Source organism: Demequina sp. NBRC 110052 (assembly GCF_002090075.1).
Lineage (GTDB): Bacteria > Actinomycetota > Actinomycetes > Actinomycetales > Demequinaceae > Demequina.
In genome coordinates, this window is sequence record NZ_BBRI01000002.1 from 115,053 (window position 1) to 171,021 (window position 55,969).

53 protein-coding genes, 1 tRNA gene and 1 pseudogene (2 of these 55 only partly in view) are annotated in these 55,969 nt (G+C 69.7%); 28 read left to right on the forward strand and 27 right to left on the reverse strand.

The features are described 5' to 3' along the window. Both B7K21_RS00535 and B7K21_RS12890 read left to right on the forward strand, forming a co-directional pair. A protein-coding gene (locus tag B7K21_RS00535) for an RNA polymerase-binding protein RbpA (protein WP_084072991.1) crosses the window boundary here: on the forward strand, positions 1-161 show its final stretch. It extends 217 nt beyond the left edge of the window; 161 of the gene's 378 nt are visible here — the last part of the coding sequence; its start codon lies off the left edge, out of view; it ends in the stop codon at positions 159-161. A 103-nt stretch (positions 162-264) separates the two neighbouring features. Further along, positions 265-345: pseudogene (locus tag B7K21_RS12890) on the forward strand (hypothetical protein); the annotation flags it as partial. 255 nt (positions 346-600) lie between these two features. Here B7K21_RS12890 and pgl read toward each other — a convergent pair. From pgl to tkt, 5 genes are all read right to left on the reverse strand, one after another. Next, on the reverse strand, positions 601-1,311 hold the full coding sequence (gene pgl, locus B7K21_RS00545; protein ID WP_084072993.1) for a 6-phosphogluconolactonase: 711 nt from the start codon (positions 1,309-1,311) through the stop codon (positions 601-603). Beyond that, positions 1,308-2,216, reverse strand: coding sequence for a glucose-6-phosphate dehydrogenase assembly protein OpcA (locus B7K21_RS00550; RefSeq protein ID WP_084074742.1), 909 nt, complete (start codon positions 2,214-2,216; stop codon positions 1,308-1,310). The genes pgl and B7K21_RS00550 overlap by 4 nt, the downstream gene beginning before the upstream one ends. Next, complete coding sequence (zwf, locus tag B7K21_RS00555; RefSeq protein WP_234989117.1) at positions 2,213-3,661, reverse strand: glucose-6-phosphate dehydrogenase; 1,449 nt, start codon at positions 3,659-3,661, stop codon at positions 2,213-2,215. Before zwf ends, B7K21_RS00550 begins: the two co-directional genes overlap by 4 nt. 70 nt (positions 3,662-3,731) lie before the next feature. Then, positions 3,732-5,357, reverse strand: a complete 1,626-nt coding sequence (locus B7K21_RS00560) for a glucose-6-phosphate isomerase (protein ID WP_234989118.1) — start codon at positions 5,355-5,357, stop codon at positions 3,732-3,734. Beyond that, a complete protein-coding gene (gene tkt / locus B7K21_RS00565) occupies positions 5,354-7,417 on the reverse strand; it encodes a transketolase (protein ID WP_234989119.1) in 2,064 nt (687 codons plus the stop codon). Before tkt ends, B7K21_RS00560 begins: the two co-directional genes overlap by 4 nt. Positions 7,418-7,539: 122 nt before the next feature. Between tkt and B7K21_RS00570 the strand changes: the two genes are divergently transcribed. From B7K21_RS00570 to der, 11 genes are all read left to right on the forward strand, one after another. Beyond that, positions 7,540-8,502: a heme o synthase gene (locus tag B7K21_RS00570; RefSeq protein ID WP_084072996.1), complete on the forward strand. Its 963-nt coding sequence runs from the start codon at positions 7,540-7,542 to the stop codon at positions 8,500-8,502. Between the two features lies 1 nt (position 8,503). Continuing rightward, positions 8,504-9,424, forward strand: a complete 921-nt coding sequence (locus tag B7K21_RS00575; protein WP_084072997.1) for a site-specific tyrosine recombinase XerD — start codon at positions 8,504-8,506, stop codon at positions 9,422-9,424. Further along, complete coding sequence (locus B7K21_RS00580) at positions 9,393-10,271, forward strand: AAA family ATPase (protein WP_084072998.1); 879 nt, start codon at positions 9,393-9,395, stop codon at positions 10,269-10,271. The genes B7K21_RS00575 and B7K21_RS00580 overlap by 32 nt, the downstream gene beginning before the upstream one ends. A gap of 1 nt (position 10,272) precedes the next feature. Continuing rightward, entirely contained in the window at positions 10,273-11,166 is an 894-nt protein-coding gene (locus tag B7K21_RS00585; protein WP_234989120.1) for a ScpA family protein, read from the forward strand. After that, entirely contained in the window at positions 11,163-11,720 is a 558-nt protein-coding gene (scpB, locus tag B7K21_RS00590) for an SMC-Scp complex subunit ScpB (protein ID WP_084073000.1), read from the forward strand. Before B7K21_RS00585 ends, scpB begins: the two co-directional genes overlap by 4 nt. Next, positions 11,720-12,469, forward strand: coding sequence for a pseudouridine synthase (locus tag B7K21_RS00595; protein ID WP_084073001.1), 750 nt, complete (start codon positions 11,720-11,722; stop codon positions 12,467-12,469). The genes scpB and B7K21_RS00595 overlap by 1 nt, the downstream gene beginning before the upstream one ends. Before the next feature lie 61 nt (positions 12,470-12,530). Beyond that, complete coding sequence (gene aroH / locus B7K21_RS00600; protein WP_084073002.1) at positions 12,531-12,893, forward strand: chorismate mutase; 363 nt, start codon at positions 12,531-12,533, stop codon at positions 12,891-12,893. An 11-nt stretch (positions 12,894-12,904) separates the two neighbouring features. Next, complete coding sequence (locus B7K21_RS00605; RefSeq protein WP_084073003.1) at positions 12,905-13,957, forward strand: prephenate dehydrogenase; 1,053 nt, start codon at positions 12,905-12,907, stop codon at positions 13,955-13,957. Continuing rightward, a complete protein-coding gene (gene cmk, locus B7K21_RS00610) occupies positions 13,954-14,661 on the forward strand; it encodes a (d)CMP kinase (RefSeq protein ID WP_084073004.1) in 708 nt (235 codons plus the stop codon). Before B7K21_RS00605 ends, cmk begins: the two co-directional genes overlap by 4 nt. After that, the gene (locus B7K21_RS00615) at positions 14,658-15,368 is read left to right on the forward strand and encodes a 1-acyl-sn-glycerol-3-phosphate acyltransferase (RefSeq protein ID WP_084073005.1); all 711 of its coding nucleotides are present in this window, start codon (positions 14,658-14,660) and stop codon (positions 15,366-15,368) included. The genes cmk and B7K21_RS00615 overlap by 4 nt, the downstream gene beginning before the upstream one ends. Continuing rightward, complete coding sequence (der, locus tag B7K21_RS00620) at positions 15,365-16,861, forward strand: ribosome biogenesis GTPase Der (RefSeq protein ID WP_084073006.1); 1,497 nt, start codon at positions 15,365-15,367, stop codon at positions 16,859-16,861. Before B7K21_RS00615 ends, der begins: the two co-directional genes overlap by 4 nt. Positions 16,862-16,864: 3 nt before the next feature. On the opposite strand, the gene B7K21_RS00625 is transcribed toward der, so the two are convergent. From B7K21_RS00625 to B7K21_RS00635, 3 genes are read right to left on the reverse strand one after another with little or no spacing between them, the layout of a single operon-like run. Beyond that, positions 16,865-17,296 carry a DUF1801 domain-containing protein gene (locus B7K21_RS00625; RefSeq protein ID WP_084073007.1) on the reverse strand — a complete coding sequence of 144 codons (432 nt, stop codon included), beginning with the start codon at positions 17,294-17,296 and terminating at the stop codon, positions 16,865-16,867. A gap of 48 nt (positions 17,297-17,344) precedes the next feature. Then, complete coding sequence (locus B7K21_RS00630) at positions 17,345-18,112, reverse strand: glycerophosphodiester phosphodiesterase (RefSeq protein WP_084073008.1); 768 nt, start codon at positions 18,110-18,112, stop codon at positions 17,345-17,347. Then, positions 18,109-19,050 carry an alpha/beta hydrolase gene (locus B7K21_RS00635; protein WP_084073009.1) on the reverse strand — a complete coding sequence of 314 codons (942 nt, stop codon included), beginning with the start codon at positions 19,048-19,050 and terminating at the stop codon, positions 18,109-18,111. The genes B7K21_RS00630 and B7K21_RS00635 overlap by 4 nt, the downstream gene beginning before the upstream one ends. Before the next feature lie 77 nt (positions 19,051-19,127). Between B7K21_RS00635 and B7K21_RS00640 the strand changes: the two genes are divergently transcribed. Next, a complete protein-coding gene (locus tag B7K21_RS00640) occupies positions 19,128-20,495 on the forward strand; it encodes an MFS transporter (protein ID WP_084073010.1) in 1,368 nt (455 codons plus the stop codon). A gap of 25 nt (positions 20,496-20,520) precedes the next feature. On the opposite strand, the gene B7K21_RS00645 is transcribed toward B7K21_RS00640, so the two are convergent. After that, a complete protein-coding gene (locus tag B7K21_RS00645; RefSeq protein ID WP_084073011.1) occupies positions 20,521-21,123 on the reverse strand; it encodes a nucleoside deaminase in 603 nt (200 codons plus the stop codon). 14 nt (positions 21,124-21,137) lie between these two features. Beyond that, a complete protein-coding gene (locus B7K21_RS00650) occupies positions 21,138-21,764 on the reverse strand; it encodes a pyroglutamyl-peptidase I (RefSeq protein WP_234989121.1) in 627 nt (208 codons plus the stop codon). A gap of 96 nt (positions 21,765-21,860) precedes the next feature. On the opposite strand from B7K21_RS00650, the gene B7K21_RS00655 reads away from it, so the two are divergent. The 4 genes from B7K21_RS00655 (at position 21,861) to dinB (ending at position 26,026) form a co-directional block, all read left to right on the forward strand. After that, the gene (locus B7K21_RS00655; protein WP_084073012.1) at positions 21,861-23,030 is read left to right on the forward strand and encodes a diguanylate cyclase; all 1,170 of its coding nucleotides are present in this window, start codon (positions 21,861-21,863) and stop codon (positions 23,028-23,030) included. Between the two features lie 71 nt (positions 23,031-23,101). Continuing rightward, positions 23,102-24,289, forward strand: a complete 1,188-nt coding sequence (locus B7K21_RS00660) for a diguanylate cyclase (RefSeq protein WP_084073013.1) — start codon at positions 23,102-23,104, stop codon at positions 24,287-24,289. A gap of 80 nt (positions 24,290-24,369) precedes the next feature. After that, a tRNA-Pro gene (locus B7K21_RS00665) sits at positions 24,370-24,443 on the forward strand. Between the two features lie 374 nt (positions 24,444-24,817). Further along, entirely contained in the window at positions 24,818-26,026 is a 1,209-nt protein-coding gene (gene dinB, locus B7K21_RS00670) for a DNA polymerase IV (RefSeq protein WP_084073014.1), read from the forward strand. A gap of 158 nt (positions 26,027-26,184) precedes the next feature. Here the strand turns inward: dinB and B7K21_RS00675 are convergent, their stop codons facing one another. Continuing rightward, positions 26,185-27,297: a class I SAM-dependent methyltransferase gene (locus B7K21_RS00675; RefSeq protein WP_084073015.1), complete on the reverse strand. Its 1,113-nt coding sequence runs from the start codon at positions 27,295-27,297 to the stop codon at positions 26,185-26,187. A 71-nt stretch (positions 27,298-27,368) separates the two neighbouring features. On the opposite strand from B7K21_RS00675, the gene B7K21_RS00680 reads away from it, so the two are divergent. Next, the gene (locus tag B7K21_RS00680) at positions 27,369-27,599 is read left to right on the forward strand and encodes a hypothetical protein (protein ID WP_304441274.1); all 231 of its coding nucleotides are present in this window, start codon (positions 27,369-27,371) and stop codon (positions 27,597-27,599) included. 9 nt (positions 27,600-27,608) lie between these two features. Here the strand turns inward: B7K21_RS00680 and B7K21_RS00685 are convergent, their stop codons facing one another. Beyond that, positions 27,609-28,562 (reverse strand): hypothetical protein, encoded by a 954-nt coding sequence (locus B7K21_RS00685; protein ID WP_144016001.1) that lies wholly within the window; start codon positions 28,560-28,562, stop codon positions 27,609-27,611. A 205-nt stretch (positions 28,563-28,767) separates the two neighbouring features. Here B7K21_RS00685 and B7K21_RS12520 point away from each other — a divergent pair, with 205 nt between their 5' ends. Then, positions 28,768-28,929, forward strand: a complete 162-nt coding sequence (locus B7K21_RS12520; RefSeq protein WP_159448365.1) for a hypothetical protein — start codon at positions 28,768-28,770, stop codon at positions 28,927-28,929. 22 nt (positions 28,930-28,951) lie between these two features. Here the strand turns inward: B7K21_RS12520 and B7K21_RS00690 are convergent, their stop codons facing one another. Next, positions 28,952-30,511, reverse strand: coding sequence for an SDR family oxidoreductase (locus tag B7K21_RS00690; protein ID WP_084073017.1), 1,560 nt, complete (start codon positions 30,509-30,511; stop codon positions 28,952-28,954). 147 nt (positions 30,512-30,658) lie between these two features. On the opposite strand from B7K21_RS00690, the gene B7K21_RS00695 reads away from it, so the two are divergent. Then, positions 30,659-31,129: a GNAT family N-acetyltransferase gene (locus B7K21_RS00695; protein ID WP_084073018.1), complete on the forward strand. Its 471-nt coding sequence runs from the start codon at positions 30,659-30,661 to the stop codon at positions 31,127-31,129. Here B7K21_RS00695 and B7K21_RS00700 read toward each other — a convergent pair. Further along, on the reverse strand, positions 31,126-31,620 hold the full coding sequence (locus B7K21_RS00700; protein ID WP_144016002.1) for a hypothetical protein: 495 nt from the start codon (positions 31,618-31,620) through the stop codon (positions 31,126-31,128). The genes B7K21_RS00695 and B7K21_RS00700 overlap by 4 nt on opposite strands. 95 nt (positions 31,621-31,715) lie before the next feature. On the opposite strand from B7K21_RS00700, the gene B7K21_RS00705 reads away from it, so the two are divergent. Then, on the forward strand, positions 31,716-32,060 hold the full coding sequence (locus B7K21_RS00705) for a DUF2200 domain-containing protein (RefSeq protein ID WP_084073020.1): 345 nt from the start codon (positions 31,716-31,718) through the stop codon (positions 32,058-32,060). Positions 32,061-32,088: 28 nt separating this feature from the next. Continuing rightward, positions 32,089-32,481, forward strand: a complete 393-nt coding sequence (locus B7K21_RS00710) for a ribonuclease E inhibitor RraB (protein WP_084073021.1) — start codon at positions 32,089-32,091, stop codon at positions 32,479-32,481. 7 nt (positions 32,482-32,488) lie between these two features. Here B7K21_RS00710 and B7K21_RS00715 read toward each other — a convergent pair whose 3' ends face one another. The 6 genes from B7K21_RS00715 to B7K21_RS00740 all read right to left on the reverse strand — a co-directional run bounded on the left by B7K21_RS00715 (position 32,489) and on the right by B7K21_RS00740 (position 39,214). Continuing rightward, positions 32,489-34,132, reverse strand: a complete 1,644-nt coding sequence (locus B7K21_RS00715; RefSeq protein WP_084073022.1) for an NAD(P)-binding protein — start codon at positions 34,130-34,132, stop codon at positions 32,489-32,491. After that, on the reverse strand, positions 34,129-35,124 hold the full coding sequence (locus B7K21_RS00720) for a thiamine pyrophosphate-dependent enzyme (protein ID WP_084073023.1): 996 nt from the start codon (positions 35,122-35,124) through the stop codon (positions 34,129-34,131). Before B7K21_RS00720 ends, B7K21_RS00715 begins: the two co-directional genes overlap by 4 nt. Continuing rightward, positions 35,121-36,350: a pyruvate ferredoxin oxidoreductase gene (locus B7K21_RS00725; RefSeq protein WP_084073024.1), complete on the reverse strand. Its 1,230-nt coding sequence runs from the start codon at positions 36,348-36,350 to the stop codon at positions 35,121-35,123. Before B7K21_RS00725 ends, B7K21_RS00720 begins: the two co-directional genes overlap by 4 nt. Further along, positions 36,343-36,975 carry a 2-oxoacid:acceptor oxidoreductase family protein gene (locus B7K21_RS00730; protein ID WP_084073025.1) on the reverse strand — a complete coding sequence of 211 codons (633 nt, stop codon included), beginning with the start codon at positions 36,973-36,975 and terminating at the stop codon, positions 36,343-36,345. Before B7K21_RS00730 ends, B7K21_RS00725 begins: the two co-directional genes overlap by 8 nt. A 144-nt stretch (positions 36,976-37,119) precedes the next feature. Then, a complete protein-coding gene (locus tag B7K21_RS00735) occupies positions 37,120-37,551 on the reverse strand; it encodes an NUDIX domain-containing protein (protein ID WP_084073026.1) in 432 nt (143 codons plus the stop codon). Positions 37,552-37,744: 193 nt separating this feature from the next. Beyond that, on the reverse strand, positions 37,745-39,214 hold the full coding sequence (locus tag B7K21_RS00740; RefSeq protein WP_084073027.1) for a helix-turn-helix transcriptional regulator: 1,470 nt from the start codon (positions 39,212-39,214) through the stop codon (positions 37,745-37,747). A 137-nt stretch (positions 39,215-39,351) separates the two neighbouring features. On the opposite strand from B7K21_RS00740, the gene aceA reads away from it, so the two are divergent. Both aceA and aceB read left to right on the forward strand, forming a co-directional pair. Then, complete coding sequence (gene aceA, locus B7K21_RS00745) at positions 39,352-40,662, forward strand: isocitrate lyase (RefSeq protein ID WP_084073028.1); 1,311 nt, start codon at positions 39,352-39,354, stop codon at positions 40,660-40,662. A gap of 9 nt (positions 40,663-40,671) precedes the next feature. After that, entirely contained in the window at positions 40,672-42,285 is a 1,614-nt protein-coding gene (aceB, locus tag B7K21_RS00750; RefSeq protein WP_084073029.1) for a malate synthase A, read from the forward strand. Positions 42,286-42,318: 33 nt separating this feature from the next. Here aceB and B7K21_RS00755 read toward each other — a convergent pair whose 3' ends face one another. From B7K21_RS00755 to ppdK, 3 genes are all read right to left on the reverse strand, one after another. Beyond that, a complete protein-coding gene (locus B7K21_RS00755; RefSeq protein ID WP_084073030.1) occupies positions 42,319-44,121 on the reverse strand; it encodes a DEAD/DEAH box helicase in 1,803 nt (600 codons plus the stop codon). Between the two features lie 60 nt (positions 44,122-44,181). Further along, positions 44,182-44,805: a Pr6Pr family membrane protein gene (locus B7K21_RS00760; RefSeq protein ID WP_144016003.1), complete on the reverse strand. Its 624-nt coding sequence runs from the start codon at positions 44,803-44,805 to the stop codon at positions 44,182-44,184. A gap of 191 nt (positions 44,806-44,996) precedes the next feature. After that, positions 44,997-47,717, reverse strand: coding sequence for a pyruvate, phosphate dikinase (ppdK, locus tag B7K21_RS00765; RefSeq protein ID WP_084073032.1), 2,721 nt, complete (start codon positions 47,715-47,717; stop codon positions 44,997-44,999). Between the two features lie 140 nt (positions 47,718-47,857). Here ppdK and B7K21_RS00770 point away from each other — a divergent pair, with 140 nt between their 5' ends. The 3 genes from B7K21_RS00770 (at position 47,858) to nrdG (ending at position 52,050) form a co-directional block, all read left to right on the forward strand. Beyond that, positions 47,858-48,922, forward strand: coding sequence for a hypothetical protein (locus B7K21_RS00770; RefSeq protein WP_084073033.1), 1,065 nt, complete (start codon positions 47,858-47,860; stop codon positions 48,920-48,922). A gap of 270 nt (positions 48,923-49,192) precedes the next feature. Further along, positions 49,193-51,451, forward strand: a complete 2,259-nt coding sequence (gene nrdD / locus B7K21_RS00775; protein WP_084073034.1) for an anaerobic ribonucleoside-triphosphate reductase — start codon at positions 49,193-49,195, stop codon at positions 51,449-51,451. Between the two features lie 8 nt (positions 51,452-51,459). After that, positions 51,460-52,050 carry an anaerobic ribonucleoside-triphosphate reductase activating protein gene (gene nrdG, locus B7K21_RS00780; RefSeq protein WP_084073035.1) on the forward strand — a complete coding sequence of 197 codons (591 nt, stop codon included), beginning with the start codon at positions 51,460-51,462 and terminating at the stop codon, positions 52,048-52,050. An 11-nt stretch (positions 52,051-52,061) separates the two neighbouring features. Here the strand turns inward: nrdG and B7K21_RS00785 are convergent, their stop codons facing one another. The 4 genes in view from B7K21_RS00785 to B7K21_RS00800 are tightly spaced (each overlapping or abutting the next) and all read right to left on the reverse strand, a layout consistent with a single transcriptional unit that may run on beyond the window. Next, complete coding sequence (locus B7K21_RS00785) at positions 52,062-53,804, reverse strand: AMP-binding protein (RefSeq protein ID WP_084073036.1); 1,743 nt, start codon at positions 53,802-53,804, stop codon at positions 52,062-52,064. Beyond that, positions 53,801-54,349, reverse strand: coding sequence for a thioesterase family protein (locus B7K21_RS00790; protein ID WP_084073037.1), 549 nt, complete (start codon positions 54,347-54,349; stop codon positions 53,801-53,803). The genes B7K21_RS00785 and B7K21_RS00790 overlap by 4 nt, the downstream gene beginning before the upstream one ends. Beyond that, positions 54,346-55,218, reverse strand: coding sequence for a MaoC/PaaZ C-terminal domain-containing protein (locus B7K21_RS00795; protein WP_084073038.1), 873 nt, complete (start codon positions 55,216-55,218; stop codon positions 54,346-54,348). Before B7K21_RS00795 ends, B7K21_RS00790 begins: the two co-directional genes overlap by 4 nt. Continuing rightward, positions 55,218-55,969, reverse strand: partial view of a 3-oxoacyl-ACP reductase gene (locus B7K21_RS00800; RefSeq protein WP_084073039.1) — the 3' portion only. 595 nt of this gene lie beyond the right edge of the window; only the last 752 of its 1,347 coding nucleotides appear in the window; the start codon falls outside the window, past its right edge — the gene reads right to left on this strand; the stop codon is at positions 55,218-55,220. The genes B7K21_RS00795 and B7K21_RS00800 overlap by 1 nt, the downstream gene beginning before the upstream one ends.

Here is a 55,969-nt window from a genome sequence, read left to right on the forward strand (position 1 = left end):
CGGAGAACCCGCCTGAGCCGCTGCGGAACGAGCCCTACAAGACGCACCTCGCCTATGTGAAGGAGCGCCGTTCGGAAGAGGAGGGCAAGGCCCTTCTCGACGAGGCGCTGAGCGAGCTCCGCGCGCGTCGCGGCGACGCTCCCGTCGCCGTCGCAGACTGAGACCTCGGTCGGGAAGCGCTCGGGGTGCGCGCGTGTTGACGCGTGCGACCCCTGTACCCACCGTTGAGGAGTCACGATCGAGTACTGCGTTCCCTGCGGGTATCTGCCGCGCGCGACGGAGGCTCAGACTCGGCTCCTGGAGGAGTTCGGCAACGCGCTCGACGGCGTCACCCTGAAGACCGGACGCAAGGGCGTCTTCACGTTCACCGCGGACGGTGAGCAGATCTACTCGAAGCCGAACGAGTTCGATATCGATGCGATCGTCGCGAGCGTGCGGGAGCGGCTCGGAGAGCCGGAGACCGTCGGAGTCAGCGCCGAGGGCCGGGACCTGCTCATGGGCAAGAAGCATTAGGCGCAGCGGCGCCACGGACGACGAGGGGGATCCCGCCACGCTGGCGGGATCCCCCTCGTCGTCTTCCGGTCTGCGGCGGCGAAACGCCTAGACGAGCGTCGAGGCCGCCGCGTCGATGAGCCACAGCGTCTCTTCGCCATGGGCGGCCGCGCCAGGGAGCTCGCGGTCGCCGTGGAGGCAGCGAGCGACCGAGTCGGCCTTCTCGGCACCCGCGGCGACCACCCACACACGGGACGCACGCTGGATGGTGCCGAGCCCCAGCGAGACGCGCGTAGGGGGCGGCTTGGGGGAGTCGTGGACGGCGACCACGTCGGCGCCGGGCTGGGTGTAGCCGTCGTGCCCGGGGAAGAGGGACGCGACGTGCCCGTCAGGACCGAGCCCCAGCATGAGCACATCCCACTTCGGGGAACCGGCTGCCTCGATCTCGGCGAGGTAGGCCGACGCGGCCTCGTCTGCCGTGACGTAGACGTCCGATGCGCCCATACGGTGGATGTTCTCCTCGGGGATGGGCAGGTGGGTGAGCATTGCCTGCTGTGCCTGGCCCTCGTTGCGGTCGGAGTGGCCGCTGGGGACGAACCGTTCGTCGCCCCACCACACGTGCACGCTCGTCCAGTCGATCGAGTCGGCCAGTGGCGACGAGGCGACGGCCGCGAGCGTGCGCGTGCCCACAGTGCCGCCCGTCAGCACGACGTGTGCGACGTGCTTGGTCGTGAGCACGTCCTGGACCGTGACCAGCAGGCGAGCGGCGGCGGACTGCGCGACGGCCTCGGCGTCAGGGAGGACCACGACGCGCGTCATGAGGCAGTTCCGAACGTCGCGAGGGCCTCCCCGTAGACCGGATCGTCGTCGAGGCGACGCAGCTCTTCCGCGAGGCACTCGTCGAGCGTCCGCGCGGGCAGCGCGATGATGTGGTCGGGCTGTCCTGGCTGGCTGAGCGTCGCGTGGTGGCCGTCGGGCCTCGAGATGCTGATCTCACCTGACGGCGTCTCGAGGACGATGTGCTGGAGCGCATGCACCGAGGCGTCGTACGTGGCCTCGATCTCGCAGCCGAGCACGTTCTTGAGCCACGCGCCAAGGAGCAGGATCGACGGGCTGTCCATGTCTCCGTGGATGCGCGCCTTGGTGACGACCGGCTCTGCGACCTGCTCCAGTGCGGAGGCGAGCAGCGCGCGCCAGCGCGTGAGCCGGGTCCACGCGAGATCCGTGTCGCCCTGGCGGTGGTCGTGCGCGAGGCAGCGCAGCACGAAGGCCGGGTCAGCGTCGCCCTTGGAGTCCGTGATGCGGCGCTGAGCCATCTTGCCGAGGCCCGTCACGGAGCACTCGTGAGGCACGTCCGCAGGCCACCACGCGACGATAGGGGCGTCGGGGAGCAGCAGCGGAGTGATGAGCGTGTCGTCGTGGCCCACCTGCTCGCCTGACGGGCGGAGCACGATCACCTCGGAGGCGCCGGCGTCGCCTCCGACGCGGATCTCGGCGTCCAGACGTGCCTCAGTTCCTGTCTGGGGCGCGATCACGATGATCCGGCAGGGGTGCTCGCGGGACGCGACGTTGGCCGTGGCGATCGCGGCTTCGAAGTCGGCGCCCTTCGCGTCGATGACGAGCGTCATGACGCGCGCGAGCGTGATCACGCCGCCCTCGCGCTGCGACTGCACGAGTCGCTTCGCGATCGCGGACGTCGTCGTGTTCGGCATCTCGATGATCATGGTCGCCTCCATGCACGCCCGTCGCGTGCCAGCATCTCATCCGCGCTGGGCGGTCCCCACGTGCCCGAACGGTACGGCTCAGGCTGGCCCTGAGTGGACCAGTACTCGGTGATGGGGTCGAGGATCTTCCACGACAGTGCGACCTCCTCCTGGCGGGGGAAGAGCGGCGGATCGCCCAGCAGGACGTCGAGGATCAGCCGCTCGTACGCCTCCGGGGAGCTCTCGGTGAACGCATTGCCGTACGCGAAGTCCATCGTGACGTCGCGTACCTCCATGGTGGAGCCCGGCACCTTGGAGCCGAAGCGCAGCGTGACGCCCTCGTCGGGCTGGACGCGGATCACGAGCGCGTTCGTGCCCACGTCGGAGCCTTGGATGTGCTGGAAATAGGGCGAGGGCGCCTTCTTGAAGACGAGGGCGATCTCGGTCACGCGCCGGCCCAGCCGCTTTCCGGCCCGCAGGTAGAACGGCGTGCCGTTCCAGCGTCGGTTGGGCACGTCGAGGCGGATCGCGGCGTACGTCTCCGTGATCGACTCGGGCGAGATGCCGTCCTCGTCGAGGAAGCCGCCGACCTGCTCGCCACCGCGCCAGCCCGCGGCGTACTGGCCGCGGGCGGTGCCGAGGCCGAGGTCGGACGGCAGCTGCACCGAGCGCAGCACCTTCTCCTTCTCCGTCCTCAGGTCGGCCGCCTCGAAGCTCGCCGGCTCCTCCATGGCCGTCAGTGCGAAGAGCTGGAGGAGGTGGTTCTGGATCACGTCACGGGCGGTGCCGATGCCGTCGAAGTAGCCGGCACGCGACCCGATGCCGATGTCCTCGGCCATGGTGATCTGCACGTGGTCGATGTACTGCGAGTTCCAGATCGGCTCGAAGAGCTGGTTGGCGAAACGGATCGCCAAGAGGTTCTGCACCGTCTCCTTGCCGAGGTAGTGGTCGATGCGGAAGACCGAATCGGGAGGGAAGACCTCCGAGACCACGTCATCGAGACGCTCGGCGGACTCGAGGTCGTGACCGAACGGCTTCTCGATCACCACGCGGCGCCACGTGCCCTCCTTGGGGTCGGAGAGCCCTGAGTCGCGCAGTTGCGTGATGACCTGCGGGAAGGCCGACGGCGGGATGGACAGGTAGAAGGCGTGGTTGCCTCCTGTGCCGCGTCTCTCGTCGAGGTCCTCGACGGTTCGGCGCAGTTCGGCGAACGCCTCGGGGTCGTCGAAGGTGCCCTGGACGAACCGGATGCCTTCGGAGAGCTGGCGCCACGTCTCCTCGCGCCACGGCGTGCGCGCGTGCTCGCGAACGGAGTCGTGCACGACCTGCGCGAAGTCCTCCCGTCCCCACTCACGGCGCGCGAAGCCCGTGAGCGCGAATGCGGGAGGCAGAAGCCCTCGGTTCGCAAGGTCGTAGACCGCTGGCATGAGCTTCTTGCGTGCGAGGTCACCCGTGACACCGAACATCACGAGCCCGCAGGAGCCCGCGATCCGGGGGAGTCGACGATCTCGTGGATCCCTCAGGGGGTTCAAATGATCAGCCTTCCATCAGGGCCGTCAGACGCGCGGTCTGCGACGGATCGGTCAAGGTCAGGGTCAGGACGGGACGGCCCCGCGCGGCGAGTGCGGAGGCGTCCGCGGCAGCCTGGGCGTCGCGCAGCTGCCCGAAGGTCAGCGCACGGCCAGGGATCGCGAGGTCCTCGGCGTAGGGCGCCACGATCTGAAGATACGCGCCGAGGGGGGCGCCGCCTTTGTGGAGCTGTCCGGTGGTGTGCAGTACCTGTGGGCCCCAGCCGAACGTGACGCTGCGGTCGATGCGGCGGGCGACTGCGCGTCGGAGACGTGGCAGCGAGGGGAACGACTCCTCGTCGGCATACGCAACCACGGCGAGGTAGCCGCCGGGGCCGACGGCGTCCTCCAGCATGAGTAGCGCCTCGGCGACGGTCGACGCGTCGCCCAGCAGCCCGGGCGAGGCACGCACCTCGATGCCCTCGTCCAGGAATGCAGGGTCAGCCGGTGCCGTGTCGTCGTCGATCAGGGCGCGCGCGGCATCCTTCGACGCGTCGACCTCTGGCTCGTCGAAGGGGTCGACCCCCAGGAGTCGGCACGCGATCGCGGTCGCGTGCTGCCACAGGAGGAGCTGTGCGCCGAGCGTTCCGGCTGCGGTCACCAGGGCGTGCTCCGCCGAGGGCTCGTCGTCGAGGCCGACCAGCCGGCACTCGAGTGCGTCTGCGCGGTTGAGTTCGGGCGCAGGCGTCTCGGAGACGACGGGCAGCAGGCCGACGCCCGCCTTGCCGGTCGACTCGGCGAGGAGGTGCTCGACCCATGCCGTGAGGCCCACGTGACCTGAGCCGGCGTCGGTGAGCACGATGGTCGATCGTGGTCCCGCGAGCGCGGCTGCCAGGATGAGGGCTGGGTTGGCAGCGTCGTCCTCGGCCAGCGAGTCGGCGACGGCGGCCGCCTCATCCAGGAGTTCGTGGACCGCCACACCTGCGAGCGCAGCCGGGACGAGTCCGAACGCCGTGAGCACCGAGAAGCTCCCACCGACGGTGGGGTCCGCGAGGAAGATGTCCCTGGCGCCGTCCTCGAGCGCCCGGCGGTGCAGGGGGCTGCCCTCGTCGGTGACCACGACGATGCGGGACCATGCGTCGACGCCCGCCGCGTCGCACGCCTCGACGAACGCACGCCGGTGCGCGTCCACCTCGACGGTGTCGCCCGACTTCGAGGCGAGCACCAGGACGGTGGACGCGAGGTCGCCCGCGAAGGCGCGACGGACGGCCTGGGGGTCGCTCGTGTCGAGCACCTCGAGCGGCACCCCTGCAGATCCGCAGATGACCTCGGCGCCGAGCGCGGCGCCGCCCATGCCCGCGAGCACGACGCGGGTCAGCCCGTCGCCGCGTGCGTCGACGAAGAGCCCCTCGAGACGTTCGAGGAGCTCTCGCGAACTGACGTGAAGCGATGTCCACCCCAGGCGCACGCGGGCGCGTTCGTGCGCGTCCGGTCCCCAGAGGGTGGGGTCCTGAGCGGTGAGCCGCGAGGCCACCTCGTCACGCACGAGCCCGGGGATGAGGTGGTCGATCGTGTCGACAGTCTCAGCGCTCGCCGTGAGAGCGAGGTGGGCCTCATGGTCGAGGCCCACCCAGCTGCTCAGGTGTCGGGTCACTCAGCCGCCTTGAGGGCGTCCTTCGCGACCGCTGCGACATTCTCGGCCGTGAAGCCGTACTTCTCGAGCAGCAGCGCGCCGGAGGCCGACTCGCCGAAGTGATCGATGCCGATGGTGCGTCCGGCGTCGCCGACGATCTCGCGCCAGCCGAGCGGCGAGCCCGCCTCGACGGAGACACGCACCTTGAGAGCGGACGGCAGCACGGACTCGCGGTACGCGGCGTCCTGACGCTCGAAGCGCTCACGCGACGGCATGGAGACCACGCGGGCCTTGATGCCGTCGGAGGCGAGGGCCTCGCGCGCGGCGAGCGCCACCGAGACCTCGGAGCCGGTCGCGACCAGGAGCACGTCGGCATCCTCGTCGGCGCCTGCGAGCACGTAGGCGCCCTTGGCGACGCCCTCGGCCGAAGTGCCCTCGAGCGTCGGGACGTTCTGGCGCGTGAGGATGATCGCGGAGGGACGGTCCGTGGTCTCCAGGATCGTCTTCCACGCGTATGCGGTTTCGTTCGCGTCGGCGGGGCGGATGACGTCGAGGCCGGGGATGGCGCGCAGCGTCGCGATGTGTTCGATCGGCTGGTGGGTGGGGCCGTCCTCGCCCAGTCCCACCGAGTCGTGCGTCCACACGAAGGTGGTGGGGATCTGCATCAGCGCAGCCAGGCGGACCGAAGCACGCATGTAGTCGGAGAACACCAGGAACGTGCCGCCGTACACGCGCGTGAGGCCGTGGAGCGTGATGCCGTTGAGGATCGTGCCCATGCCGAACTCGCGGATACCGAAGTGGAGCGTGCGGCCGTACCACTCGCCGTCCGGGTAGGAGTGGGTCGAGCGGCGCGGCGGCAGGAACGACGGCTCGCCGTCCATGGTCGTATTGTTCGATCCGGCGAGGTCGGCCGAGCCGCCCCACAGTTCGGGCAGCACCGGCGCCAGGGCGGACAGCACCTTGCCGGAGGCGGCGCGAGTGGCGACCTTGCCGCCGACCTCGAACTCGGGCAGAGCCTCGGTCCAGCCCTCGGGCAGGGCGCGGTCCATCAGACGCGCGAGCAGTGCGGCGCGCTCGGGGTTCTCGTCCTGCCAGCGGGTGAACGTCGCGTTCCACTCGGAGTGCGCCTGCTGGCCGCGGTCCTTGACCTGCTGCATGTGGGCGAGGATCTCGGGCTCGACGACGAACGACTGCTCAGGGTCGAAGCCGAGCACCTCCTTGAGGCCCGCGACCTCGGCGGCGCCGAGCGCGGAGCCGTGCACGCCGCCGGAGTTCTGCTTGGTGGGCGAGGGCCAGCCAATGATGGTGCTGAGCGCGATGATCGAGGGCTTCCCGGTCTCGGCCTTCGCGGCCTCGATGGCCTCGAGCAGCGCGGCGGGGTCCTCCTGGTAGCCGTCCTTGCCGACCCAGGACACGTGCTGGGTGTGCCACCCGTAGGCGGCGTAGCGTCCCAGGACGTCCTCGGTGAACGAGATGTCCGTCTCGTGCTCGATCGAGATCTTGTTGTCGTCCCAGATCACGATGAGGTTGCCGAGCTCCTGCGTGCCTGCAAGCGCGCTGGCCTCGTGCGAGACGCCCTCCTGCAGGTCGCCGTCGCCGGCGATGACGTACACGAAGTGGTCGAACGGCGACGAGCCGGGCGCCGCGTCGGGGTCGAGCAGGCCGCGCTCACGGCGCGAGGCCATGGCCATGCCGACCGAGGAGGCGATGCCGGTTCCCAGAGGGCCGGTCGTGATCTCGACGCCGTCGGTGTGGCCGTACTCGGGGTGGCCGGGCGTGCGCGAGCCCTCGGTGCGCAGTGCCTTGAGGTCATCGAGGCCCAGGTCGTAGCCGCTCGCGAAGAGCTGGAGGTACAGCGTGAGCGACGAGTGCCCCGCGGACAGTACGAAGCGGTCGCGGCCGATCCACTTCGAGTCGGCGGGGTCGTGGCGCATCACGTTCTGGAACAGGAGGTAGGCGGCGGGCGCCAGCGAGATCGCGGTGCCGGGGTGGCCGTTGCCCACCTTCTCAACTGCGTCGGCGGCGAGCACCCGGAGGGTGTCGACGGCGCGGTGGTCTGCTTCGGTCCAATTCAGGGTCACGGACGTCTCCCAAGTGATTCAGCGTTGACGCACCCAGCCTAGTGGGCGTGGGCGCGCGCCGAGTCCCTCCACGACCGGGACGGAGGTCCCGTTCCGGGTGTGCGCGGGCGTAGACTCGGAACATGCCCCTGAACGCGAGCGCTGTGTCCGACGTGCCCGCGCCGACGGTGCCGCGCTGGCTTCACGCGACGCGCCGCGTCAAGGCGTATGTCGCGCTGATGAAGCCGCGCGTGATCGAGCTGCTGCTGGTGACGACGCTGCCGGCCATGGTGCTGGCCGCGGACGGATGGCCACCCGTCGGGCTCACGATCCTGACGCTGGTGGGCGGCTTCCTCTCGGCAGGTGCCGCGAACGCCTTCAACAGTTACATCGACCGCGACATCGACGCGGTGATGAAGCGCACCCGACGCCGTCCTCTGGTCACGGGCGAGGTAACCCCGCGTGCGGCGCTCGTGTTCGCCTGGTCGGTCACGATCGTCTCGGTGCTGTGGTTCTGGGTGCTCGTGGGGTCGCCGTTGGCGACGTTGCTGACCGTGCTCGCGATCCTGGGCTATGTGGTCGGCTACACGATGATCCTCAAGCGCCGGACGGCGCAGAACATCGTGTGGGGCGGCATCGCGGGCTGCATGCCCGCGCTGATCGGCTGGGCCGCGGTGACAGAGTCGCTCGCGTGGGAGCCGTTCCTGCTGTTCCTCATCGTCTTCTTCTGGACTCCGCCGCACTACTGGCCGCTGTCGATGAAGTTCAAGCGCGACTATGCGCACGCCGAGGTGCCGATGCTGCCGGTGGTGGCGTCCACGCGTCGCGTGGCGATCGAGATGATCGCGTACGCCGTGGCAATGGTCGTGACCTCGCTGATCCTGGTGCCGGTGGGCGGAATGACGTGGGTGTACGCCGCTATCGCGCTCGGCTCGGGCGCGTGGTTCACGTGGGGCTGCATCGCGCTGTACAGGCGCTCGCTCCACGGCGATACCTCGCTCAAGGAGATGCGGCTCTTCCGCGACTCGATCGTGTACCTCACGCTCGTGTTCGCCGCAGTGCTCGTGGACCCGTTCCTGCCTGATGTGCTGACGGCCTGGAGCTGACGTGCTCGCGAGCGAGCGGGAGGCCTACCTCGCGCACCTCGCTGTCGAGCGCGGCCTGAGCGACAACACCCTCGCCGCCTATCGCCGTGACCTGGAGCGCTACGGGCAGTTCCTCGCATCCCGCGCGCGCGACGCGATCGCAGACGTCACGCGCGACGACGTGGCCGCGTTCGCGAGCGCGATCGGCACCGGATCGGACGGCGGCAGCGCGCTCGCGCCCGCGTCGGCCTCTCGCGTGGTGGTCGCGGTCCGCGGATGGCATCGGTTCGCGGTCGCGGAAGGGTGGTCGGACGACGACCCCTCCGTCGAGATCAAGCCGCGTGCGGTGCCGAAGCGCCTGCCCAAGGCCATTCCGACCGACGCTGTGGCGGCCATCCTCGAGGCCGCGTCGCCCGAGGACGGGCCTGCCTCGCTGAGGGACAGGGCGCTGCTCGAGCTCGTGTACGCCACGGGCGCGCGCATCTCCGAGGCCGTGGGGCTCGACGTGGACGACGTCAGCCTCGAACCGGGCGGCGAGAGCGTGCTCCTGCGAGGCAAGGGGCGCAAGGAGAGGGTGGTGCCGGTCGGCGGCTACGCGACCGAGGCCCTGCACGCGTATCTCGTGAGGGGCAGGCCCGCGCTCGCCAGCCACGGCGTCGGGCTGGCGGCGGTGTTCCTCAACGCGCGCGGCGGAAGGCTCTCACGCCAGAGCGCGTGGGCGATTCTGAGGGCCGCGGCAGAGCGCGCGGGCGTGCCCGACGTCAGCCCTCACACGCTCCGGCACTCGTTCGCCACGCACCTGCTCTCGGGTGGTGCCGACGTGCGCGTGGTGCAGGAGCTGCTGGGTCACGCCTCGGTGACGACGACGCAGGTGTACACCCTGGTCACACGCGACACGCTGCGCGAGGTGTATGCCTCTGCTCACCCGCGCGCCCGCGGGTGAGAGGCGCGCGGCCGGGGGTAACCTGGGGCCCGTGACCGACTTCGCCATTCCGCAGCCGCTGACCTCTCACGGACCTGCCCGCGTGGTCGCGCTGTGCAATCAGAAGGGCGGCGTGGGCAAGACGACCACGTCGGTCAACCTCGCCGCCGCGCTGGCGGAGTACGGCCGACGCGTCCTGCTGGTCGACTTCGATCCCCAGGGTGCGGCGTCGGCCGGCCTGGGCATCGCCTCGCACGATCTGGTGACCACGGTCTACGACCTGCTGATGGGCTCCGACGTGCCCACGAAGGACGTGATCCTCCCGACCTCGTACGAGAACCTCGACGTGCTCCCAGCGAACATCGACCTGTCCGCAGCTGAGGTGCAGCTCGTGGGCGAGGTCGCACGTGAGAGCGCGCTCGCCCGTGCGCTGAGGCCGATCGAGGACGACTACGACGTGGTCCTCATCGACTGCCAGCCGTCGCTGGGCCTGCTGACGGTCAACGCGCTCGTCGCCGCCCATGGCGTGGTGATTCCGCTCGCCTCGGAGTACTTCGCGATGCGCGGCGTCGCGCTGCTGGTGGACACGATCAAGAAGGTCCAGGACCGCCTGAACCCGCGCCTCACCATGGACGCGATCGTCCCGACGATGTACGACGCGCGCACGCTGCACTCCCAGGAGGTCGTGGAGCGCGTCCGCGAGGCCTTCGGGGATCGCGTGACGGACACCATGATCCATCGCACCGTGAAGTTCCCCGACGCCACGGTCGCCGCCGAGCCCATCCTGTCCTTCGCCCCGGCACACGCCGGATCGGAGTCGTACCGGAGGCTGGCGCGCGAGCTCGTCGCCCGGGGTGCGGTCGCCTGACGTGACCGCCGAGGCCGTCGAGCCCACCCAGGCATCGCGAGGCGCGTTCGAGGTTCACCTCGACAACTTCGAGGGACCGTTCGACCTGCTGCTGTCCCTCATCTCCAAGCACGAGCTGGAGATCACCGAGGTCGCGCTCGGGCGCGTGACCGACGAGTTCCTGGCGATCGTGCGCGTGCGGGAGGGCGAGTGGGACCTGTCGCAGGCCTCGGAGTTCCTCGTCGTGGCCGCGACCCTGCTCGATCTCAAGGCGGCGCGGCTGCTGCCGCAGGGCGAGGTCGACGACCTCGAGGATCTCGAGCTGCTCGAGGCGCGCGACCTGCTGTTTGCCCGCCTCCTGCAGTACCGCGCGTTCAAGGAGGTGGCGGCATCGTTCGACGGGATGCTCGCTGGGCCGCGCAGGATCGCGCGCGATGTGCCACTGGAGCCGCATTTCGCGATGCTGCTTCCCGAGCTCGTGTGGAGCGTGACGCCCGACGACCTGGCGCGGCTCGCGGCGCATGCGATGCAGCCCAAGGCGGCTCCGACGGTGTCGATCTCGCATCTGCACAATCCCGCGGTGAGCGTGCGCGACCAGGCGCAGCTCATCGCATCGCGGCTGCAGCGTGCGGGCGCCGTCACGTTCCGCTCCCTCGTCTCGGACGCGGACGACGTCAACGTGGTCGTGGCACGGTTCCTGGCGCTGCTCGAGCTGTTCCGTGAGGCGGCCGTCGCCTTTGACCAGGTACGCTCGCTCGGCGAGCTGACCATCCGGTGGACCGGCGGCAGCGGCGAGATCGAGGTCTCAGCCGAGTTCGACGAGGACGACGGCATGGGCGTCGCTCTGGACGCGGCCCGGCGTGCCGAGGTCGCCGAGTCGGCGCAGCGCGAGACGCAGGAGAGGACCCAGGAGTGACCGACACGCAGACCCGAGGCGCGATCGAAGCGGTGCTCATGGTCGTCGACGAGCCGGTGCAGCCGGCCGAGCTCGCGGCCGCCGTGGGCGTTCCCGTGGACGACGTGACCGCGACGCTCCACGCGCTGCGAGACGAGTACGCCGATCCCGAGGCGCCGCGCGGCTTCGAGCTGCGCGAGGTGGGTGGGGGCTGGCGCATGTACTCGTCGCGCCTGTACGCCGACGTCGTGGGCGCGTTCATCGTCGAGGGCCAGTCCGCGCGGCTGTCGCAGGCGGCGCTCGAGACCCTGGCCGTCGTCGCGTACCGCCAGCCCGTGACCCGTGGTCAGGTGTCCCAGGTGCGCGGCGTTAACGTGGACTCCGTGATGAAGACGCTGAGCGCACGCGGCCTGGTGACCGAGGTGGGGGAGCAGGGCGGAGCCGTGCTCTACGGCACCACCACCGAACTCCTGGACCGTCTGGGGATCTCGTCGCTCGACGAGTTGCCTCCGCTGGCGCCCTACCTTCCTGATCTGGCCGACATCGACGGCGCCGACGGCGCGGGGGAGCGCTGATGGCCGAGCTCGAGATCCACCGCCCCGAGGGCATTCGGCTGCAGAAGGTCCTCGCTTCCGCTGGCGTCGGTTCGCGCCGCAAGTGCGAGGAGATGATCGAGGCCGGTCGGGTCAAGGTCAACGGCGAGGTCGTGGACCAGCTGGGCGTGCGCATCGACCCCGATGATGTGGCGATCGAGGTCGACGGCAAGCGGATCTCGGTCGACGACCGCATCGTCACCGTGGTGCTGAACAAGCCCGCGGGCGTCGTCTCCACGATGTCGGACCCGCAGGGCAGGCCCGCCCTCGATACGTACGTCGCCGGCTACGCCGAACGCCTGTTCCACGTGGGTCGCCTTGACGCGGAGACGACGGGCGTGATCCTGCTGACGAACGACGGCGAGCTCGCCAACCGCCTGGCGCACCCCACGCACGGGGTGTCCAAGGTGTACGTGGCGAAGGTCGAGGGCAGGGTCGCGAAGCAGGTCTGCACGCAGCTGCGCGCCGGAGTCGATCTTGACGACGGACCCGTGCGTGTGAGCGACTGCCAGATCCTCGACGTGAGCGGCGAGAGCTCGCTCGTCCAGGTCGAGCTCCATGAGGGACGCAACCGCATCGTGCGACGCATGCTCGCTGCCGTGGGCCACCCTGTGCTCGAGCTCGTGCGCACGCAGTTCGGCCCCATCCGGCTCGGCACGCTCGCCCCTGGCGAGGTGCGCGTGCTGGGACGCGAGGACGTGGGTGCGCTCATGGAGGTCGCGGGTCTCTGACGGCGGTCGTCGCGCGCACCGGGTGGCTCCGTGGGGTGCGCTGACCGATACGATGAACCCCATGACCGTTCGTGCGATCCGTGGCGCCATCACGCTCGAGGTGGACGAGAGGTCTCACCTCCACGAGCGCACCAAGGAGCTGGTGGATGCGGTGATGCGTGAGAATGCGCTCACGACCGACGACGTCATCTCGGCGATCTTCACGGTGACCCCGGATCTGGTCTCTGACTTCCCCGCGGCGGCGGCGCGTGACATGGGCTTCGGCGCGGTGCCGCTCATGTGCGCGCAGGAGATTCCCGTCCCAGGTGCGCTTCCCCGCGTGGTGCGCGTGATGATGCACGCCGACATGGACGTGCCCCGCGATGAGGTCGTCCACGTGTACCTGCGCGAGGCGGTCGCCCTGCGGCGCGACCTCGCCCAGTAGGGACCCGAGCCATGACACAGCAGCACGTGCACCTCGTGGGTGCAGGCCTCATCGGTGCGAGCATCGGCATCGGCCTGACGGCCGCCGGGTGGGATCCCTCGATCGAGGACGCCGACGCGTCGGCCGAGCAGGTCGCCTGGCGCATCGGCGCGGGTCGTGCGCTCAGTGACGCCCAGTCGCCTTCGCTCGTGATCGTCGCCGTCTCGCCCGCGGCTACGCCCGACGTGGTCGTCGCGTCGCTGCGTCGCTGGCCCGACGCCGTGGTCACCGATGTGGCCTCCGTCAAGGGCCCGGTCGCCGCGGCTGCATCCGCCGCCGGGTTCGGCGCGCGGTACGTAGGGTCGCACCCGATGGCTGGTCGCGAGGTCTCCGGCACGCTGGCCGCCCAGGGCGATCTGTTCAAGGCTCGCCCGTGGGTCGTGTGCCGAGGAGAGGCGACCGACGCCGCGGTCGAGTCGGTCGCGCGCGTCGCCCGTGTGCTCGAGGCCGATGTGGTGGCCATGGATGCCGAGGCGCACGACGCCGCGGTCGCGCGAGTCTCGCACGCCCCGCAGGTCATCGCCTCGGCTGTCGCCGCTGCGCTCGGTCCCCTCGCCGCGGACGACGTCGCGCTGGCGGGCCAGGGTCTGCGCGACGTGACCCGGATCGCGGCGTCCCCGCCCGGCATGTGGTCGGAGATCGCGCGGCTCAACCAGGCGGCGCTCGAGCGCACGCTCGACCACATCATCGGAGACCTCGAGGATGTGCGGGAGTCGGAGGACATCGGGGCAGCGCTCGAGGACCTCATCGCGCGCGGCAACGTCGAGGTGGCCCGGATCCCCGGCAAGCACGGCGGCGTGCAACGCGACTGGACGCCCGTGACGGTGATCGTTCCCGACGAGCCGGGTCAGCTGGTGCGCCTGCTGCAGGATGCGGCGTCGGTCGGTGCGAACGTCGAGGACATCTCGATCGAGCACTCGCCTCGTCAGCCTGTAGGCCTCACGACCCTGTACGTCCTTCCCGCGAGCGTCCCGCAGCTCGTGGAGGCGCTCGAGCATGCGGGTTGGACGGTGGCTTCCTCATGACCGGAATCGTGATCGCGATCGACGGCCCGGCCGGCACGGGGAAGTCGACCGTCGCGCGCGAGGTCGCTCGGCGGCTCCGCCTCGCCTACTTCGACACGGGCGCGACGTACCGGGTGGGCACGCTGTGGTGCCTCAAGGAGGGCGTGGACCTCGCGAACGCCGACGACGTGGCCAACATGGTCGCGACCATGAACGTCGAGCTGCACCTGAGCCCAGACAACCCGCGCATCCTGCTCGACGACGAGGACGTGTCCCAGCTCATCCGATCGGACACCGTCGCGCTCACGGTATCCAAGGTGGCGACGAACCTCGAGGCCCGGAGCATCCTGGGGGACTGGCAGCGGCGCGTCATCGCGCTCGAGCGCGACGGCGGGTTCTCGGACGGACGCGGCGTCGTGGCAGAGGGCCGCGACATCACGACGATCATCGCGCCAGAGGCCGACGTGCGTGTGCTCATGACCGCCGACGAGGAGGTGCGCGTCGCGCGCCGCGCGGGCGAGGGAGCGGACGCCGCCACAGTGCGTGAGGCCGTGCTCGGTCGCGATCGCCAGGACGCGACGGTGGTGGAGTTCCATACCGCTGCGGACGGCGTCGTCACGCTCGATACCACGCACCTCACGATCGAGGAGGCCGTGCAGGCGGTGCTCACCCTCGCGCGCGAGGCGCAGGACGAGATCGAGGGTTCGGGAGAGGCCCCCGCGTGAGCGACGCTCGCACTCCCAGCCGCTGGGGACCGCGATGGTCGCGCTGGGTCGGGCTCTTCCTCGCGCGTGTCCTGTGGCGCACGGACGTGCGCGGTCGCGATCACGTCCCCGCCGACGGCCCCGTGCTGATCGTTGCCAACCACGTGGGGCTCATCGACGGCCCGGTGCTGCATGGAGTGATCCCGCGCGGTTCCCACTTCCTGATCGGCGGGCACATGATGCGTGGTGTGCTCGGCGCGATCCTGCGCGCGGCCCAGCAGATCGAGGTCCAGGGCTCCGGCAGGGCCGCCCTCGCGCAGGGGCTCGCGGTCCTCAAGCGCGGAGACGTGGTCGGCATGTTCCCCGAAGGGACGCGCGGCGCCGGCACCGTGGACGAGGTGCACGGTGGCGCCGCGTGGCTCGCGATCCAGTCCGGTGCACCCGTCGTGCCGGCGGCCCTGGTCGGCACGCGCCTGCCAGGCGAGTCTGTGAACGTCTGGCCCGCGCCGGGGCGCCGCATCGTGGTCGACTTCGGCGCACCCGTGACTCTCGATCCGCCGCCCGAGCTGAAGGGCAGGGCGCGCCAGCACTGGGCTGCCGAGCGCGTCGGCCTGGCGTTGCGAGAGCATCTCACGGCCGTGCTCGACACGACCGAGATCCCACTTCCCATGGACGACCCGCGTCGCGACGCCCAGCCGGGTAGCGTGGCGCCTCAGGAGGACTCATGAACGACGACGACGTGCTCGGCCCCGACGAGGCGCTGCCGGCGCCGCACGAGTCCGACCCTGAGGAGAGCCTGGACGAGGTGCGCGAGGCGGCGCTCCGCGCGGGCCTCGAGGCCTACGACCTGACGGACGAGGACTTCGCGGCCCTCGAGGGGGAGTCGTACCTCGACACGGAGGAGGCGCTGCCGACTCTTGCGATCATCGGACGCCCCAACGTCGGCAAGTCCACGCTCGTGAACCGCATCATCGGCAAGCGGCTCGCGGTGGTCGAGGATCGTCCCGGCGTCACGCGCGACCGCGTCAACTACCGCGCCGAGTGGGCGGGGCGCGACTTCAACTTGCTCGACACGGGCGGGTGGGAGAAGAACGTCACCGGCATCGACCTCAGCGTCGCGCAAGCCGCCGAGGCGGCGATCGACCTCGCTGACGCGATCGTGTTCGTCGTGGACGCCACCGTGGGGGCGACCGCCACCGACGAGCAGGTAGTTCGACTGCTGCGCAAGGCGGACAAGCCCGTGGTGCTCGCGGCGAACAAGGTGGACGGCCCTCAGGGGGAGCTTGAGGCGGCTGCGCTGTGGAACCTGGGGCTCGGCGAGCCGTACCCCGTATCCGCGCTGCACGGCCGCGGCACGGGAGACCTCCTGGACGCCGCGATCGCCGCGCTGCCGGAGGAGATGCCCCAGGTGGAGGTCGCCGAGAATGCACCTCGCCGCATCGCCCTCGTGGGACGACCCAACGTCGGCAAGTCGTCGCTCTTGAATCAGCTGGCAGGGGAGCAGCGCGCGGTGGTGCACGATCTCGCGGGCACCACGCGCGACCCCGTCGACGAGGAGGTCGAGATCGGCGGACGCCCGTGGACGCTCGTGGACACCGCAGGCATCCGTCGTCGCGTGCACCAGACCAAGGGGGCGGACTTCTATGCGTCACTGCGCACGCAGACCGCGATCGAGCGCTCCGAGATAGCCCTTGTGCTGCTCGACGCCTCGGTGCCCCTGACGGAGCAGGACACGCGTGTGATCTCGCAGGTCGTCGATGCCGGACGCGCGATGGTGCTGGTGTTCAACAAGTGGGACCTCGTGGGCGAGGACGAGCGCTTCCTGCTCGAGCGCAGCATCGAGCGCGACCTGGTGCAGCTCACCTGGGCTCCCAGGGTGAACCTGTCGGCGCGGACCGGCTGGCACACGAACCGTCTGCTGCCGGCGGTGGACCTGGCGCTCTCGAGCTGGGATCAGCGCATCTCCACGGGACGCCTCAACACGTTCCTCGGCGAGCTCGTGGCCGAGCACCCGCACCCTGTGCGCTCGGGCAAGCAGCCCAAGATTCTGTTCGCGACGCAGGCGTCGACCAGTCCGCCGCGCTTCGTGATCTTCGCGAGCGGGTTCCTCGAGCCCACCTATCGCCGGTTCATCGAGCGCCGTCTGCGCGAGGCGTTTGGCTTCGAGGGCACGCCGATCCAGATCTCGGTGCGCGTGCGGGAGAAGCGCAAGAAGCGCTGAGCGTCACGCGGTGGCGTCGTGGTCGCCCCTCGCCATGCCCGCGACGGCGAGTTCACGCAGCACCTGCACGTCGATGTCGTCGAGGCGCTTCACGTACACGCACCCGACCCCGGTCGTGTGCGCACCCAGGCGAGTCAGCGCCGTCTCCTGTGCTTCGGAGTCCTTGAGCCCGTAGAACGTCAGCTGCGCCTTGCGGGGCGAGAAGCCGACCTTCATCCAGTCTCCCGAGCGTCCGCTCGCGTACTCGTAGTGGTACGTGCCCCATCCGATGATCGACGGTCCCCACATGACGGGGTCCTCCCCGGTCGCCTCCGTGAGCAGAGCGACGACGCGTTGGGCCTCGAGCCGGCGCCGCTCCGGCGTAACCCGTGCGACGAACTCCTCCACGGGCACGTCCGTGGGACGGGTCTTGGCTCCGGAGCCTGAATCGCCCATGGCACCAGTCTGCCGCGTGGACGCCCGACGCGCGGGCGGGCGGTCCGGTCAGGCCCAGCGGCCGTGCCGCTCCAGGGTGGCGCGGAGCAGGTCCGCGCGATCGGAGACGAGTCCATCCACGCCCATGGCGATGAGGCGTTCCATCTCGCCGGGATCGTTGACCGTCCACACGTGCACCTGCTTGCCGGCGCGGTGGGCCGCGGAGACGTGCGCCCGCGTAAGGATGCGTGCGCCCTGCACCCGTGCGGGGATCTGGAGCGCGTCCACGCGGCGCAGCGTTCGGCCGACGCCCCGACCGGTGATGCCCGCGGCGAAGAACGGCGCGGCCTCGCCCGTGCCTGCTGAGGTCGCCACGGGGCGCGACAGCCTGGCGACCGTCGCTTCTCGGCGCGCCACAGAGAACGAGGCCACGCACACCCGGTCATGGGCGCCCGTCCGCTCGATGGCTGTGGCGATCGGCTCGATGCCGCTGACTGCCTTCACGTCGATGTTGACGCGCAGCTCTGGCCACGTGCCGAGGAGGTCCTCGAGCAGCGGCACCGGCTCCACGCCGCCGATGCGGGCCTCGCGCACCTGAGACCATGGCAGGTCGGCCACCAGGCCTTGGCGATCGGTGGTGCGATCGAGCGCCGCATCGTGCAGGGCGACCGCCACGCCATCCGCAGTGCCGTGGGCATCGGTCTCGACGAAGCGGAATCCCAGGTCGACGGCGGCCTGGAACGCGCGCATCGAGTTCTCGAGCCCCTCGCGCGAGAAGCCACGATGGGCGAGCGCCGCGACGGCGCCTTCAGTCTCGAAGTACGGGTGCCTCGTCATGGCCGTGCCCCGGGGGCGAGCGCACTGTCCAGGAACCCGGTGACCGCATCGAGGTAGAGCCGCCGGGGTGCATCGTCGGACAGGCATAGGTCATGGATGCCGTCCGGCACGACGAGCACCTCGGCGCGCGGGCCGAGCCGTGGCGCGAGGCGAGAGATCGCCCTCACGTCGACGACCGTGTCCTGCCGCATGTGGTCCGGGTTGTCGAGCGACTCGGGCCCGCCCGCGGCCGCCCGCGCTGCGAGCACGGGGATGTCGAGGTCGAGCCCACGCGCCACCGTGCGTTGCGCGCGCGCCACGGCGAGCAGCCAGGCCGCCCTGGCGGGCACGCCCTCAGGGCGCTTCCATGCCGGGTCGAAGTGCCAGGGCCCGCCGTTGAGGTCCAGCAGGCGCGTCGCATTGAGGGACCGGCCCTCCGAGACGACTGCGTGTGGATCCCGGCGCGCGATGACGGGCAGCACGGCGGGGCTGATCCGTGTGCGCCACGTGGCCGGAGAGCCGAACCACGGGCTGTCCAAGACGAGTGCCCGCACGGGCGCGGTGCCCTGCGCGGCCAGATGTACTGCGGCGGCGAGGCCGCCGGTGGAGTGTGCATGAATCGCGAGCGGCGCGTCGGGCATGAGAGACGAGACCGCGTCGATGGCGGCGGCGAGGTCCTCGCCCTGCTCTGAGATGTCGTCGAAGTAGTGCGGAAGGTCACCTTCGCGCAGGGACCGCCCGCAGCGGCGGACGTCCACCGCGAAGAACGCGTAGCCGGCGTCGGCGAGGGCGTCGGCGAGGTGAGTCTGGAAGAAGTAGTCGTTGTGCCCGTGGAGGTGCAGAACCGCGCCCCGTGGCGTCGCCGGCTGCGCGACCCGGCGCACGAGAGTGCCCTGCGCCACGGGAGCCGCCTCGTAGCCGGGCAACACGTCGGGCGAGAATTCCAGGTGCGATGTCACGTTCCGAGCCTACTGAGCGCGCGACGCACCGGCGTCCTCGTCACCCCTCGTTCACTCGGATAGGGCAGTCTTGCCCCATGAGCGCTGAGGGAGGCGCCCCCGACGGGGCCGAGATCATGACCGGGACCACCACGCCTGAGGCTCGCATCCCCAGGCGGCGCGTCGCCGCGTGGGCGCTGTGGGACTGGGCCACGCAGCCGTTCAACTCCGTGATCGTGACGTTCGTGTTCACGGCGCTGTATCTCACGTCGGAATCGTTCATCGATCCTGAGATCGCCGCGCTGGGCGAGGACCACCCGGCCTACGAGCTGGCGCTCGCCGGTCTCACGAGCGGGCTGGGACTCGCGGGCACCCTTGCCGGGGTGCTGGTGGCGCTGCTCGCCCCCGTGCTGGGGCAGCAGGCCGATACGGCCGGCCGCCGCAAGCGCTGGCTCGCAGTGGCCACCGGCGTGCTCACGATCGTGACCGCGGCCCTGTACTTCGTGGAGGCCGCGCCCTCCTACTTCGTGCTGGGCGTGGGGCTCATCGCGATCGGTCTCGTCGCCAACGAGCTCGCGGGCGCGCAGTACAACTCTCTCATCGGTCAGGTGTCGACGCCGCGCACCGTGGGGCGCGTCTCAGGGCTGGGCTGGGGCCTGGGCTACGTGGGCGGCATCGTGGCGCTCGTGATCGTCGTGGTCGCCGACGCGAGCGACTGGTGGGGCCTCGACACGAGCAACGGCATGGCCTACCGCCTGATCGCCGTCGGCGCGGCGCTGTGGACCATCGCGTTCGGCTGGCCGATCTTCGTGTTCGTGCCTGAGCCGGGGGCGACGGGGCGCGAGAAGGTCGGCTTCCTGGCCGGATATGGACGGCTGTGGCGCGACATCATGCGGCTGTGGCGCGATGCTCGCACCACGCTGTGGTTCCTCGTCGCGAGCGCGATCTATCGCGACGGTCTCGCAGGCGTGTTCGCGTACGGTGCGGTGATCGCCGCAGTGTCGTTCGGCTTCGGCAGCACGGAGGTGATGATCTTCGGCGTCGCCGCGAACCTCACCGCAGGTCTCGCCACCATGGCCGCAGGCATCATCGACGACAAGATCGGGCCGCGCACGCTCATCCTGTGGTCGCTGGGCGGCATGATCGTCGCCGGACTTGCGGTCGTGGTGTTCCACGGCATCGGCCCCATGATCTTCTGGGTCGCAGGCCTGGTGCTGTGCCTGTTCGTGGGACCGGTCCAGTCGGCGTCCCGTTCGCTGCTCGCGCGCGTGGCGCCTGCCGGCAAGGAGGGCGAGATCTTCGGCCTCTACGCGACGACCGGGCGCGCCGCGTCCTGGATGGCGCCGCTGCTGTGGACGGTCACCATCGCCGCCACGGGAGCGACGATCTGGGGCGTGCTGGGCATCATCGCGGTCATCGTCGTGGGCTTCGTCGCGCTGCTGCTGGTGAAGATCCCGACGCGCTGACGCGTCGCGCGCCCGACGCGAGGGCTCAGTCGCTCTCGATGGCTCCCTGGCCGCGCGCGTTGTAGACGGTCGCCGTCGAGGCGCCGTACGCCTCGTAGACCGCGAGGGCCTGCTCGCGGCACACGTCCTGCACCACCTCGATGCCGCGTGCCTCGAACTGCGAAGCCCAGTCGGCGACCATGGGTCCCTCGTCGAAGCGCGTGAGGCGCTCGAGCTCGGGTCCGTCGCCCGCGACCACCAGGTGCTTCACCCCGGACCACATAGTCGCGCCGTAGCACTGGACGCACGGGCGCCAGTTGACGACGAGCGCAAGATCGCGCTCGGCCCCGAGATCCCACGTGCCGAGGCTTGCCTGTGCGAGCCCGAGCGCCATCACCTCGGCGTGGCCCGAGCTAATGCCCGTGCCGAGCACGACGTTCACGCCGACCGAGATGAGCTCGCCCGTCGCCTGATCCACGACGATCGCCGCGAACGGACCGCCGCCGCCCTCGCGCCAGTTGCGGTCGGCGAGCGAGTTGACGAGCGTCATCTGCGCCTCGTGCCCGGGAAGCGCCTGGGGCAGCGAGGCGAGCTCGTCGGAAAGCCAGGCAGGCAGCTCGAGGGTGAACGAGGTGGCGAACTGCGGCATGGGGACTCCGAATCTCAGGTGGTGGGCAGGGGAGGGTGGAGATGGTCGACGACAACTTTCAGGCACAGGGTCAGGCCCGCGGCCGTCCGCTGCACGGGCAACGTGGGCACCGAGGGCGCCAACAGCATCTCGGAACTGGCAGGCACGTGGATGAAGCCGACTGCGGGGACGTCCCGCGCGATCCGCACCAACGACTCGTACATGACGTGATTGCACACGTAGGCACCCGCACTGAGCGAGAGCGAGGCGGGCAGCCCGGCGGCGGTCACCGCCTCGACCATGGCGCGCACCGGCAGCGTCGAGAACGCAGCGGCGGGGCCCTCGACGTCGATCGGCTCGTCGACCGGGCGGGCGCCGGCGTTGTCGGCGATGGTCGCGTCGGCGAGGTTGATCGCGATGCGCTCCGGTGTGATCGCCGCGCGCCCCTCAGCCACCCCGACGGCGACCACGGCGTCGGGGGTATGCCGCCGCACGAGCGATGCCAGCGCGTCGGCCGCGCCGCCGAACTCCACGGGCAGCCGCGCCGTCACCAGCTCCGCGGCCCCCGACCACGTCTCGCCGACGATCTTCACGGCGTCCCACGAAGGATTGCAGGGCGCGCCCGCGAACGGTTCGAATCCGGTCAGCAGGATGCGCGTCACCGGGCCAGCGTAGCCCGATGGCACCGGGACGCCGTGCATGTGGCGGTCGCCACACGAGCGTCGGCGTTCCGGGGTGGGCGGAGGTAATCTCCTGGGATGCTCGACATCGTCACCGCGCGCGTGGTGCTCGCGATCGTCGCGCTGTGCGTGCTCGTGCTGTTCTTCTTCGGCCCTTTCCGCGCGACGCGGTCACGCTTCACACTGTGGTGGTGCCTCGCGCTCGTGGCGGCGTTCCTGAGCACCGCCGCGTTCCTGTTCAACGGCACGCCGCTGCAGGTCGTGATGAACCCCCTGGGAAGCGTGCTCGCTGTTGTCGGAACCACATGGATGTGGGCCTCTGCGAGGGCCGTCGCCGGTCGCCCTCGGCCGCGGTGGGTCGGACTGGGAGCTGCCCTCGTGGTCGCCGCTGCAGCTGCGATCGACTCTCCCGCGAACAACGTCTGGGCAGGGGGCGCGGTCATGCTCGCCGGGATGGCCGCAGGGATGCTGGCGGGCTCGTGGGAACTCGTGAGGATCGCAACCCCGGGAATCGCGAGCGAACGGGCACGTCCGGGGCGGGGCGAACGCGTCGCAGTGGTGTCGCTCGCGATCGCCTCGGCCGTGCTGGGGCTGTTCTATCTGGTGCGCATGGTGGCGTTCCTGGTCGGCGGCCCTGCGGCAGTCTCTGGCGCGGTGATCCTGGGGTCTGCGACGACGAGCGTGCTGCTCACGCTGGTACTTGTGGTTGCCACCTACAGCGTGGGCGAGCTGAGCCACTTCGAACTCACTCGCGACCTGCGCATGCGCGCCGCGCACGACGACTTGACTGGGCTGCTCGGCCGCAGCGAGTTCCTCGTGCGCGCCGCTGAGCACCGCCGGGCGAACCGAGGCGACGGTGCCGTCGCCATCGTGGCGGACCTGGACCACTTCAAGGAGCTCAATGACGAGCACGGCCACGCTGCCGGTGACCGCGCGCTGCTCGCCTTCGGCTCCGCATGCCGAAGCGTGATGGCCGGTCGAGGCATTGCGGGCCGCATCGGAGGCGAAGAGTTCGCGATCCTCCTCGCCGGTCGCAGCACGCGTGATGCCGTCGAGGTGACGGAGGCGATCAGTGCGCAGTACGTCGCGGCCGCCAGGGGAGTGACAGGAGGGCCAGCCCCGACGGTGAGCTACGGGATCGCTGTCGTTCCGCCCGGCGAACCGCTCGATCGCGTGCTCGCGCGCGCCGACGCCGCGCTCTATCGCGCGAAGCGCGAAGGCCGGGACCGGGCCGTCGTCGACGACTGAACCGCGCGACGCGCGGTGGCGTGGAACACACTCGCGTGCCGGGAAGGTGAGACTCCTTCTAGGCTCAGACCATGCTGGACATCGAGACGCTGCGCGCGGTGCAGGCGGTGGTCGCCGCCTGCACGTTCGTACTCGTGCTCGGCGGGACCTATCGCACGACGCGTGCGCCCTACGCACTGTGGTGGAGCGGGGCCGTGCTCGGCTCGAGCCTCGGCACCGGGCTGTACCTCGTCGACGAGCTCGTCGGTGCTCCGTGGGCCGTGCCAGTGGGCCACGGCGTCGCAGTCGCGAGCGCGGGTCTGATCTGGGGCGCGACCCGTGCACTGCGCGGCCGAGGCACCCCCTGGTGGGCGCTCCTCGGAGTCGGCGCGGGCGTCTCGACGCTCGCCGCGACGGACACACCGCCGGAGGGCGTCGCCGCCGGCACGCTGTGGCTGCTGTGCGGGATGCTCCTGTTCGTGACCCTCGCCGCTTGGGACCTGTGGCGGCTCTCGCGCCATCCGAGGCTCCGAGGTCGCGAGACGCTCGAGTCCGCCCGCTCGGCCGTGACTTCCGTGGGCATCGGCGCGACCGTCGTGGCGGTGTTCTACGCGGTGCGCATCGGCGTCTACCTCGGTCCGGGACCCACCTCGGACTTCTACCTGACGTGGACCGGGCCGATGGCGACCACATTGCTGATCACCCTCATGCTCGTCGTCGTCACCTACTCGGTGACCGAGCTGAGCCACCTCGAAGTCTCGAGCGAATGGCGCCAGCGCGCCACCCACGACGACCTCACAGGGCTGCTCACACGCGCCGAGTTCCTCACACGTGCGGAGCAGCGCATCGACGAGGGCATCGAGCGACGCGAGCGCTCCGTCATCGTCATGGCTGACTTCGATCACTTCAAGAACGTCAACGACACGTACGGGCACGCGGCCGGCGACCGCGTGCTCCAGGCGTTCGGCGAAGCCTGCCGCGAGGTGATGCGGCGCGAAGACCTTGCGGGACGCATCGGGGGAGAGGAGTTCGCCATGCTCATCACCCAGGCGGACCCCGAGAGCGCGCTCCTGGTCACCCAACGACTCGGCGCGGCCTTCGAGGCGCTGCAGCGGAGTGACGGCCACGACGCACCCACGGTCTCGTACGGCATCGCCGTCGTCGACCCGCGGCGCGCGCTCGCCGCGAGCATGTCGCGCGCCGACGCCGCGCTCTACCGCGCGAAGCGCGAAGGGCGCGACCGCGCGGCCATCGACGCCGACGAGAGGCCCGCGCACTGACGGCTTCAGTACGCCCGCAGAACTCGGGCGCGGCGGTGACAAAGCACCCCTCGGCATCCGATAGGATTGTCAGGCTGTCACGGGCTGTGGCGCAGTTTGGTAGCGCACTTGACTGGGGGTCAAGGGGTCGCAGGTTCAAATCCTGTCAGCCCGACGTTTGGAAGGGCCGTTCTTTCTGGTAGATACCGAAAAGGACGGCCCTTTCGTCGTCTCTGCTGCCCCCATTTGGTCATTGCTCTGGGCACTTGCTGGACGGGTGTTGGGGTGAACTGGACTGTGTTCGGTTCCGAGATGGATGCCTGTCTCCCTGGGCGGCGACGCACGAGCCGGGGCTGACGCGCGTGCAGGCGTCAACGCACGCTGGGGTGGACCCCCATTCTCGGGCAGGGTACGCGTTGTGGCGATTGGGTAGCGCGTGGAGCGTGCGCATCGGTAGCTGTGATGCCGAGCGCGTGCCTCGCTGCGACGCTGATGTCCGGCCCGGGTGAGACCATTTCGGAAGGAGCGTGTGGCGGCAGGAGGTGACGGGTGGGTAGCGAAGCGACGGTGCTCCACGCAGATCTCGACGCGTTCTACGCCTCGGTCGAGCAGCGGGATGATCCTGCACTGCGGCGCCGGCCCGTGATCGTGGGTGGCGGCGTGGTGGTCGCCGCGAGCTACGAGGCGAAGGCTCGAGGGGTTCGCACCGCGATGGGGTTGCAGCGGGCGCGCGCTCTGTGCCCCGACGCAGTCATAGTCCCGCCTCGGATGGAGGCTTACGCCGCGGCCAGTCGTGCAGTCTTCGCGATCTTCCATGACACCACGCCCTACGTGGAGGGGATCTCGATCGACGAGGCGTTCCTTGAGGTCGGAGGACTGCGTCGCCTGGCGGGAGCGCCCGATCAGATCGCGATGCGGCTGCGGGAGCGTGTGCGTGCCGAGGCGGGCCTTCCGATCTCGGTCGGTGTCGCGAGAACCAAGTTCTTGGCGAAGATCGCGAGCGCGGTCAGCAAGCCTGACGGGCTGCTCGTGGTGGAGCCGGAACGCGAGGAGGAGTTCCTTCATCCGCTCCCGGTCGAACGTCTCTGGGGTGTTGGAGCGGTGACCGCGGAGAAGCTGCACGGTAGAGGCATCGACACCGTCGGGCAGTTGGCTGCGCTCGAAGCAGCGACCGCTGAGCGGTGGCTTGGCAGGGCAGTGGGTGCACAGGTGCATGCGTTGGCCCGGCTCCGGGACCCGCGACCCGTGGAGACGACCAAGCGCCATGGATCCATCGGCTCGCAGCGGGCGCTCGGCAACCGGTCCTACTCTTTCGGTGAGCTCGGGCTGATCCTCATCCAGATCGTCGACGGGCTCGCGAAGCGCCTGCGCGATCGCGGATCGTCGTGCAGCACCGTCGTCCTGAGGCTCCGCTACGGCGACTTCATCAAGGCGACTCGCTCGCACACCTTCGCCGCGCCCACCGATCACACCGAGGTCCTTCTCACGGCGGTCCAGCGTCTGCTCGCTGCTGAGGAGCACGACATCGCCGACCGCGGCATCACCCTCATCGGTGTCTCCCTCTCGCGGCTGAGTCGCGCCGGTGCCGTTCAGGATGAGCTCCCCCTCGACTGGAACGATCGGCCGCGCGTCGACGGCAAGCTTGATGTCGTGCTCGACGCGGTACGAGATCGGTTCGGCTCTGACGCTGTCACCCGCGCCGCGCTCTTGGGCCGCGATCCCGGGCTATCGGCGCCACGGCTGCCAGAACACGAGTAGCAGGGCGTGTCGCCTCACGGGGGTGTAGCCGACGCGCGTTCGGTTCAGCGCGGCGTGGCACGCGAGCCGGTGACGACAGACTCGCGGAGCTTCCCCGCACACTCACGGGCGGAACGAGACCCAGGACGGATCAGACCTAGCAGCCAGGCCGGCGTTCCTTACCGTCGCGTTGACACCGTGACCGTGAACTTGGCGTTGCGCGCGACCTGCTCGGTGGGGCCGATGGTGCGTGCGAGCAGCGGCCGGTACTTCAGCCCGGAGTTCCACACGCACCACAGCTGACCGCCGGGGCGCAGCACTCTCGCGACGTCGGCGAACATGCGAGGCGCGATGAGCTCTGTCACGGCAGCGGCAGAGTGAAAGGGCGGGTTCAGCGCGACGAGCGACGCGCTGCTGGAAGGCCTGGTGCTCAGCATGTCGTCGCGAGCGACCTCGACACGGTTCTCGACGCCGTTGGCGAGCATCGTCGCCCGCGCGGACGCGACGGCGACGGACGACTGATCGCATGCGTACACATGGGCATCGGGACGTTGCGTCGCCATCCACGCGCCGACGATGCCCGTGCCGCAGGCCAGGTCGATGTACGGATCCTCGGGCGTCCCACCGATCGGCGGGACGGGCAGGCTGTCCAAGAGCAGGCGCGTGCCGATGTCGAGCCGCGCGCCTGCGAAGGCCCCGCCGTAGGCCCGCACTTCGAGCCCCTCGACCCGTGCGGCCGCAGGAGCGGGATCAGGACCATCGCGAGGCGCGCGGGCGAGGAGAACCCGTGACTTCTGGCGGGCATGGCTGATGTCCAGCTGCGCGAAGTGCTCGCTCAGTACCGCGTTCATCGACACCGACATGTGCTTGAGGCGACCGCCAGCGACGACGACCACATGAGGGTCGGCGTGCGCGGCGATCAGGCCGGCGATGTCGCGCAACGCGTCGAGAGAGCGGGGGAGCCGGAGCAGGACGATCCGCGCCCCATTCACGAGCTCCGCGTCGAGAGCGAGCGCACGATACCGGCCGGTCAGGCCCACGCGGGAGGCGTTGGCCTCGAGCGCACGCTCGCCCGTGAGCGCGTCCACATGCGTGCGAATTCCGCTCGCACCTGCATGTGCCGCGCCGAGGGTGAGTGCGCCGTAGGCGTCGTTGATCACGACGATGTCGCCCGGCTCTGCGGAGGCACGCCGTTCCGCGGACTCGTCCAGGATCAACCGGTCGGCCGCGTCGACAGCGACGAGTCCGTGAGCCTCCACGTCGGGCCACCGCCGCAGCTCATCGAAGATCACGGGGAGAGCCTAGCCGCGAGTGCGACGTCGGTCCCTACGGTGCGCCCTCGCCGCTCTGAGAGGATGAGGCCATGCCCGAACCGAGCGAGATGCAGCGCCGAGTCCGCCTGCCTGCACCGGGCGCGCGCGTCGTGGTGCGCTACCTGATCCCTTCGGGACAGGCGACGGACGCCCTCGGCGAGTTACTCAGCGCGGACGCCCAGACCGTGGTCGTAGACGGCGTGCGTGGCATCGAACGGATTGCCGTGAGCACGATCGTCGCCGCGAAGGAAGTGCCTCCGCGCGTTCCGCGCCGTGCGTGAGGCCTGGCGTCACACTGCGGTGAGGATGGACTCGCGTCGTGCGTGCAGCGTGGCGATGCGATCCGACGCGTCGTTCGCCTGGGTCGTGAGTTCACCGGCGAGGTCATCGAGCAGCTGACTGAGGTCCTTGGCCTTCGCCTGGGCTTGAGAGATGCGGTCCCTCACCATCCAGTCGCTCAGGATGTTGTCGAAGAGCACGTCGAAGACCGCCAGCATGTCGGATATCTCGACGCCTTCGAGAGCCGCGATCCCGACGTCGGTGAGCTCGACGGAAAGCCTCTCGAGCGCCCGGTTCACCCGCACGAACGCGTCGGTCGCCTCATCGATCCTCGAGTGCTTGACCATGTCGGCCACAAGGCCACCGCCGAAGAATGTGTCGTACGTCGACCAGCCGCCAGCGCTATCCAACTTCGACAGTGCCTCGTCCAGCGCCGATCGCGCAGCGCGCAGCGCCTCGACCGCTTCCGCAATCTCACGACGACGCGCCTCGGCCACGCCGAGTTCGACGGCCAGCTGGGACAGCGCCGCTGCGGCGGCGCCCGCGGACGCGTGCACGGCGGCCTCGTGGGCCGACAGCGCATCCCTGTAGGCATCGTCCGATCCCCGAAGGGCGTCGTGCTCACGTCGCACGCGCGCGTCCTCGGCGAGCGCGCTCTTGAGCCGGGCCTGCGCGGCGGTGACGGCAAGCAGAGCGGCGTCCGCCTCGGCACGCTCGAGGGCCAGGCGCTCTGTCGCATCGCCGCGGAGGGTCGCCCAGACTTTCGTGAGCGACGTCTGCTCAAGCCTGCGGACGTCGGCCTGCTCCGCGTCCAGTGCGCTCTCGAGCGGCTTGAGCTCCTGCCGCCGTGTCTCCACCAGCGCGCGCGTGGTCTTGAGCTGCACAGCCAACTGTCTCTGGCGCTCTCGACTCGCCGCGGCGGCACGAACGGATTCGGCGGTCGCTGCGAGGTCGGGTTCAGTCACTCGCTCACTGTGCCACACGCCTCCCCGCAGGCGACGCGGCTTCGCTCGTGTGTCAGCGCCGGAGGGGGAGCCTCATGACTGAGAACGGGTCCACGCGCGCCCGGGCCCGGCACGAAGTGGCGGGAGCCAGCGTCGGGCTTGTGCTGGTCGCGCTGTCGTTGACGCCATCGTTGCTGCCCCGCGCGTCGTGGGGACAGGGCCCCGTGTGGGGACTCGCGTTCGCGAGGGGTACGGCGTCGGCGTGCTGACGTGGCTCGCGGAAGGGCTTCACCACGTCGCAGGCGACGCGGACCTCTGTGACGACACGTTCGCCCGCATCCGCTCCGTGATCAAGGAGCACGACACGTTCTCGCCGGTCACGAACTGACGCGCGAGGCAGCGTCCGGTTGTCATGGCCGCGCAGTTCCCTCCGCCTCCGCCACGATGCGGTTGACCATGCCGCTGAAGATGAGGCCGTGGAAGGGGAGCATCGACAGCCAGTAGAGGCGCCCGGTGAGGCCGCGGGGAAAGAACACTGCGCGCTGCCAGTACTCGCTGCCTTCGTCGGTGGTCCGCACCCCCAGCTCGAGCCACGCGCTGCCGGGGACACGCATCTCCGCGCGCAGCCTCAGGAGCCGGCCTGGCTCGAGGTGCTCTACGCGCCACACGTCGATCGCGTCTCCCTCAGCCAGGCGAGCCATCGATCGGCGGCCCCGTCTCAGGCCGACGCCGCCGGTGAGGCGATCGAGAGCCCCTCGGGTGGCCCAGAGCACCGACGCGGAGTACCAGCCGGTCGCGCCGCCGATCTGCTCGATGACCTCCCAGACGGCGTGCGGTGCCGCGGAGGTGGACCTGCGTCGGGCGTCCTGAAACACGGTGCGCCCTGCCCACTCGGGGTCGCTAGGCATGGGATCGCTGGGGGCGTGCGGCACGCGAGCATCGACCCAGCTCGTCTCGATGTCGTCGATCTCCTCCCGGGCAAGCGCGAGCCGAAGCGCGTCGTCGTAGCCAGTGAGCCCGTCGGGCGGTTCGGAGATGAGGTCCGCGATGGAATCGTCGCGCTTGACGCATGAGTGCAGCAGGGACTCGACGAGGGGACGTGCAATCTGGCGCGGCACTGGCGTGACGAGTCCGACCCAGTGCGAGGCGAGGCTCGGAGTCAGGACTGGCAGCGCCGTGATCCCACGCTTGGGGAGCCCGGCGACCGCCGCGTAGCCGTTCATCATCTCCGAATAGCGCATCACATCGGGCCCGCCGATGTCGTACGTGCCGTTCACGTCTGCCTCGAGCCGAGCGGCCGCCAGCAGATAGTGCATGACGTCCCTGACTGCGATCGGCTGGATGCGGTTGCGGACCCACCGTGGCGCGGGCATGTACGGCAGCACCTCAGTCAGATGCCTGATCATCTCGAAGGACGCTGAGCCTGAGCCGATGACGACGCCGGCCTGCAGCACCAGCGTCGGAGTGGCGGAGGCGAGCAGGATGTCCCCGACCTCTTGCCGGGATGCGAGGTGAGGTGAGAGCTCGACTCCGTCCGGGTGGAGCCCGCTGAGGTAGACGATGCGTGCGACGCGCTGGGCCGCGGCTGCCGTCGCCACGTTGAGCGCGATCGCACGATCGAGCCTGCCGTAGTCGCGGCCGCTGTGCATGGAATGAATCAGGTAGTAGACCAGGTCTACGTCGTGCATCGCCGACGCGACGGAATCCCGATCTGTCGCGTCGCCCACCACGATCTCGACGTCGCGAGCCCACGGCAGCGCGTCGATGCGCTCGCGCGAGCGGACCAGTGCGCGCACCCTGTAGCCGCCGGCGAGGAGACGGGGCACCAGGCGCCCGCCGAGGTAGCCCGTAGCTCCCAGCACCAGCACCAGCGGCGCGGCACCATCATCGCGCGGCCGCGCGCGAAGGTACGGCTCCGAGCCAACGGGGCTGCTCAGATCTGCGGCGTCGTCCGGCGCGGGTGTGGCCATGGGAACCGCCTCTCGTCACGTGCAGGCCGCAGCGCCTGCCTGTGAGGGAAACCGACCCAGCCGGATCCGCTATTCCCGCGGACGCGTGCGGCACACTGGAGCTCGGCGTGACGCTGTCGCGCGCTCACGGTCTCGAGGAGAGCACGGATGTCTGAAGCATGGCTGCCGGACCGCTTCGTCCATCCGGCGCGCGCGCAGATCACCGAGGCGATCCACGCGCGCCCGATCCGAGGCGATGACGTGGCGATCGATATGCCTGCCGTCATGGGCAACAGGGACATGCTGTGGCGGATGTACGGCGAAGCGTGGGGCTGGCCTCCCGCCTCGATGACTGCCGAGCAGGACCGCGAGGACCTCGAGCGGCACGCGCGGGAGATCGAGGCGCACGAGTCCTTCAACTATGCAGTCCTCACGCGGGACGAGGACCGCCTGCTCGGCTGCATCTATCTCGATCCGCTTCCGCCGGACGCGGCCGGTCCCGTCGCTGAGGTCTCGTGGTGGCTCGTCGCCGACGCCGACGCTGGCCTTCGGGAAGCTCTCGACGCCGTCGTCCCGGCGTGGCTCGCGCGCGACTGGCCGTTCGTGCGCGTCGAGACGCCGTTCCAGCCGGGCGGCTAGCCTCCGAGGATCTGCCCGATCGCCGCGAGCACGATCGCGTAGATCGCCACGACGCCCAGCACCGCGACCGCGCCCAGTGCCGCCGCGCCCGCGCCGAGGCCGCCGTTGGTCGCGAAACCGCGCCGGCCGGAGAGATAGCCGGCGATGCCCAGTGAGAACCCCGCGATGCCAAGGCCGACGATCAGCAGGAGGGGCACCGAGACACCGAGGAACCACGCCGCCACTCCCACCGCCGCGACGGCGGAGAGCACCATGGCGAGCGTGTTGCGGCCGTTGTGTGCGGTCGAGGTGCCAGCGCCGGGTCCGATGGAGCCGGGCGCCGACTGCGGCACGCCAGCCCATCCGGGACCCGATGCCCCAGCGCGGGGCGCGGGGGCCAGGGGTTCGGGAGTGCCCCAGCGGTCTTCGATCGGCTCGGCGGGGTCTTCCGGCATCCCCGCGGAGTCGTCGGGGTAGAACGTGCCATCATCGGCAGGCGGTGGGATGGTCATCGGGACTCCCAGCATCGGCGTTCGTCCCACCGTAGCGGCCCGCCCGCGCTCCGGGCCAGGGCCTCCCGCACACCACTCGCACTTATGCTCGGTCCATGCACAAGATCTTCGCCATGGCCGTCGCCGACGTGTACCCGCACTACGTCGCGAAGCTGGAGCGCAAGGGGCAACCGGTCGAGGACCTCGACGCCATGATCACCTGGCTCACCGGCTTCGACGCCGATCAGATCAAGGGCTACCTGGACGCGCGCACGTCTTTCCAGGACTTCTTCGCGCAGGCGAGCCTCAACCCCCGCGTCGACCAGATCAAGGGAGTGATCTGCGGTGTGCGGGTCGAGGAGATCGAGGATCCGCTCATGCAACAGATCCGCTACCTCGACAAGCTCGTGGACGAGCGGGCGCGCGGCAAGGCGCTCGACAAGGTCCTGCGCGGCTCGTGAAGCCCGCGGGGCGCACTACCGTGGCCCTATGGGCTTCTTGAGCAAGGCTTTCCGTCGCAGGTCACGCGTCGAACCGCATGGCCTGTGGTCGGACGACCAGGAGCAGCTTGACCGCTTCGCGGCGCGCGGAGCAGACATCACCGCGCCGCGCGAGATCGAGCTGTTCGTCTCGTTCAGTTCGGATGTGCGCGCCAACGCCGCAGCCGAGGATCTGCGGGCGAAGCGCATCCGGCATGAGCTCGTGGAACCCAGCCACGACATCCCCGAATGGATGCTCTTCGTGCGCAGCTACGGGCTGCCGGTCGTGCCGGATCACCTGCGCGACCTGATCGACCTGTGCGAAGACATCGCGGAACGCCACGGGGGAGAGTACGAGGGCTGGGCGGCACTCCTGACCGACGAGGAGAAGGCCGAGGACTGAGGCGCTCTCACCTCACCTCCGGGATCATGTCGATGGCCCCGCACGGGCATTCGGCGGCGCAGATGCCGCATCCCTTGCAGTAGTCGTAGTCGATCTCGTAGCGCATGCCCGGACCGAGCTTCCTGATCGCATCGTCCGGGCACATGCCGAAGCAGTTGTCGCATTCGAAGCACGAGCCGCACGACATGCACCTGCGCGCTTCGAACACCGCATGCTCCGCGTCGAGGCCCGCGAGGACCTCCTCGAAGCCAGTGACGCGTCGCGCCGCCTCGAGCTCGGCGCGGTGCTGCTGGGGCGCGTCGGAGTAGTACCAGGAGTTGAGGCGGTCTGCCGTGGCCTCGCGCACCACCGGCTCGGCGGGCAACACACGTGCATTGAGGTACGCATCCACGGCTCGGGCCGCGCGAGCACCCCGACCGATCGCGTACGTGGCCGTGCGCGAGCCGGGGGAGACATCGCCCGCCGCGAACACCCCCTCGCGGCCGGTCATCATCGAGTTGTCGTCGACCTGGACCACGCCATCGGACACCGTGATGTCGTGCTGCCCCTCCAACAGGGAGAGGTCCGCGTCCTGGCCCACTGCGAGCAGGACGGCATCGGCATCGAGCTCTTCGAACTCGCCGGTGCCGTGGGGGCGGCCATCGCCGTCGAGTTCCATCTTCTCGATCGTGATCGTGTGCGTGTCGACCCCGGAGATGGTCGAGAGCCACTGCACGCGGACCCCCTCGCCGATCGCGTCCTCGAGCTCCGTCGGGTGCGCTGGCATCTGCTCGCGCGTGCGCCGGTAAACGACCACGGCCTCCTGTGCCCCGAGTCGACGCGCGGTGCGGGCCGCGTCCATCGCAGTGTTCCCTCCGCCGTAGACCGCGACTCGCCGCCCGAGGAGCGGCGGGTGGCCTTCCGCGACGTCCCTGAGCACGTCGATCGCGTCGACGATCTTCGACGCCGCGCCCGCAGGGATGTCAACGTGGTGCGCCACGCCCGCGCCGACCGTGAGCACGACGGAATCGAACTCCGCCTGCGCCGCGCCCAGGTCGGTGACGCGGGTGCCGCATTCGATCACCACGCCGGTGCGCTCGATGCGCGCGATCTCCGCGGCCAGCACCTCTCGGGGAAGACGGTAGGCCGGGATGCCGTACCGCATCATGCCGCCCGGCTCCGCCGCGGCCTCCCTGACGACGACGTCGTGGCCCAGCAGCCGCAGATGGTAGGCGGTCGACAGGCCCGCGGGTCCCGAGCCGACCACCAGGACGCGGCGCCCCGTCGGAGCCCCGGGTTTGGGCAGGTCCCAACCCCGCTCGAGCGCGGTGTCGCCGAGGAAGCGCTCGACCGCGTTGATGCCGACCTCCTCGTCGACCTTGGCGCGATTGCACGCGTGCTGGCATGGGTGGTAGCAGATGCGGCCCATGACGGCGGGGAGGGGATTCGCGGCGACGATGCGTCGCCAGGCGGTCTCGAAGCCCGCCTCGCCCTCCTGCGTGGAGCCGAGCCAGCCGCGGATGTCCTCTCCCGAGGGGCACGCGAGCGCGCACGGGGGCGCGAGGTCCACATAGACAGGCCGCTCGGTGCGCCACGTGCCCGTGTGATACGCGAGCGAGGTCGCGGGGCCGGTCGAGAGGCCATGGGTCGCGGGTGCGTCGTGCGCGGTCATGGTGTGCCTCCCAGCAGGTCGTAGCGTCGGATGTTCGCCTGCGCCAGCTGCCGCCAACGGTCGAGCGCGTCTTCACCACCGGGCTTGAACAGGTGTGCGAAGCGCTGCTGGGGCCTCAGGTAGTCCTCGACCGGCGCGAGCTCCCGGATCCGCTGCACCTCGGTGAGTTCGCCCGCGCGCGCCTCGATGACCGCGAAGATGCCGGACTGGACGGCGGCGCGGGAGAGAGCGATCGACTCGGCCGACGACGCGCCCCAGCCCAGAGGACAGGGCACGAGCACGTGCAGGTAGCGCGCGCCGTGGATGGACATCGCCGTGCGTACCTTGGACTCGAGATCTCTGAGGTCGGCGACGGTCGCAGTGGCGACGTAGGGGATCTCGTGGGCCATCGCGATCTTGGGCATCGACTTGCCCTGCCCCACGGGCGCGCCGGGCTGGTGGCCGACGGCGGGGGTCGTCGCGGTCCGGGCCGACGCCGGGGTCGCCGACGAGCGCTGCACTCCGGTGTTCATGTACCCCTGGTTGTCGTAGCAGACGTACAGGACGTCGTCGTTGCGCTCGAACATGCCAGAGACCGCAGCGAGGCCGATATCGACCGTGCCGCCGTCACCGCCTTGCGCGAGCACCCTGACGTCGTCCTTGCCCTGCGCATGAAGTGACGACGCGATGCCGGTGGCCACCGCGGCGGCGTTCGCGAACACCGAGTGAATCCAGGGAGGCTTCCACGCGCTCTCGGGGTACAGGGTCGAGAACACCTCGAGGCACCCGGTGGCATTGGCGACGATCAGCTTCCCGTCCGCGGCGTCGACCGCGGTATCCATCACCCAGCGCGCGGCGAGTGCCTCCGCGCAGCCCTGGCACGCGCGGTGGCCCCTGGTCAGTGAGGAAGGGCGGTCGGCGTGGGACTGTACGGAGCGGTCGTCCTCGCGCAGGAGTCGACCGCCGACCGCGAGGGTGCCCGTCTGGAGGAACGGAATGTGGACGGTGCTCATCGGGCCACCTCCGTCGCACCCACGGGAGGCACCGGAACGCCCCCGGTCTTGAGGTCGAGGAACTCGAGGCGACCGAGCTGCCCCGCACGTTCGCGCGCGACGACATCGCGCAGCGAAGCCTCGAGGATCGGACGGCCTCCGAGCCCGGCCACCACCGAGTGGATGCGCGAGCGCGTGCCGGCGAGCGCCCTGCCGACGTTGCCTGTGAGGACGCCTCCCGCGCCCAGTTCGAGCGCGCGGTCGATGACGATCACGTCCCGGCACTCGCCAAGCGCCTCGCGCAGCGCGAGCTCGGGGAACGGCCGGAACGAGGAGATGCCTAACAGCCGCACGGAGACCCCCGCGGCACGGAGCGGCACGAGAGCCGCCTGAAGAGTGCCGAGCACGGAACCCATGGCGATCACCGTGACGTCAGTCGCGTCGCCAGGTGGCGCCAGGTTGTTGCGGTCGAGAGAGTCCGGGTCGTATCGGGCGACGAGACCGCCCGTCTGACGTCCGAAGCTCTCGCGAAAGGCGGTCGACCAGCGGTCGATGACCTCGGCTGCATCGAGGAAGCGCAAGTGCTGGAGGTACTTGGTCTCGGTGAAGGACTCGGGCCCCGCCATGGTCCCGATCGTCGTCGGGTTCTCGACATCGAGTACCTGCTGGGCCCGGAAGGGCGGGAGGAAACCGTCGATCTGCTCCGCGGTGGCCAGGTCGACGACGTCCGACGCATGAGTGAGCACGAACCCGTCCATGCACACCATCGCGGGGATCCCGAGCTCTTCCGCGACTGCGAACGCGATGATGTGCAGGTCAGCCGCCTCCTGGTTGTCGGCGGCGTAGAGCTGGAGCCAGCCGGCGTCGCGCATGGCGAGCGCGTCGGACTGGTCGTTCCAGATGTTGATCGGCGCGCCGATGGCGCGGTTGGCGACGGTCATCACGATGGGCAACCCCATGCCCGATGCGTTGAACACGGCCTCTGCCATGTACAGCAGGCCCTGGGAGGCAGTCGCGGTATAGGCGCGCGATCCTGCGGCGGAGGCGCCGATCGACACGGACATCGCGGAGAACTCGGATTCGACGTTGACGTACTCGCAGTCGGTGAGCTCGCCCGTGCGCGCCATGACCGACAGCGCCTCCACAATGTGGGTCTGCGGGGAGATGGGGTAGGCGCAGATCACGCCGGGACGGCACCGGGCGACGGTGCGAGCGACCGCCTGCGAGCCTTCGAGCACCTCACGCATGTGAGACCTCCGTCGATGTGGTGCCAGGGGCGCCGGATGGGAGGCCCGCACCGCCGCCGGTGGCTGCCCGCTCGGCCCGCACATACGCGTAGGCCTCGGCTGCGGCCGAGGCGTTGGCGTCGCCCACGCGCCCGGGGAAGCGCTCCCTGAAGACTGCCTGAACTGCCTCGAGCGTGATGTCGTCCGCGCAGGCGGCGTAGGCCGCGAGCATCGCTGCGGCGGGCTTGGGGCTTCCGAGGTGCGTCATGGTAATGCTGGTGGCGGGCACGGTGACGACGTGTGCGCCGATGTCGTCCACGGCGGCCTGCGCACGCACCGCAGGGGCGTCCGAGGTGGTGTTCACGATGACGAGGCCGCGGGGCGAAAGGCCTGCGAAGGGTGCGGCGGGGCCCAGGAGCGTCGGGTCCTGGACGAGCACCACGTCGGGTGCGAGCACGGGTTCGCGCGTGCGCAGGGGCGCATCATCGAAGCGGCAGTACGCGACGACAGGGGCTCCGGTGCGCTCGGATCCGAAGGAGGGGATGGCCTGGGCCTCGTGCCCGGCCAGGAAGCCTGCGCGGGCGAGCATCTCTGCCGCGGTGACGACTCCCTGGCCGCCGCGCCCATGGATTCTGACCTGTCGCATGCGCACGCCTCACGGACGGGACCGGCGGCGGTGCGGGCACTCGGCTCGCGTCGGGAACGTCGTCGGAGACGCCCACACCGCCACGCTATGCCCGGGGCGATGGCCGAACCGGGACCGAGGTCCTGGTTGTGGCTCTGCGCAGAGTCAGCGACTCTCGCCTGGGCCGTCCATGGCGAGGAGAGCAGGGATGACGTGGCCGGACAGCAGCGGTGCGAGGTCGGAATGCCCTTGTGCATCGCGCGGATCGACCCACCGGAGAGCCTCGATCTCGGCCGCCGCCACCGGATCACCAGTCAGCTGGTGGAGGAAGACCGTCGACTCGACCTCGTGACCTGCTTCATTGGCCGCTGGCGCACGGAAGCGTCCCAGCAGCGCGAGCTCGCCAGCGCGCAGCGTCAGGCCGAGCTCTTCGGCGCACTCACGGGTGGCCGTCGCCTCGGGACTCTCGCCACGCTCAGGCTTGCCGCCGGGCAGCATGAACCGCTCCGTGCCGCGCTTGCGCACGGTCAGCACGCGCCCGGTCGTGTCTCGCAGCACCACGCCACAGACGCGGATCGCGGGCTGACGGTCACTCATGTGAGCGAGCGTAGCGGGGGCTGCGCGGGGTGCCCAACGCGCGTCCCAGACCTGTTCCTCGCGCACGAGCGCCCGCAGAGTGCTAGGAACGTGCCATGGTGCGCAACCTGGTCAAGCTCGCGCTGGCGGCGACGATCGCCGTGCTCGCGATCGGGCTCGCCTTCGGGATGCCAGCAGAGGCGCTGGTCGGTGACTAAGCGTCGCCGGGGGAGTGCGCCTCAAGGAACTCGTAGACGGCGACCCGGTCGATGCCCGTCGCAGAGCCTGACGGCGTGGCGGCGAGCAGCGACGAGTTGATCCGAGCGGAGGGCCGCGCGGATTCGTCCCACCGACCGGCCAGGCCCTCTCGAGGTTCCTTGCAGCATCCCAGGTCTGGGCACGTCGACGCCTGGCGCGTCGTGGTGTCTCGCCCCCGGAACCACTTGGAATGCTGATACTGCGTGCCCACGGACACCGAGTAGTCGCCCGAGGGGTCGCTCTGCACCGAGGAGGTGCACCAGTAGGTGCCGTTGGGCTTGTCCGTGTACTGGTGGTAGATCCCGTAACGGTCGTCACGCTCGAAGACCTGGCGCGCGCTCCAGCGGCGGCACACGCGCTGCCCCTCGACGTGACCCAGCGCGTCCTGCGGGAACTTGACCGCGTCGTTCTCGTAGGCCTTGGTCAGCACGCCGGACGCGCTGACTTTGAGAAAGTGCACGGGCAGGTCCAGATGCTCCGTGGCGAGGTTGGTGAAGCGATGCGCCGCCTGCTCGTAGCTCACGGCGAACGCGTCCCGGAGGTCCTCGACCGACAGCTCACGGTTGCCCTTGGCGGCGCTGAGGAGCTCAACCGCTGACCGCTCCGGCATCATCAGTGCGCCCGCGAGATAGTTGACCTCGACCCGCTGGCGCAGCAAGTCGGCGTAGTCGGTGGGCTCGCGGTGGTCGAGCGCGTGCGCGGCGAGCGCCTGCAGCAGCGGGACCCGGCGGTCGGCGCCGTCCTGACGGATCGGTAGGTAGATGCGTCCGTGCCGCGCATCGGTCACGGATCGGGTCGTGACGGGCAGATCGTGCACGTAGTGCAGGCTCAGTCCCAGGTGGTGCGCGAGCTCCGTCGCCGCCGAGTGCGATAGCGGACCGCCCCGGTGGTCGATAGCCCCGAGCAGCCCGGAGGCGACCGTCTCGAGCTCCGGATAGTGGTTTCCTCGCTCGCGTTGGGTGGCCCGCAGCGCTGTGTTGGCCCGGCGGGCCTCCTCCGGCGTCGACGCGCGGCGCTCGTGCAGGCTCACCAGGGCGTCGTGCAACGTGAGGATCGTCTCGATCGCCTCATCCGGCATGCCCTTGCGGGGAGTGAGCTCGGGCAGTGCGAGCGTCTGCGCGAGCGGGCCACTCAGCGCCTGCGCGAGCGCGATCTCGAGCGCGTCCCGACGCGAGGGCGGCGCAGGGTCAAGAAGGTCGTCGAGCGTGGTTCCGAGCGCCTGCGCGAGCGAGCGCAGTTCGACGATCTTGAGCTCGCGCCGGCCGTTCTCGATCACCGACACCTGGGAGGCCGCGCGCCCGATGCGCTCGCCGAGCTCGGCGACGGTGAGGCCTTGGGCGCGGCGCAGGCTGCGCACCCGGCGCCCGATGGACAGGGCGGTGGGTCCGGTCTCTTCGTCGAGGCCCGACGTCGTCGTCGCGGTCATCTCGCCATGGTGACACGTCACCGTTCTGAGCGCCAGAAATCTCGCCGAAGTTCTGCCATCCACTCCCGCGTCGGGCCTGTGAATTCTGCCTAGCGTGGCATCACGGCAACGACGCCGCACCACGTGAGGAGCACGCGATGTACGACATGATCCGCCCCGGAGATCAGACTCAGTCCGCCGCCGATCTGGCGGCCGAGTGGGAGTGGAACCCGCGCTGGAGCGGCGTCCGCCGCGACTACACGGCCGAGGACGTCGTGGCGTTGCGCGGACCCGTGCGAGAGGAGCCGACGCTCGCGCGACGCGGCGCCGAGCGCCTGTGGGACATGATCCAGGACAACGACGAGCCCGGCCACGACTGGATCGCGGCACTCGGCGCGCTCACGGGCAACCAGGCCGTGCAGCAGGTGCGGGCCGGGCTCAAAGCTATCTACCTGAGCGGCTGGCAGGTCGCCGCAGACGCGAACCTCTCGGGGCAGACGTACCCCGACCAGAGTCTGTACCCGGCGAACTCCGTCCCGGCTGTCGTGAAGCGCATCAACAACGCGCTCCTGCGCGCCGCGCAGATCGAGCACGCCGCGGCCGGCGCGACCACGCGGGACTGGATGGCACCGATCGTGGCCGACGCGGAGGCCGGCTTCGGAGGGCCGCTCAATGCCTACGAACTCATGCAGGGCATGATCGCCGCCGGCGCGGCGGGCGTGCACTGGGAGGACCAGCTCGCCTCCGAGAAGAAGTGCGGGCACATGGGCGGAAAGGTGCTGATCCCGACGCAGCAGCACGTGCGCACCCTCAACGCAGCCCGGCTCGCGGCAGACGTCGCCGGCGCGCCCACCGTGCTCATCGCACGCACCGACGCGCTCGCCGCCACGCTGCTGACGTCCGACATCGACGAGCGTGACCGCCCCTTCCTCACCGGAGAGCGCACCGCCGAGGGCTTCTACGAGGTGCGGCCCGGCATCGAGCCCGTCATCGCCCGCGGGCTCGCCTACGCCGAGTACGCAGACCTGCTGTGGGTCGAGTCCTCCACACCCGACCTGGAGCTGGCCCGGGCCTTCGCCGAGGCGATCCACGCCGAGCACCCCGACCAGAAGCTCGCCTACAACTGCTCGCCGAGCTTCAACTGGCGCTCCCACCTCGACGACGACCAGATCGCGCGCTTCCAGCGCGAGCTCGCGGCCATGGGATACGCGTTCCAGTTCATCACGCTCGCGGGCTTCCACTCGCTCAACCACGGCATGTTCGAGCTCGCGCAGGACTACGCCGCGAACCACATGAGCGCCTACGTGCGACTCCAGGAGGCCGAGTTCGCGGCCGAGTCCCGCGGGTACACCGCCACCAAGCACCAGGCCGAGGTCGGCACCGGGTACTTCGACCGCGTCGCCACCGCGCTCAACCCCACCGCGTCGACTCTCGCGCTCATCGGGTCGACCGAATCCGAGCAGTTCTGAGGAGACGCCATGACCACCATCGAGATCCACGGCCACGACGGCCCCCGCTACGACGAGATCCTGACCGACGCGGCGCTGGAGTTCCTCGCGAGGCTGCACCACCGCTTCGGGTGCCGGCGGGCACTCGTGCTTCAGGAGCGCAAGATCCGCGCCGACGCGATCGCGAACGGCAGAGACCTGGGGTTCCTGCCCGAGACGTCCGCGGTGAGGAACGACCCGTCCTGGCGCGTCGCGGGACCTGGCCCAGGCCTGGAGGACCGTCGCGTCGAGATCACCGGCCCGACCGACCGCAAGATGACCATCAACGCGATGAACTCCGGCGCCCGCGTGTGGCTTGCCGATCATGAGGACGCGAACACGCCCACCTGGTCCAACATGGTCGAGGGCCAGCTGAACCTGCGGGACGCGATCCGGGGCACGATCACCTACACGAGCCCCGAGGGCAAGGAGTACGCGCTCGGTGACACCACGCCGACGATCGTGTTCCGTCCTCGCGGGTGGCATCTGGTCGAGCACCGCATGATTCACGTCGACGCGGACGGGCATCGCCACCCGACCAGCGGCTCACTCGTGGACTTCGGCCTCTACCTGTTCCACAACGCGGAAGCCCTCATCGCCGCGGGCCGCGGGCCGTACTTCTACCTTCCCAAGATGGAGAGCCATCTCGAGGCGCGGCTGTGGGACGACGTGTTCACGTTCGCCGAGTCCGAGCTGGGGGTGGCCCACGGCACGATCCGCGCGACCATGCTGGTCGAGACCCTCCCCGCGGCCTTCGAGATGGAGGAGATGCTCTACGAGCTGCGCGACCACTGCGCGGGGCTCAACGCCGGCCGATGGGACTACATCTTCTCCGCCATCAAGATCTACCGGGAGCGCGGAGAACGGTACGTCCTGCCCGATCGCGCAGCGATCACCATGACGGTGCCCTTCATGCGTGCGTACACCGAGCTGCTCGTGTCCACCTGCCACCGCAGGGGCGCGCAGGCGATCGGCGGCATGAGCGCTTTCATCCCTACGAGGCACGATTCGGCGGCGAACGCCCGCGCGCTCGACCAGGTCCGCCAGGACAAGCGCCGCGAGGCCTCGGACGGGTTCGACGGCTCGTGGGTCGCGCATCCAGGGCTCATCGCGACGGCGATGGCCGAGTTCGACGCGGTCCTGGGCGACCGCCCGGACCAGCGCGACCGACTCCGCGACGACGTCCAGGTGACCGCGGACCAGTTGCTCGACCTCACCGTGCCCGACGCGCGGGTTACCGATGCGGGCGTGCGTCACAACGTCTCGGCTGGCCTTCGCTATCTCGAATCATGGCTGCGCGGCACGGGCGCCGCGGCCGTCGACGGCCTCATGGAGGATGTCGCCACCGCCGAGATCAGCCGATCGCAGCTGTGGCAATGGATTCACGCGGGCGTGACCACCGCCGAGGGCACACGCGTGACGGCGCAGAGCGTCGGCCGCGAGATCGACGCCGTGCTCGCCGCAGCGCCTCGCCAGCCGGGAGGCCGATACGACGAGGCGGCCGCGCTGCTGCGCGAGGTCGCGCTCGGAGAGGACTTCCCGAACTTCCTCACCGTGCCGGCGTGCGCGCGCCATCTGCAGGAGTCGGCTCCCGCGATGGTCTAGCGGCGACGTCGGGGCGTCGGGGCGAGCTCGGGCTCAGTCCCGGCGCCCCTTCGTGCGCGGCCCGCCCTTGCGATCCGCACCGGGCCTGTCGTCGAAACGTCCGCGACCCCCGCCGCGGGGGCGGTCGCCATACGAGCCGCGACCTCCATCGCGGCGCGGGCCACCCTTGGTGGCCTTGCCACGGTCGAGCTTGAGCTCGATCAGCTGGCCCGAGATGCGCGTGCGCGACAGCTTGCCTAGCACGTCCTTGGAGAGGTCCGTGGGCAGCTCGACGAGGGAGAACGTCGAGTTCACGTTGATCGCGCCGAAGTCCCCGCGGTCGAGCCCGCCCTCGTTGGCGATCGCGCCGACGATCTGGCGCGGCTCCACCTTGTGGCGACGTCCCACCTCGATGCGATACGTGGTGAATCGGCCCGCGTCGCCGCCTCGTCGGGGTCCCTTGCCCTCGCCGCGCTTGTCAGGACCGAAGGCCTGCCGCGGCAGCTCGTCCTGCTCGTCGAGAAGCAGGGGAGTGTCGCCTTGGGCGACGACCGCGAGCGCGGCCGCCACATCGGCCTCGGGCACGTCGTGGTGCTCCACGTAGTGGTTGATGATGTCGCGGAAACGGTCGATGCGCTCGTGCTGCTCGAGTGCCGCCGTGATCGAGTCGTCGAAGCGGGTGAGGCGCGTCGCGTTGACGTCGCCGACGGAGGGCAGCTGCATGAGCGTGAGCGGCTGACGCGTGGCCTTCTCGATTGCGCCGAGCAGCCGGCGTTCACGTGGCGTGACGAAGCTGATCGCATCGCCCGTGCGTCCGGCACGCCCGGTGCGGCCCACGCGGTGCACATACGACTCGGTGTCCACTGGCAGGTCGTAGTTCACCACGTGCGAGATGCGGTCCACGTCGAGTCCGCGTGCGGCCACGTCGGTCGCGACCAGCACGTCGAGCTTGCCCGACTTCAACTGAGCGATGGTGCGCTCGCGCTGGACCTGCGCGACATCCCCGTTGATCGCCGCAGCGGCGATGCCGCGCGCGCGCAGGCGCTCCGCGACGGTCTCCGTCTCGTTCTTGGTGCGCGTGAACACGATCATCGCCTCGAAGTTCTCCACCTCGAGGATGCGCGTGAGGGCCTCGAGCTTCTGGGAGTACGACGAGATCAGGTAGCGCTGCGTGATGTTCGCAGACGTCGTGGTGCGCTCCTTGACCGTCACCTCGACGGGATCGGTCAGGTACTTTGCCGAGAGGCGGCGGATCTGCGCGGGCATCGTCGCGGAGAACAGCGCGACCTGCTTCTCGTCGGGGGTGGACGCGAGGATCGTCTCGACATCCTCGGCGAAGCCCATCTTGAGCATCTCGTCGGCCTCGTCGAGCACCAGGTACTTCAGCTCGGACAGGTCGAGCGTGCCCTTGTCGAGGTGGTCCATGATGCGACCTGGCGTGCCGACGACGATGTGCACGCCGCGGCGCAGGGCCGAGAGCTGCACGCCATAGCCCTGACCGCCGTAGATCGGAAGCACATGCACGCCCTTGGTGTGCGAGGCATACCGCGAGAAGGCTTCGCACACCTGGAGCGCGAGTTCTCGCGTCGGTGCGAGCACGAGTGCCTGGGGCGCCTTCTGAGAGCGATCGAGCCGCGACAGGATCGGAAGCGCGAAGGCTGCCGTCTTGCCGGTGCCCGTCTGTGCCAGGCCCACCACGTCGCTGCCGGAGAGCAGGATCGGGATGGTGCGGGCCTGGATCGCAGAGGGCGTCTCGTAGCCGAGATCGGACAGGGCCTTCAGCTCGGGACCGTCCAGTCCGAGGTCGGCGAACGTCGTGGTGCTGGCGGCCTGGTCTGGGCTGTCATGTGCGGGCATGGGTCAACGGTATGCCCTGCGCGGCGGTCGCGTCTGACGGCGTGCCGGGGCGGTTGCGGCTCAGTGACCTGTGTGACGCGCGAAAGCGCCCGCACCCGACACGCGATGCAGCACCGCGGCGGTACCGAGCACGGCGCACGCCAGCGCGGCGACAGTGAGGACGACGGGCAGTGCACCCCTCGACAGGTCGAGGAACGGATAGGGCATCCAACCGTCGAAGGCGGCCCTGGCCGCGAGGTACCCCAGCCAGGCGAGTGGCAGCGACAGGACCGTCCAGACTGACCGCCGAGGCAGCTGTCTGCGCGGGCGCACGAGCAGCCAGTCGACGAGCAGCAGGAGTGCGGCTCCTCCGTGGATCACCGCATTCGCCCACGGCAGCTTGACGTAGGCATACGGGGCGAGGAGCGACCAGTACACGGCCGCCACGATCACCAGGTAGGTCGTCGCGTTCACGCGCAGCAGCGAGACCCAGCGTGGCTCGCCGCCGCCGCGGGCCGAGAAGGTGCCCGCGGCAGTCAGCGCGGCGATCCCGACGAGATTGGCGAGCGGAGTGAAGTACGCGGGCAGCTGATCCCAGGTGAACGTTCCGAAGGTCAGATCCGCCCACGCCTGGAAGCCGAGTGCGACCGCGATCGCCGCTGCCCCGATCCATCGCGCCATTGCGATGATCACTTGACGTGTCATGGCCTGCACATTACCAAAGCGTGATGCAAACGTGATCTCAGCGCGCCGGAAGTGTGTCAGCTGCCGAAAAGTCACTAGTGAAAGTCAAGAGCAGGACAAAACGGACAGAGGCCCCGGGCGCGCTGGTGTACGCGCGCCCGGGGCCTCCCGTTCGCGTCGCGCGCTGTCGGCGCGACGCGAGGAGTGGGCGGTCAGCGGGTGTCGCCGCCGCCCGTCGTCACCGCAGCCCTGCCCGCCTCGAGGCGCGCGATCGGGATGCGGAACGGGGAGCAGGAGACGTAATCGAGTCCCACCTCGTGGAAGAAGTGGATCGACTCGGGGTCGCCACCGTGCTCGCCGCACACGCCGAGCCGCAGGTCCGGACGAGACTCGCGACCCTCCTTCGCGGCGATCCGGACCAGGCGGCCCACGCCCTGCGTGTCGATCGACTCGAACGGCGACACCGAGAACACGCCATGCTCCGTGTACTCGGTGAAGAACGCGCCCTCGACGTCGTCGCGCGAGAAGCCCCACGTCGTCTGGGTGAGGTCGTTCGTGCCGAAGGAGAAGAACTCGGCGACGTCTGCCATCCGGTCGGCCGTGAGCGCCGCCCGTGGCAGCTCGACCATCGCGCCCACCGGGATCTCGAACTCGACGCCCTCCTCGGCGGCGACCTCAGCGAGAATGCGGTCCGCCTCGTCCTTCACCAGGTGCAGCTCCATGATCGAGGCGGCTAGCGGAATCATGATCTCCGCATGCGGGTCCCCGCCGGCCTTGATGCGCGCGGCCTGCGCCTGCGCGATCGCCCGCATCTGGAGAGCGAACAGCCCAGGGATCACGATTCCCAAGCGCACGCCGCGCAGACCCAGCATCGGGTTGGCCTCGCGGTGTCGATCGACGGCGGCAAGGAGCTCGACGTCTCGCTCGACCTCAGGACCGGACTCGCCGCGCTCCTTCGCGAGCGCGACCTTGACTGAGAGCTCGGTGAAGTCGGGCAGGAACTCGTGCAGAGGCGGGTCGATGAGGCGAATCGTCACCGGAAGGCCGTCCATCTGCTCGAGCAGCCCGACGAAATCCTCGCGCTGCAACGGGAGCAGGGCGTCGAGAGCAGCCTGCTGCGCGTCGTCGTCCTTGGCGAGGATCAGCCGCTCGATCAGCACACGCCGATCGCCAAGGAACATGTGCTCGGTCCGGCACAGGCCGATCCCCTCGCCCCCGAGCGAACGCGCACGATGCGCGTCGTCCGGAGTGTCTGCGTTCGCGTAGACACCGAGGGTGCGCGCCGCGTCGGCATGGCTGAGGATCGCGTCCACGGCCTCCACGAGCTCTCGCGTCTCCAGGTCATCGCCGATGGTCTCGAGAGTCGCCTCAAGGCCGTCCTCGAGGTAGTGGACGACGGGAGAGGAGACTACGGGCACATCGCCCAGAAAGATGTCTCCCGAGGTGCCATCGATCGCGATGACATCTCCCTCGGACACGACCGTGCCGTTCACCGTGAGCCGGCGCGCATGCACGTCCACCTGGAGAGCCTCCGCGCCGACGACGCATGTGGTGCCCATGCCGCGCGCCACGACCGCCGCGTGCGACGTCTTGCCGCCTCGGGACGTGAGCACGCCGACCGACGCGATCATGCCGCCCAGGTCGTCCGGGTTCGTCTCACGACGCACCAGGATCACCTTCTTGCCCTGCGCCGCCCACTCCTGCGCCGTCGCCGACGAGAAGACGGCCGCGCCGACCGCAGCGCCGGGCGAGGCAGCCATACCCTTGGCGAGCAGCGTCGTCTCCGCCCCTGCATCGAACTGCGGGAACATCAGCTTGCTGAGCTGCTCACCCGTCACACGCTCAAGCGCCTCGTCGAGAGTGATGATGTGCTCGTCCACAAGCTGCTTGGCGATCCGGAACGCCGCGGCAGCGGTGCGTTTGCCTACGCGTGTCTGCAACATCCAGAGCTTCCCGCGCTCCACGGTGAACTCGATGTCGCACAGGTCGCGGTAGTGGGTCTCAAGCCGACGCATCACCTGCTTGAGCTCCCCATACGCCTCGGGGTCGAGCTTCTCGAAGTCCTCGAGCGACAGCGTGTTGCGGATGCCCGCCACCACATCCTCGCCCTGCGCGTTCGGGAGGTAGTCGCCGTAGTCGCCGGTCATGCCGGTTGCGGGGTCGCGCGTGAAGCACACGCCCGTGCCGGAGTCGTCACCGAGGTTGCCGAAGACCATGGCGACGATGTTGACCGCGGTGCCCAGGTCGTCGGAGATCCGCTCGCGGCGCCGGTAGAGGCGTGCGCGCTCGGTGTTCCACGAGTTGAAGACCGCCTCGATGGCGAGGTCGAGCTGCTCCCTGGGGTGCTGGGGAAACTCGCGGCCCGACTCGCGGCGGACGATGTCCTTGAACTCGTCCACCAGTGCGTGCAGCGCCTCGGCCGGCAGGTCCGTGTCGGCGACGGCGCCGTGGGCCTGCTTGGCTGCGTCGAGCGCGTCGGAGAAGAGCTCGCCGTCGATGTCCAGGACCGTCTTGCCGAACATCTGGATCAGGCGGCGGTAGGAATCCCATGCGAACCGCTCGTCGCCCGCGAAGCGCGCGAGGCCGTGGACGGATGCGTCGTTGAGCCCCACGTTGAGGACCGTCTCCATCATGCCCGGCATCGAGAACTTGGCTCCCGAGCGCACCGAGACCAGCAGGGGGTCCTGCGGGTCGCCGAGCATGCGTCCCAGCGCGTCCTCGAGCCCTCGCAGCGCCATGGTGACCTGGACGCGCAGCTCGGGCGGGAGCGTGCCCGTGGTCATGTACGTGCGACAGGTCTCTGTCGTGATGGTGAATCCCGGTGGCACCGGCAGCCCGAGGTTTGTCATCTCGGCGAGGTTCGCGCCCTTGCCGCCGAGGAGGTCCTTGAGGTCCCTGTTGCCTTCGCTGAAGTCGAAGACGTACTTCGCCATAGCGCACCCCTTCGTGCGTCCTGCCGGCCCCGTTGCCGGCCCCTCCAGTCTCGCCATCCGCGCCGATTCCTGCCGGGACCAAGGGCCCATGGGGTCCGCAGGTCCCGGGCCGGGCCGCATCGGCGGCATTAACGTCGCCGATGATGCATGCCTTCTATGACCCGTTGCGCACGTACGAGGAGAACCTCGTCGCGGGCCCCTTCGGCCTGCCCGATGCGGTGGTGGACCCGCCCGCAGGGTCTCCCGCGGCACACGCATGGGGCGTTCCCGTGCACTCCGCGTTCGGCATTCCGGCAGGTCCTCTCGTGAACGCGGCGTACTGCGCCGCCGCCTTCCGGCACGGCTTCGATGTCGCGGTGTACAAGACCGTGCGCACGGGGCCGCACCCGTGCCATCCGTTCCCGAACACTCTCGCCGTGCACGTCAAGGGCGACCTCGACCCCTCGACCGCGCGGCGTCCGGTGCTGGCCGACGAGCGTTTGGCGGGCGCCACGAGCATCTCCAACTCCTTCGGTGTGCCCTCTCGCGATCCCGACGTATGGCAGCCGGACATGGCGGCTGCGGTCGCGGCGGCAGGTGAGGGTCAGCTCCTCGTCGGTTCCTTTCAGGGCACGCGGCACGGGGGCGACGCCCAGGCGCTGGTGGCGGATCATGCGACTGCCGCCCGACTCGTCGCAGAGACCGGAGCACGGGCCATGGAACTCAACCTCAGCTGCCCGAATGAGGGCACAGGGGATCTCCTGTGCTTCGACACCCCAGGCGTGGTGCGAGTGGTGGAGGCCGTCAAGGGCGAGATCGGCGATGTGCCGCTGGTGCTCAAACTCGCCTACTTCGCGTCCGACGATGCTCTCGCGTCCCTGGTCGGGGCCACGCGGGACCTGGTGCACGGCTACGCCGCCATCAACACGCTGCCGGCGCGTCTGGTGGACGAGCGCGGTCGCCAGGCGCTTCCAGGCGAGGGCCGCGACACTGCGGGCGTGTGCGGGCGCGCGATTCGCTGGGCCGGGCTGGACATGGTCGCGCGACTGTCACGCCTCAGGGAAGCGGGGGACTGGTTCGAGGTCGTCGGCGTCGGAGGGGTCCTGACGTTGGCCGATGTCGTGGCCTATCGCGGCGTCGGCGCGGACGTCGTGATGAGTGCGACCGGCGCGATGCTCGACCCGCGACTCGGGACCGCGGTCCGCGAATCCGGCGCGACCGCCTGAGCGGGGAGCTCGACTGAGTCGCCGACACGCGGGCGCCGTGCCGCGACACGCCGAGCAGTACACATCCGATGCGGCGGATGTGCAGGCCGCGCCGTGCGAGAAATCGAGGCTTGGGGACCCCGCGCAGCCCGATGCGGGACCAAGGGCCCAGGCCTGTGGAACTACGAGATCTAGCGTTGAATCTCGCAGGAGACACTAGATGTAGTGGTCGCAGCCCCGAATCGGCGCAGGAGCCGGGTCATCGGGCACGACCGCGGCGGGGAGCGGGACATGACCATTCTTGACCACGACGCACGCCGGGTCGCGGCGACGAGCCGACCTGCAGGTCTGGCAGTGGAGGTCGTCAAGCGCGACGGACGCACGCTGCGATTCGACGACACTCGCATCCGCAACGCCGTCGCCAAGGCCTACGGCGAGGTCCACGGGCCTCTTTCCGAGATGGACGAGCGCACGCTGTCTGAGCTCGTGCACCGCATCCACGAGGAGATCGCATCCCGCTACGCGCAGACGGTGAAGATCTACGAGATCCAGAGCGTCGTCGAGCACGTGCTGCTCGAGGCGCGGCAGTACGACGTCGCACGCGCGTACATCGACTACCGCGTGCAGCGCGACTTCGCGCGCGCGCAGGCGACGGACCTCAACCACTCGATCACCAAGCTCCTCGACAAGGACAAGGCGGTCGTCAATGAGAACGCGAACAAGGATGCTGAGGTGTTCAACACCCAGCGCGACCTGACGGCGGGCATGGTCGGCAAGTCCATCGGCCTTCGGCTGCTTCCCGCGCACGTCGCGAATGCGCACCAGAAGGGCGACATCCACTACCACGACCTCGATTACCACCCCTACGCGCCGATGACGAACTGCTGCCTCATCGACTTCAAGACGATGCTCGCGAAGGGCTTCCGCATCGGCAACGCGCAGGTCGAGCCCCCGCGCTCCATCCAGACCGCGACGGCGCAGATCGCGCAGATCATCGCCAACGTCTCGTCCTCGCAGTACGGCGGCGCGACCGTCAACCGTATCGACGAGCTTCTCGCTCCGTACGCGCAGGCCAATCACGCCAAGCATCTGGACGAGGCGCGCGAGTGGATCTCCGATCCCGCGCAGCACGAGGAGTACGCCAGCGCCCGCACCCGCAAGGACATCTACGACGCGATGCAGTCGCTCGAGTACGAGATCAACACCCTGTTCACGTCCAACGGTCAGACGCCGTTCACCTCGGTGGGGTTCGGGCTCGGCACGTCCTGGTACGAGCGCGAGATCCAGAAGGCCATCCTCGAGATCCGCATGCGCGGGCTCGGCAAGGAGGGCCGCACCGCAATCTTCCCCAAGCTCCTCTTCACGCTCAAGCGAGGTCTGAACCTCGCCGAAGGCGACCCGAACTACGACATCAAGCAGATGGCGGTCGAGTGCGCCACCAAGCGCATGTACCCGGACGTGCTCAGCTATGACAAGGTCGTCGAGCTCACAGGCTCCTTCAAGGCGCCGATGGGGTGCCGGTCGTTCCTCCAGGGATGGACGGACGCCGATGGAGAGGATGTCGTCGAGGGCAGGATGAACCTGGGCGTCGTCACGCTCAATCTGCCAAGGATCGCGCTCGAGTCCGACGGCGATCTCGGGACCTTCTGGGCCCTACTGGAGGAGCGCCTCGCGACGATGCGGGACGCCCTGATGTACCGCGTCGCGCGTTGCAAGGAGGCCGTGCCGGGCAATGCGCCGATCCTGTACGTGCACGGCGCTTTCGGCAAGCGGCTCGGACCCGACGACGACGTCGACACCCTCTTCCGTGACGGGCGCGCCACGGTGTCCCTGGGCTACATCGGGCTCTACGAGGTCGCCACCGCGTTCTACGGCCCCGCGTGGGAGTCCGACCCCGAGGCGAAGGCACTGACGGTGTCCATCCTCGAGTCTCTGCGCGACCACGCGAAGTCGTGGGCCGCCGAGTCCGGCTATTGGGTCAGCGTGTACTCGACCCCATCCGAGAGCCTTACCGACCGCTTCTGCCGGCTCGACAAGGAGCGCTTCGGCTCGGTGCCCGACATCACAGACAAGGACTACTACACCAACAGCTTCCACTACGACGTGCGCAAGAACCCCACGCCGTTCGAGAAGCTCGACTTCGAGGCGGAGTACGCGCAGTACACGTCAGGTGGCTTCATCCACTACTGCGAGTACCCGGTCCTGCGTCAGAACCCCAAGGCTCTCGAAGCGGTGTGGGACTACGCGTACGACCGGGTCGGGTATCTCGGCACCAACACGCCGATCGACCGTTGCTACGAGTGCGGATACGCGGGCGACTTCGACCCGACCGCCGCGGGGTTCGCATGTCCGCAGTGCGGCAATGAGGACCCGCGCACGTGCGACGTCGTCAAGCGCACGTGCGGCTACCTCGGCAACCCTCAGCAGCGGCCCATGGTCCACGGCCGCCACGTCGAGATCTCTTCGCGCGTGAAGCACATGGACGGCGACGTCCGAGTTCCCCTCAGCGCGCTGATCGAGGACGGTCAGGCGCCGTCCTCCCGCCCCTGAGGGCTGTCGTGGCACTCGACCCTGACCCACGGCTATGGGTAGCGGACAAGGTCAGTCACGGCTACGTCGCTGACTACAAGCCGTTCTCCTTCGTGGACGGCGAGGGCGTCCGGTGCAGCCTCTATGTCAGCGGATGCCTGTTCAAGTGCGAGGGGTGCTTCAACGAGGATGCCTGGAGCTTCCGATGCGGGCGCCCCTACGACGATGCGTTGCACGAGCGCATCCTGGGTGATCTTGCGCATCCGGCAGTTCAGGGACTGTCGCTGCTCGGCGGCGAGCCCTTCCTCAACACCCAGGTGGCCCTCAGGATCGTGACGGCGATGCGCGAGCGCTTCGGACGAAGCAAGGACGTCTGGTGCTGGACCGGCTACACGTTCGAGGAGATCATCGCCGACTCCGAGGACAAGCAGGTGCTGCTGGCCGAGGTGGACACACTCGTCGACGGTCGATTCGAGCTCGCCCAGCGAGACCTCACCCTGGCTCATCGCGGCAGCCGCAACCAGCGCATTCTCGATGCGCGCGCGTCCGTCGAGAAGGGGCGCGCCGTGCCGCGCGATCTCGCCGTCGACGGCGGAGCGGGCGACATCGACGCGGCCTGAGCCGGGCGGTGTCAGCCTTCTGAAGCGCCCCGCGCGGCCTCGCGCTCCCGGAGGGCACGGCGCAGCACCTTGCCGACGTTCGTCTTGGGCAGCTCGTCGATGAACTCGATCGCGCGCGGCCGCTTGTAGCCGGTGAGACGCTCCTTGAGGAACGCCTTGAGGGCCTCCTCCGTCAGAGAGTCGTCGCGGCGCACCACGAACAGCTTGGGCACCTCGCCGGCGCGCTCGTCGGGGATCGGGATGGCGCCCGCTTCGACCACGAGCGGGTGCATCATCGCCGCGTCCTCGATCTCACCCGGGTAGACGTTGAAGCCCGAGGCGACGATGATCTCCTTCTTGCGGTCCACGATGGTGAAGAAGCCGTCCTCGTCCATGACGGCGATGTCGCCCGTCAGCAGCCATCCGTCGTCGGTGAGGACGCGAGCCGTCTCCTCGTCGTTGTTCCAGTAGCCGCGCATCACCTGCGGGCCGCGCACCGCGAGCTCGCCTGCGGTGCCCTGAGGCACGACGTTGCGTTCGTCGTCGACGATGCGCACGTCGGTGGAGGGAAGTGGCACGCCGATCGTGCCGACGCGGGGCGCCATGTGCGTGGGGTTGACGCTCACCACAGGGGAGGCCTCCGTGAGCCCGTAGCCCTCGATGATGTCCGTGCCGGTGACGGCCTTCCAGCGGTCCGCGACGGCGGAGCGCACGGCCATGCCGCCCGCCACGGTGAGGCTCATGCGTTCGAAGTCGAGCTCCTTGAAGTGCTCGTTGTCCATGAGGGCGCCCGCGAGCGTGCTCACGAGCACGATCGCATCGGGCTTGACCTGCGAGAGCGTCTTGACGAAACCGGGGATGTCGCGAGGGTTCGTGATCAGTTCGTTCTTCGCGCCGAAGCGGAAGAACCCGATGCAGTTCACCGTGAGTGCGAAGACGTGATAGAGCGGGAGCGCGGCAATGATCGTCGACTGACGCTCCTCGCCGAGCGTCTGCCGCACCTGCGCCATGAACTGATCCTGGTTGGCGAGCAGATTGCGGTGCGTGAGGACCGCGGCCTTCGCACCCCCGGTGGTGCCGCCGGTGTACTGCAGGAACGCGACGTCGTCGGGCATCACGACGGGGTCGTCGAAGCGCTCGGCACGTCCCTTGGCAAGCGCCGTCGTGAACGCGATCGCGTTCGGCAGGTGATAGGCGGGCACCGTCTTCTTGATCTTCGCTGCCACGAAGTTGACGATCTGACGCTTGGGGGAGGGCAGCAGGTCGCCGACCTGCGTGACGATGACGTGCTCGATCGAGGTCGAAGGCAGCACGTCCTCCACCTTGTCAGCGAAGTTCGCGAGCACCACGATCGCGCGTGGCTTGGCGTCCTTGAACACCCCTGTCATCTCGCGCGTGGTGTAGAGCGGGTTGGCGTTCACGACGATGAGGCCCGCGCGCAGCGCGCCGTAGAGGGCGACCGGGTACTGAAGCAGGTTCGGCATCTGGATGACGATGCGGTCGCCCTTGCGCAGGCCCAGGTCGTGCTGAAGGAAGGCGGCGAATCGCGTCGCCAGCTGATCGACGTCGTGGAACGAGAGCGTGCCGCCGAGGTTGGAGAACGCTGGCGCATCGCCGAAGCGGGATGCCGTGTCGGACACCATCTGTCCAAGCGACGTGTCCTCGAGCGGCGCGATGCGGCGCGGCACGGCAGGTCCGTAGAAGTTGAACCAGGGGCGGTCCTCGCCAGCGACCGGGTCGAGCCCAGCGTCGGCGTCGTGCGGCGTGGTAGTCATCGTCCATCCTCCTTGATGGGGAGATCCGCGTCGTAGGGAAGGCGGGTGAGGGAGGTCCACTCCCGCACCCAATCCGGGACCTGAAGAGTACCCGGAATCTCGCCGAGCAGAGTCTCGAGCTCGTCGATCCGGACGGAGCCGCCGCGGCGCTTGAGGAACCGTGCGCGCACGATCGCGTGGGCCACGAGCGCATCTCCGCAGGTGAATCGCTGGTCCATGTAGAACCAGTCGTCGTCGACGCCGAGCACGCGCGTGGAGAGCTCGAACGACTGCCCCAGGGTGAGGGAGCGGCGATACGTGAGGGTCTGCCCGGCCACGACCGCGTACCAGCCGAGCGCGCGGGCCCGGCGGGCCATTCCCGAGCGGCGCATGAGGTCGGCGCGTCCCAGGTCCATGAGCGTGGCGAAGCGCCCGTTGTTCATGTGGCCCAGGACGTCGAGGTCGGTGGGGACCACGCGAAATGGCGTCACGGCGGTGTCCCACGGAGACAGGTCCGCGCGTCGTCGCCACAGCGTGTGCATTAGCAGGCGGAACCAGAGGTTCACGGTTCGACCCTCATCAGCAGGTGCGGCCTGGCGCCGTCCTTTGTCGTGACCGCGCAGTCCCAGCCGCCGTCGTGGGCGGCGGTCCTGTAGCCGACGGTGCCGGGCAGCAGAACCGGGCGCGCGAACCCAACTGTCGCGGTGTACGCGTCGGGGAGCCGGCTCTCGAGCTGCGCGAGCGCGTGTGCGTGCGTCCACATTCCATGGATCAGCGGGCGCGGGAAGCCGAAGGCGCGCGCCATGACCCGGCTGGTGTGGATGGGGTTCGGGTCGCCTGACACGGCCTTGTAGCGCTTTCCCAGATCGCCCTTCAGGCGCCACAGCCCTTGCGGCGTGCCAGGCTCGAAGTGATCGCGTGGCAGGTCGACCGGATCGCCCGCGACATGCGAGCCCTGAGCGAGGTACGTGCTCACGCCGGTCCAGACCGTCTCGTCATGCACGCTGATCGCGCCGACAAGGTCGACGAGTGCGCCCTTGACGTGCGGGCGCGGCGCTTCCGCGTGCACCTCGATCCTGAGGGCTTCGCCGACGCCCACCGGCCGGTGCAGGGTCATCGTGTTGCGCACGTGCACCGCGCCGACCAGACGCACCGTGCTGTCCTGCGCGCCGAGCAGGCGCACATGCAGGGGGAACGCCAGCACGTGAAGCCACGTCGGCGGTACGGAGTCGCGCAGCGTGAAGCCGCACACGCGGTCGTACGCGGCAAGCCGCGCGGGGTCCTGGACCACGTGCTCCAGGACGAGGGAGTGCGAGGGCACGCGCGCCGGCGCTCGTCCTGCGGGCATCATCGCTCGCACGAACGCGGTGCGCAGGCCCGATGCGTCGGTCACCCGCACCTCCCGGCGCGCGGTCGCCTCGGTGTCGGCTCCCATCAGGCGCCCACCAGGTTCTGGCCGCACACGCGGATCACCTGGCCCGTGACGCCCTGCGACGCCGGATCGAGCAAGTATCCGATCGTCTCCGCGACGTCGACGGGGCTGCCGCCCTGGCTCAGGCTGTTGGAGCGCCGGAACACCTCGCGCTGCACGAAGGGGATCTTGGCAGTCATGTCGGTCTCGATGAACCCCGGAGCCACCGCGTTCGCAGTGATGGCTCGCGAAGCGAGATCGGGCGCCATCGCCTCCACGAGGCCCGCGACTCCCGCCTTGGAGGCGGCGTAGTTCGTCTGGCCCTTGTTGCCGGCCAGGCCCGAGGTCGAGGCGATGCCGACGATGCGTCCGCCTTCGGCGACCCCGCCGTCCACCGCGGGATCGAGAAGCACCTCGTTCATGCGCATCTGGGCCGCGAGGTTCACCTGGAGCACGGATGCCCAGCGGCTCTGATCCGTGTTCGCGAGCATCTTGTCGCGCGTGATGCCTGCGTTATGCACCACTCCGTGGATCCGAGCCCCGCGCGAGGCGACCAGGCCCGCGATCCTGGCCCCGGCGTCGGGCGCGGTGATGTCGAGCTGCAGCGCGGTGCCGCCCACCTCGTTGGCCACCGCCGCCAGCGACTCGCCAGCGGCGGGCACGTCGACGGCCACGATCTCGGCCCCGTCACGGGCAAGGGTGCGCGCGATGGCCGCGCCGATGCCGCGGGCCGCGCCCGTGACGACGACGATCCGGCCGTCGAGCGGCCGCTCCG

Excerpts from the sequence above, each read along its gene's own strand:
- B7K21_RS00795 (WP_084073038.1), bottom strand. The coding sequence starts at position 55,218 with ATGGGAGCCGACACCGAGGCGACCGCGCGCCGGGAGGTGCGGGTGACC.
- cmk (WP_084073004.1), top strand. The coding sequence starts at position 13,954 with ATGACCGGAATCGTGATCGCGATCGACGGCCCGGCCGGCACGGGGAAG.
- B7K21_RS00680 (WP_304441274.1), top strand. The coding sequence starts at position 27,369 with ATGCCCGAACCGAGCGAGATGCAGCGCCGAGTCCGCCTGCCTGCACCG.
- ppdK (WP_084073032.1), bottom strand. The coding sequence starts at position 47,717 with ATGGCGAAGTACGTCTTCGACTTCAGCGAAGGCAACAGGGACCTCAAG.
- B7K21_RS00735 (WP_084073026.1), bottom strand. The coding sequence starts at position 37,551 with ATGAGTGACCGTCAGCCCGCGATCCGCGTCTGTGGCGTGGTGCTGCGA.
- B7K21_RS00715 (WP_084073022.1), bottom strand. The coding sequence starts at position 34,132 with ATGACCGCGCACGACGCACCCGCGACCCATGGCCTCTCGACCGGCCCC.
- B7K21_RS00550 (WP_084074742.1), bottom strand. The coding sequence starts at position 2,216 with ATGATCATCGAGATGCCGAACACGACGACGTCCGCGATCGCGAAGCGA.
- zwf (WP_234989117.1), bottom strand. The coding sequence starts at position 3,661 with ATGTTCGGTGTCACGGGTGACCTCGCACGCAAGAAGCTCATGCCAGCG.
- B7K21_RS00700 (WP_144016002.1), bottom strand. The coding sequence starts at position 31,620 with ATGACCATCCCACCGCCTGCCGATGATGGCACGTTCTACCCCGACGAC.
- B7K21_RS00760 (WP_144016003.1), bottom strand. The coding sequence starts at position 44,805 with ATGACACGTCAAGTGATCATCGCAATGGCGCGATGGATCGGGGCAGCG.
- B7K21_RS00645 (WP_084073011.1), bottom strand. The coding sequence starts at position 21,123 with ATGCCGCAGTTCGCCACCTCGTTCACCCTCGAGCTGCCTGCCTGGCTT.
- B7K21_RS00605 (WP_084073003.1), top strand. The coding sequence starts at position 12,905 with ATGACACAGCAGCACGTGCACCTCGTGGGTGCAGGCCTCATCGGTGCG.
- B7K21_RS00770 (WP_084073033.1), top strand. The coding sequence starts at position 47,858 with ATGATGCATGCCTTCTATGACCCGTTGCGCACGTACGAGGAGAACCTC.
- pgl (WP_084072993.1), bottom strand. The coding sequence starts at position 1,311 with ATGACGCGCGTCGTGGTCCTCCCTGACGCCGAGGCCGTCGCGCAGTCC.
- B7K21_RS00690 (WP_084073017.1), bottom strand. The coding sequence starts at position 30,511 with ATGGCCACACCCGCGCCGGACGACGCCGCAGATCTGAGCAGCCCCGTT.
- B7K21_RS00640 (WP_084073010.1), top strand. The coding sequence starts at position 19,128 with ATGAGCGCTGAGGGAGGCGCCCCCGACGGGGCCGAGATCATGACCGGG.
- der (WP_084073006.1), top strand. The coding sequence starts at position 15,365 with ATGAACGACGACGACGTGCTCGGCCCCGACGAGGCGCTGCCGGCGCCG.
- B7K21_RS00570 (WP_084072996.1), top strand. The coding sequence starts at position 7,540 with ATGCCCCTGAACGCGAGCGCTGTGTCCGACGTGCCCGCGCCGACGGTG.
- B7K21_RS00625 (WP_084073007.1), bottom strand. The coding sequence starts at position 17,296 with ATGGGCGATTCAGGCTCCGGAGCCAAGACCCGTCCCACGGACGTGCCC.
- B7K21_RS00720 (WP_084073023.1), bottom strand. The coding sequence starts at position 35,124 with ATGAGCACCGTCCACATTCCGTTCCTCCAGACGGGCACCCTCGCGGTC.
- aceB (WP_084073029.1), top strand. The coding sequence starts at position 40,672 with ATGACCACCATCGAGATCCACGGCCACGACGGCCCCCGCTACGACGAG.
- B7K21_RS00705 (WP_084073020.1), top strand. The coding sequence starts at position 31,716 with ATGCACAAGATCTTCGCCATGGCCGTCGCCGACGTGTACCCGCACTAC.
- B7K21_RS00755 (WP_084073030.1), bottom strand. The coding sequence starts at position 44,121 with ATGCCCGCACATGACAGCCCAGACCAGGCCGCCAGCACCACGACGTTC.
- B7K21_RS00740 (WP_084073027.1), bottom strand. The coding sequence starts at position 39,214 with ATGACCGCGACGACGACGTCGGGCCTCGACGAAGAGACCGGACCCACC.
- nrdD (WP_084073034.1), top strand. The coding sequence starts at position 49,193 with ATGACCATTCTTGACCACGACGCACGCCGGGTCGCGGCGACGAGCCGA.
- B7K21_RS00580 (WP_084072998.1), top strand. The coding sequence starts at position 9,393 with ATGCCTCTGCTCACCCGCGCGCCCGCGGGTGAGAGGCGCGCGGCCGGG.
- B7K21_RS00655 (WP_084073012.1), top strand. The coding sequence starts at position 21,861 with ATGCTCGACATCGTCACCGCGCGCGTGGTGCTCGCGATCGTCGCGCTG.
- B7K21_RS00695 (WP_084073018.1), top strand. The coding sequence starts at position 30,659 with ATGTCTGAAGCATGGCTGCCGGACCGCTTCGTCCATCCGGCGCGCGCG.
- aceA (WP_084073028.1), top strand. The coding sequence starts at position 39,352 with ATGTACGACATGATCCGCCCCGGAGATCAGACTCAGTCCGCCGCCGAT.
- B7K21_RS00725 (WP_084073024.1), bottom strand. The coding sequence starts at position 36,350 with ATGCGTGAGGTGCTCGAAGGCTCGCAGGCGGTCGCTCGCACCGTCGCC.
- B7K21_RS00730 (WP_084073025.1), bottom strand. The coding sequence starts at position 36,975 with ATGCGACAGGTCAGAATCCATGGGCGCGGCGGCCAGGGAGTCGTCACC.
- B7K21_RS00785 (WP_084073036.1), bottom strand. The coding sequence starts at position 53,804 with ATGACTACCACGCCGCACGACGCCGACGCTGGGCTCGACCCGGTCGCT.
- aroH (WP_084073002.1), top strand. The coding sequence starts at position 12,531 with ATGACCGTTCGTGCGATCCGTGGCGCCATCACGCTCGAGGTGGACGAG.
- B7K21_RS00710 (WP_084073021.1), top strand. The coding sequence starts at position 32,089 with ATGGGCTTCTTGAGCAAGGCTTTCCGTCGCAGGTCACGCGTCGAACCG.
- B7K21_RS00630 (WP_084073008.1), bottom strand. The coding sequence starts at position 18,112 with ATGACGAGGCACCCGTACTTCGAGACTGAAGGCGCCGTCGCGGCGCTC.
- B7K21_RS00595 (WP_084073001.1), top strand. The coding sequence starts at position 11,720 with ATGGCCGAGCTCGAGATCCACCGCCCCGAGGGCATTCGGCTGCAGAAG.
- B7K21_RS00660 (WP_084073013.1), top strand. The coding sequence starts at position 23,102 with ATGCTGGACATCGAGACGCTGCGCGCGGTGCAGGCGGTGGTCGCCGCC.